Source organism: Pseudoalteromonas sp. MB47 (assembly GCF_011319765.1).
Classification (GTDB): domain Bacteria; phylum Pseudomonadota; class Gammaproteobacteria; order Enterobacterales; family Alteromonadaceae; genus Pseudoalteromonas; species Pseudoalteromonas simplex.
Window position 1 is genome coordinate 1 of record NZ_VFBD01000030.1, and the last position, 55,172, is coordinate 55,172.

The following is a 55,172-nucleotide window of genomic DNA, read 5'->3' on the forward strand; positions in this document are numbered from 1 at the left end:
CTTGTGATCCAACTAAAGCCAAGTTGCTTTAGAATTTTATAGACATGATTTAAGTGGTAATGAACACCAAATTCAGTGTGAATGTAATGCACAATGTCTTCACCGGTAAGGCGGCCACCACGTAGTTCTGTGTTCGTGCGCTTTATAAATTCAGACAGTTGTTCAAGTTGCCGCTGTTGCAGCCTTGATGGACGTCCTTGAATAGGCTTATTGTCTAAACCATCAAGCCCATACTCTAGGTAACTAGAAACCCATTTATTCACACTACTTCTTGCAGTGTTTAGACGTTTTGCAATATCGGTTCGGCTATTACCCTCATAAAATAAAGACACTGCAAGCAATCGCATGCGTTTTCGTGCGTTTGGTTCTTTACGAGAAAGCGCTAAAAGTTGTTCAGATATGTTTGGGTTCAATGTTAATAACCAGTGATTTTATATAGCCTATATTAGATCAGATATTTAAGCGGAATGGTATTAGCGAGTTGCTAGTTAGCAAGAGTAAAGTCGAACTGCGGGGTTGTCCTGTACAGAGACTCCCTCAGCAACAAACCCCGTAGAAGGCACTTCAGTGCCGAATTGAGACCTTTACATACACATTCATGGCTGAAACCATTCCTACAATTACACTTAGCCTAGAACCTCCGGCTGAGGAAGACGCAGCACCAAACACCTCCACCGCGCGGCTGATCGCTGACGGCTGAAAGCTGATAGCTCTGTGATGTGTTGGGTTTCGCTTCGCTCTACCCAACCTACGCCAGGCCTTTAAACTTTCCCCTTGCAACTAGCAATTCACGACCCAATTTACCCTTTGTTGCAATTTTAATCTTGGTTTAGTACCTGAGCTATGTAAAACTATTTGCGTTTTTAAACCACAATCAGGTGACATGAATGTCTCAAATAAAAGCTTGGAAACTTATTAGCCTGTTTTGTTTGGTAAGCTTGCTTATGGGCTGTGAGTCAAAAGAAGAGCAGCTGAAACAAACAATACAACAATCCATAGAAAAAGCTGAAGTTGAATTAAATCAACTTGGTACAGCGCTTGATAATGGCTCTTTACGTAATGCGACTATACTTAAACAATACGGCAAGGTGCTTGCTGAGCAACAACCGCAACTTTCTGAGATCGCCCGTGTAATTAGTCTTGATGCCACTCGTGAAGGGGCTATTTATTCAGGTCTTACACAACGCTTAGCAGATGTGAAGTCTACTTATCTAATACCACCCTATGAAGATACGCTTCATCAACTTGACCTCATTCGTGATGCTGCCAAACCGTCTTTATTTCAAGATGCGCTTACCGATCCTATCAATATGCTTGCTGATATGTCGCAGGGGTCACTAGCACGGGTTGGTGCAATTAGTGAAGCTGCTGAAGGCGAAAGTGTTGGTAACCAGTTAGTTGGCAACCCTAACTATGGGCAGTGGCAAACGAATAGCAGTGGTACCAGCTTTTGGGTTTGGTACGGTATGTATCGTATGTTGGGCGATGTATTCGACCGAGTTGAATATGGTCGCTGGAGTCGTCATAGAAAGTATAGCTATTACAATGATTATGGCCGTTATCGTTATTCGAGCCCTAAGCAGATTAAAGCACAACAAACGGTAGAGACACGAACTCGACAGTCTTACCAACGCCAAGGTAAACAATTCACTAGTCCGTATGCCAAGAAACGTAGTGGCGCATCTGGATTAAGCCGTAGCAGCTATACGCCGCCACGCACACGTAGTAGCTATGCTTCTAGCAGTAGTTACAGTAAAAGCTCTGGGTCATTACGTAACAGCTCGAGCAGAACATCACGTGGCATTAGCCGCGGTAAGTAGTGAAAAGAATAACCACCGGAGTTACAACACATGTATGAATTTAATGGAATAACAACTTGGTCGTTGCAAGCTTTAGCAATCGACTTTGCAATCATTATCGCTTTATTTGTCAGCCTAAAATTTATTAAGGGTTGGGTATCTAACTTACACGCTAATGATGAAATAACTGAGCGTGACAATTTTGCTTTTGGTATTAGCTTTGCGGCAGGACTTGTGGCACTTGCTATTGTTCTTAGTGGCGTGAGCAGCGGCTCATTTGCACCGACTTTACAACAAGAAGCATTACAAATGCTAGGTTATGGTGTGATGGCGATTGTACTTATCAAGCTAGGTCACTTCTTCCAAGACAAAGTAGCGCTTCGTAAAGTGAGCCTGCATGACGAAATCGTAAAAGGTAATGCTACTGCTGCACTCATTGATTTTGGCCATGTTGTTAGTGTGGCGATTGTTATTCGCTCAGCTTTATTTTGGGTTGCGACCGAAGGCTGGCATGGTATTCCAATTGTGATCGCAGCTTTTGCCATTGGCAGCATTGCGATGCTACTGATCAGTCAATATCGCGTGCAGTTATTCAAGCATACTAATCGCAGTGGTGATTGCTTACAGCAAGCGGTTATTGACGGTAACTTAGCAGTAGGTATTCGTTATGCTGGCTTTTTAGTGGGTAGTGCATTGGCATTAACGGCAGCATCAGGTATTGCTCCTTATGCGGCTGACAACATTGTTGCTAGTTTAGCGTACTGGGCATTAAGTGCAGCAGTGAGTTTAGTTGCTTTCATTTTACTACACTTAGTGACTATCAAAATCATCCTATCTGGTTGTGATATTTCAGATGAAGTGAACCGCCAGAAGAACGTGGGTGTAGCAGCTATCTCTGCAGCAATCTCATTTGCGATTGGTTCGACTATGGCAACCTTGTTAGGTGCCTAATTAAGTGTCTACTACAACAAGCGCCCCAAGTAGAGCTCATCTACTTGGGCATGATTTCCTATTAATAACTGTTATGGCCGTACTCGCTGGGTGCGGCCTTATTTATGAGTACCTGTTATCTCATTATGCTGGTCGTGTCTTAGGCTCAGTCGAGAGTGCCATATATGCCATGATCGGCACCATGATTGTCGCTATGGGTATCGGTGCTTTTTTAGCGCGATGGTTTAAAGATGCGTTTACTGCTTTCGCATGGCTAGAGAGTATTATTGCTTTGGTCGGCATGGGCTGTATTTTGGCGATAGCGAGTGTTATCGCTGTCAGTTATTCATTGCCGCATATCTTCTCCGAAATTTTTAACTTGCCTGCAGATACCGTACTTAATGGTTACGTGTTTGAAAGGCTGCAAGAATGGTCTCGTTTTTTACCTTATGTGTTTGGTCTATTACTTGGGCTATTAATTGGTATGGAGATCCCGCTAATTGCGCGTATTCGCCAGCAAGTCTATGGGCGCTTTTTGGAGAACAATGCGGGTACCATTTACGGGGCTGATTATATCGGTGCCGGTATAGGTGCTGCGATTTGGGTGAGTATTATGCTCGCGATGCCAATTATGCAAGCAGCTGCTTGGACTGCGTTATTTAATATTATTGCCGGTCTCGTGTTTTTGTGGCGCTATCATCAACATGTTCGCTTCGCTAAGCTACTGTTAGTTTGTCATGTACTGTTGTTGGTGTTTTTTGCGTTTGTGCTTGTGCTTGGCACCAGCTGGATGAAAAATCTAAGCAATGTTTTATACAAAGATAAAGTCATCTACTCGCAAGCAACTAAGTATCAGCATTTGGTGTTAACTGAGCGTTTGAGTCGCAATCAGCCCAATGCAATTACCGATCTTTACCTCAATGGCCGTTTACAATTCTCAAGTGTGGATGAGCAAATTTATCATTCTATGCTTGTCTATCCTGCTATGTTGGCCTCCAATCGCCATGACCGCGTGTTGATCATCGGGGGCGGTGACGGGCTTGCATTACGTGATGTTTTGAAGTGGCCAGTAGAGCATGTCACCTTGGTTGACTTAGATGGTCAGTTGTTAAACTTATTTGGTAATGATGTCGGCGACTATGATGCGCCAGAGAAAATCAGAACACGTTTAACAGCGCTAAATAAACACTCTATGAGCGATCCTCGTGCTGATATTCGCATTGCAGATGCCTTTTTAGAGGTCGAAGCAATGCTTGCTAAAGGCGAGCGCTTTGACACTATTTTAATTGACCTACCAGACCCTAATCACCCTGATCTCAATAAGATGTACAGTGACTATTTTTACAATCATGTACGTCAGTTATTGGCGCCTGACGGGGCTGTGGCCGTGCAATCAACATCGCCTTATCATGCGAAGAAAGCATTTTTGAGTATTGCTAAAACAATGAAAGCTGCTGGCTTTGGTTATGTTGAGCAATACCAACAAAATATCCCTTCGTTTGGTCAATGGGGTTGGACTATCGCGACCACCGCTGGCAAATCAGCAAGTCAGCGAATTCGTGAAACTAACGAATTACCGGTGCCATCTCGTTGGGTAAGCAAAGAATATTTATTGGCTTCTTTTGTGTTTCCGAATCATTTTTTTGAACAAGTAAACACGATTGAAGTCAATAGATTAGGTTCAGGAACCTTATATGATTATTACCGCCAAGCGTGGCAAGTTGAAACCGAATTGTACAAAAATTGATATTTTATAGTTGACATAATATGTCGGCTATGCAAATCTTAACTCAGACATAATATGTCAAAACGTAAAAAGGTGAGACATGGAATTAAATGAACTATCAATCAAACTGGCTTCTTTTGAAACAGAGGGTGTGAGCTTTGAGTCTTTCTTGATTGCCAACCAAGGTGAGCAAGATGTGTTACAAGTTATCGTCGATGGGAATGATGAGTTACCTATCTTTGTTACTCAAACAGAAGAGCAATTACTGTGTATTAGCTACCTGTTTGCTGAAGACGAAGTACAAGCAGATATGCGTAATGAGTTAAACGAAACGTTACTACGTTTAAATGTACCAATCCCATTAAGCGCATTTGCAAAAATTGATGATAAATACGCTATTTTTGGCGCGTTATCGGTTAATTCATCGTTTGATGATATTACCCATGAGTTGGTAACACTGGCAGACAATGCGATTGATGCACTTGAAGCCGTGACCATTTATTTAAACGATTAATTAGCAATTTCTGGAGTTAAGATTATGAGTATTTTAAAGAAACTATTTACAGCTGTACGTGGTGGCGCTCGTGAAGCAGGACAAGCAATTGTTGATGCAAACGGTATCCGTATCTTTGAACAAGAAATTGCTGATGCACAAAATGCCTTACAACGCGCTAAGAAAAGCCTGACCGAAGTAATGGCAAAAGAGATGCAAACGAAGCGTAAAATTAGCGCACTAGATGCATCAATTGCTGAACATGAAGCGTATGCAGGCCAAGCACTTGAAAAAGGTAACGAAGCTCTTGCATTAGAAATCGCTGAAAAAATCGGTGATTTTGAAGCTGAAAAAGCAGAGCACGAAGAAGTGTTAGCTGGTTTTAGTAACCACATTGTGCAACTAAAGCAGCAAGTTAAAGAAGCTGAAAAGTCGATTAAAGAAAACCAACGTCAATTAACAATGGTTAAAACGACTGAAAGTGTGCAGCAAGCAACAATGGCTGTAAACAGCACGCTAAATACGAACAGCTCATCAATGACATCAGCACGTGAGTCTCTAGAGCGTATTAAACAACGCCAGCAAGACCGCCAAGATCAGTTAGGTGCGGCTAAGCAATTAGAAGCAGATACTAATGGCGATGATTTAAAAGCGAAAATGGCTGAAGCGGGTATTGGTGATACCAACCCGAAAAGCGCGGATATTCTGGCGCGTATTAAAGCAAAACAAAATAGCTAATCAGTTAGCGGAAAGACAAAAGGTAACCCACGCACTGGGTTACCTTTTTTGCTTCAACAAGGAGTCAGCCAATGTTTAACTTTTTCAAATCTAAAAAAGCCCCAGAGCGTCAGCTTACTGATCCAAGCCAATTACTCGTTGGTGATATGCTAACTGTGATTGATTCGTTCGCTTACCCAAGCTGGTTAAAAGGACAGACACTGCGTGTTATTGATGTGCAAACGTATCAGTACCAACGTAGTGCAGAGTATGAGCTGGTACTCGAGAGTGAATCTGGCCAAGTGGTGTTTTTGCAAATTGAATCAGATGACGGTGAGCAATGGGCAAACTTTGCGATCAAAATTCAACGCGACGATGTTGATGAGATTTTTACCCTTGATGAGTTCGCTCGTATTTTTGATGAAGACGAATTAACGGCAATTAATGTACAAAATAGCCCGGAGCGTTTTAGTCACTTTTTAGCATCGAGCTACAAACAATCAGAAGCACCTTATGTGTGTTATTTCCATAATAAGGACTACCGTAATAAGCCTTTACCTCGTTATGAAGACGAAGGTGGTGAGCCGTGTGAAATGATCTGTTTAAGCTCTGACGATGAATCGCATAGTTTAAATATTGAGATTTGGGAAGGCGGTGAAACAGAGGTATCACTGACGTTAACCAGACCAATTAGCGATATTGTTGACTTATTCCCTGGGGATGCCAAGTGAGTGATGCAAAAGCCAAATGGCAGCGTCAGGAGCAAGCCGTTAGAGCCACGCAAATGGCGTTTGATTTAAGCTCTGAAGTGCAAAAATCAATTAAGAAGCAAGCCATTGACCAAGAGCTTACGCCATCAGATATGATCCGTAAGATTTTGGAGCTCGACGTTAAGTCGAAAAAAACCAGACAGCGCTTATCGTTTAACTTAAATGATGAAGAGATTGCTTTATTGGCTGAGCGCTTTGGTGTTGCAGCCGATGATAAGCGTGCTGTGAAGCAGCGCGTGGCTGAATTACTCATTGAACACAGTAAAAAAAGCTAAGGTTTTGCCTTTACTTCTTTAAGCCCTTACACTGAGACTAGATGTTTTAAAGAAGTGGCATGTCTGTGGATATTATTTTACTTGCGTATTTAGTTATTTTTGCATTATTTGGCACTGCAGCAAGTTACTTTGTTCGCTACATTTATGCTTACTGGGTGCATAATACAATGCAGATTAAGTACATTTATAAGGCCGGAATTTGCATCATCAGCGTGGTGATAGTATCCGGCCTTATTGCATTATTTACTTAATCTCGATTGCTTGGCACTGCTGTGAAATACACAGCGATTGTACAGGCAGAACTGGTGAGCAATCGTTAACAGTTAATGCTTGATCAGATGACTTTTCAGCCGCTGTAATTCGCTCTGCAAGTTGCTCTGCTTGCTCTTGTGTGTTGTTTAACGTTGAATAAACCACATAGCGACTTGGGCCACCACATGCCCGCTCACCAACTTCTAACACTTTACATTGAAAGCTCGCAGTACAGCTATTATTGCTAACGATATCGTTCAGCTGATCATTTAAATCACCTAGATCAACGCGCGCAGAGCTACCCGACGTTGTTGTTTCGCAACCGCTTAAAGCAATGCTTGCTAACACAGTTGTGGTGATGAAAAGTTTCTTGAAAGTCGATGAACGAACCATTATTGCTTATTCCTTAGTATACACTTGCCGCTGAGCCTTCGATTCTAACACAAGTATTCTCAGAACACTGCGCACCTGGTGCGGTTAGATGCTGACAAATACTCATCATGTCGTTTGCTGCGTTAAATTGCTTTTCTAGGGTGGTGATGTCTTTTGCAAGTTTTTCAACCTCAGCAGTGTCAGCTGTTTTCGTTGAATAAACAATGAAGCTACTTGGGCCGCCACAAGCACGACTACCAACAGGTAATACTTTACATTGGCTGCTGCTATCACAGCTTGGATCATCGATTAATTGTTTAAGTTGCTCATGGGCTGAGCTAATAGTGGCTTTATCTGGGGCTGCTTTGGTCACTTTTTCAGTGTTTTTTATTTCAACGGCTTTTGGTGCCTCGACAAGTTTATTGCTGGTTGCCGTTGATTCGGCTTGCTCATTAGTTGCAGCGTCCGAGCACGCAGTTAATAACACAGGAAATAAAATTGCCAATAGTGGATAGCGCATAACATACCTAAAAATCGTTGAATAAGTACTCACTATCATACACATTGCTCAAAGCGGAGCAATAAAAACGTTTGCTTTCAGTAAGTAGCTCTGTATTCACAGAGCTACAAAAAGATAAAAGTTTATACCACTTTACAATAAGCGGGTATTACAAACCACCTTGGGTTAGTTTGGCGGGGTTCAGTAACTCGCTCAGTTCTTCGCGCGAAATATCCGTATGCTCTGCAGCAACATCAATAATAGGGCGACCTTCTTGATAAGCTAATTTGGCAATTTTTGCTGCTTTGCTATAGCCGATCACCGGATTAAGCGCGGTAACTAGAATTGGGTTTTTAGCGAGCGCTTTATCAACATTGCTTTGGTTTACTTTAAAGCTGGCAATCGCTTTATCTGCCAGTGCTTCACTGCTATTCGCCAGCAGTTCGATACTTTGCAAAATGTTTAAGGCAATCACAGGCAGCATTACATTGAGCTCAAAGTTACCCGCTTGACCAGCTACTGTAATGGTAGCGTCATTGCCAATGACTTGTGCGCTGACCATAGCGGCAGCTTCAGGGATCACGGGGTTTACTTTACCCGGCATAATTGATGAACCTGGCTGTAGAGCTTCAAGTTCAATTTCACCAAGACCTGCAAGTGGGCCTGAGTTCATCCAGCGCAAGTCATTGGCTATTTTCATTTGTGCTACAGCAAGTACCTTTAGCTGGCCTGAAAGCGCAACAATGGCGTCTTGTGAACCGATGTTATAAAAGAAGTTTTTGCTTGAGCTAAAGCGAATACCCACATTCTCACTCAAGTGTTGGCAAAACTCACCGGCAAACGCTGGATCGGCATTAATACCTGTACCAACTGCAGTGCCACCTTGTGCAAGTTCACAAACTCGCTCAAGAGCTTGGCGAATACCAGCCATTGCATGATCCACTTGTAACTGCCATGCCGCCAGTGTTTGTGCAAAACTCACCGGCATTGCATCCATTAAGTGAGTGCGACCAGTTTTCACAATATGGCCCACTTCGGCTTGTTTATTTTGTAGGCTTTGACTGAGTTTATCGAGTTTAGGAAACAGCTCATAAATGATGTTAATAGCGCTACTTACAGCAATCGCAGTAGGGATCACATCATTTGAGCTTTGTCCCATGTTCACATCATCATTGGGGTGAACGGTTTCGCCTGCCAATTGGCTCGCCAGCGTTGCAATGACTTCATTGGCATTCATATTTGAGCTAGTGCCTGAGCCTGTCTGAAATACATCAACAGGAAACTCTGAAAAATGTTTACCGTCGATGACCTCTTGGCATGCTTGCTCAATGGCTTTAGCTTTACCTTGGCTCAAATGGCCTAAAGCAGCATTACTTTGAGCGGCAGCTTGCTTAATGTAGGCGAGGGCGGTGATAAATTGCTTAGGCATGGCTAAGCCACTAATTTGAAAATTGTTGATAGCGCGTTGCGTTTGAGCTTGATACAAAGCATTCGCAGGGACTTGTAGCTCACCCATGCTATCTGATTCGGTTCTAAATTGGCTCATAAACACTCCTAAATCGGGTTAAATTCTTGGCTGAGAAGGCACGCTTCTCGCTCCAAACTGAAATACTTTTCAATACAGTTATGAGTTTTGTAGTAACGCTTTAGCGCAAGTTGCGGTTTATAAAGCTGAGCCAAACATTGTTTACGAATTGCATTATGCACTAATGAATCACACATCTTTTCTAGTAGTTCATGAAAGGTGCGTCTTAGATACAGCTCTTGCAAAATAAAGTTGTGATGCTTTTCGTAATAGCGTGCAATGTTTAAACCCGCTTCAACATAGTTAGCAACAAGCGCAGGGGCATGTAACCCAGGTCTTTGGCAAACACATTTCATTTGCCGCTGATAATGGAGCATAGCATTGTGAGAGTGCATAGAAAAACCGATTAACTGTAATGATAATTGTTATCATTACAGTTAATCGGTTTTAGTGCAAGTCTTATATAATGAAGCTAAGACTGAATGGATTAACTGTGTGTGATTAATTGTAGCCGAGAATAAAAATCTGGTCTGTTTCATGTTTTTTCGGCGCCTGTACATTTTCTTTGTTACATTGAGAAAGAAGATCGATCACGGTTGCTCTGTCGTCACAACTTGTTAAGGCGGCTTTTTCGCTTTCAGCTCGTTCGCTGGCTGCAAGTGCTGCATCTACAGCGGTGTAGGGTGAGATATACATAATATTGCTCCTATTGGTTAATTCACTTAAGAAATAGCATAAGCTGTACCAATATTGATAAAAGTTTGTAACCGGCTGAAAATTATTGCTTTATATTTTAAACTAATAAATTCACCGCGACTTTATTATTTATTTTTGCTTTACTGTTGTGCACTAATTACCAAATATGGTGCACTTATTTGTATGGATAAACCCTTCTCTCAAGCCTGTGAAAACAACAAATTACCTATTTTAAACGTATTAGAAGCGTTCTTTTCTGATGTGACGGATGTATTAGAAGTCGGCTCAGGTACTGGGCAGCATAGTGTGCATTTTGCAACGCATTTAGCACATTTGCAGTGGCATTGTAGTGATCGCGAGGTTAATCACCCGGGGATTTTACAATGGCATCAAGAAGCTGATTTAACTAACTTGCATGCGCCACTCACACTCGACCTTAATGATCCTTGGCCGATTGAAACAGTGAATGCTATTTTCACTGCCAATACAATGCACATTATTAGCTGGCCACTGGTGGAGCGATTTTTCCAAGGTGTAGCAAAGCACTTAGCGCCAAAAGGTAAACTGTGTATTTATGGACCATTTAAGTACCAAGGTAAGTATACCAGTGCCAGTAATGCTGAATTCGATGCGTTTTTAAAACAGCAAGATGCACATAGTGCAATCCGTGATTTTGAAGCGATTTGCCAACTTGCGGAACAAGCTGGCTTAACCTTTGTTGAAGATGTACAAATGCCAGCGAATAACCAATTATTGCTGTTTAAAAGGCAGTAAGCTTTCGCATTGGGCTTTATAGAGCGCCATATGTTGGCGTTCTCTAGTAATAAAATCACTAATGGCAGCTGCAAACTCAGTGTGTTGAATATGATGCAGTGAATAGGTATTTACGGGCTTAAAACCGCGACTTATTTTATGCTCACCTTGCGCGCCAGAATGGAACTGCTTAAGTTTGTTGGTAATACAGTACTCAATACCTTGGTAATAGCAAAGCTCAAAGTGCAAACTATCAAGCTCATAGTTCGTTCCCCAGTATCGACCATATAAACAATTCTGATCTTTAAAACTGAGTGTGGCGGCAATCACCTCTCCTTGATACTTAGCGAACATTAACACCAGTTTGTCGGCCATGCTTTGCTGTAATAGCTCAAAAAAGGCGGTATTCAAATAACCATTGTGGCCCGAGCGCTTCAAATAGGTTTGGCGGTAAAAATGACTAAATTGCTGCATGTGCTGTTTGCTGATGTCAGCACCTTCGAGCCATTCTACGGTTATCTGTTGTTCAGTTATTTTTGCGCGTTCTTTTTTGAGCGATTTACGCTTTCTTGCGGTGAGTGAAGCTAAAAAGTCCTCAAAGTCATTATAGCCTTCATTAAACCACTGAAACTGCACGCCATGACGTTGCATTACGGTGTTGCTAGTTAATGCAGTCGCTTGTTGCTGGTGGCAAAAATTTATATGCCAACCTGACCAGTCTAATTGCGCTGCTGTTGCTGTGAGTATGTGTTGAATGTAAGCATAGACTTCAGCGGGCTTATTGTGATTTATACTAATTCGTTGCCCTGCAATAGGTGTGAAGGGGACGCCACACAGCCATTTGGGGTAATACTCTAAGCCATGTTGTTGATAGGCTTCAGCCCAAGCCCAGTCAAATACATATTCACCATAAGAGTGGTGTTTTAGATACCCGGGTAGTAGCGCTATGACCTGTTCTTGCTGGTAAATTGCTAGGTGCATAGGTTGCCAGCCCGACTCTTCACTCACACAGCCTGCTTGTTCTAAAGCCGCCAAAAAAGCGTGATCAGTAAAAGGCGTATCATCAAAAAATGATTGCCATAGAGTGGCATCAATCTCGCTTATTTGATTAAACCAGCGGTGGTTAAACTTACTCATTGTGCAGCCGATTCAATATCTTTGATGAAACCGTTGATATGCATAGCAAGCTTACCGAAATAAGGATTAAACGTGAGTCGTGCAAAGGGCTTGTGCGCTTGTAAATTTTCGGCTGTGCGCTCACCCATCACAACGTCTTTTTGGTATTTGCAGGCTGTATAAAGCGTGTCGTCATCTAAGTAGCTTCCGCAATTGCGATACAATGCTGTGCGACCGTAGTAAGGGTTGCTGGGTTTATTAACAATACCAATGTGTGACATCCCTTTGATTTTTTTACAGTCATCGGTGTCGCAGTCATCACGAATTATTTGGTAATCAACTGGAAAGCTAGCTGGGATGTTATTGTCATCACCATAGTATACAAGCCGATCAAGCTGGTTATTCTTGCGCGTTTTTGGGTCGTGCAGCTTAGTTAAAATTTTAAAGGTCGCTTGGTTATCTATTGTGGTGTCAACATCACTAAAGGTGCTAAATATCGCTACATTAGGGAGGTGGCGATGACGTAGCTCATCAAGGCTAATACGGCTCATTGCTTCGTGACTAGCTGAGGCTGCACTAAATGGAAACGACTCATACTTGGCAAAATCAAGGTCCGCGTCTTTATCAATCCAATTCACAAATGGAATCGCATCGACCCATTTCGCTAGCCAACCGTTTTTATTGTGTGGCTCGCTTGCGGGTGAAAACAACATAGCAGCCGTAATTTTATTATCGACTGGGCCTTGAGTTAAGTAATCAATAACCAGTGCAGCACCGGTTGAGTAGCCCCCTAATATCACCTGATCAAAGTCTTTTAATGTGCGCTCAATGGCATACACGCTAGCCTTTTGCCAATCATCGGCATCGATGTCTCTAAGTGCTGCAGGAGCGGTACCATGCCCAGGGAGTAAAATTGTGCGTACCGTATAACCTTGTTGATAATACACTTGTGCAAGGTCGTGATAGGTAAAGGGTGAGTCGGTTAAACCGTGGATCAAGAGCACCGCTTTACGGCTATCGGCCTGTTTAAGTTCAAATGGGCTTATTAAATCAGCAACAGTTGCGTTAGCTGGTCGAGCGCCTTGTGCAACAAGTTGCTGATAGGTGTCTGTGTAAACAGGGCATGGCAAACTAGCACGCGGATTTTCGCTACTAATTTGCAGGTACGCAGCGGTTAAATAGTCACTAAATGCTTGCTCGATATTATAGCTAAAGGTGCTATGGGTGCGTGGTAATGGCTCTCTAAACAGTCCTTCGCGCTTACTTTTCATCATCAGTTCTTGGTCTTCAAGCTGAGTAAGGCAGGTTTGTTGCTGCGCCATTAATGAGCTGCTAAATAGCCCACTGATGGCCCAAGAGATAGCAACTAAGTTGATGAATTTCATATTTTAAGCATCCTTATAAAGCCTGTTTTTAGCTTATCGAGTTATGTTTTATTTGCAAGCAAGGTGCGTCAAGCGAGCGGTAAATGACGCTTAGTGAACGCTTGTTTTAAAACCACTGTCGACTCGATGTTAGCAATACAATCAATACTACCTAATTTATGTTTCACAAAGCTTTCATAGCTTTCTAAGTCAGCGGCAACGATCTTCAGCAAGTAATCATAACTGCCTGAAATAACAGAGCACTCAAGCACATGTTCTAGCTTCTCAACCTGCTGTTCAAATTGCTCAGCAGCGGCAACAGAGTTCTGGTTTAAGCGAACAAAGGCATACACAGACACATTTAAATCAACGGCTTTAGGATTGATGGCAGCATGGTAACCACTGATCACATTTGCTGATTCGAGCTTTTTAATGCGGCGAAGGCAAGGGGTATCTGACAGGCTAACAGACTGGGCCAGCTCCGAGACAGAAGTTCTCGCATTATCCTGTAAAGCATTAAGTAATTGTTGGTCTTTTTTATCTAATTTCATTTTTATTTGAGTGATTTTCACTAATCTAGATGGATTCTAGTCTATATTTTGGCGATTAGCACTCATTGAACTCTGTTAACATTATCGCAATATAATTATTTTGGAGTGAGCCTGTGACTGAGAACACCAAGGCATTTGATAGCTGGCTTCGCACCCGTTTTGTTGAGATCAACAGCGAATTAGAAAAACTATATTGGCAACAAGACGATAAAGCGAATGTAGAGGGTGTCGGTGAGCACCTTAAACGTCAATTAGAGCAAGAGGGTAATGAGCATATTCGTGCCTTACTGGCAGAGGGCAATACCGATGAAGGCTTTGATAACGCCTTCGATTTATTAGGTAATGTTGGCTTGTATATGGCGGCATGCCGTCGACATGAAATCACTGAGCCTTCTCGTGAAACAAGTTCACCGCTTGTTGAAGCCTCTGCGTTGGCAATGCACATTGGTGCATCTATAGGTGTAACCCCGCGTTTTGCAACGGCGCATTTAACCACCCACAATAAAGCGGTTGATGGTTTGTATAAGCGCTTTACTGACCTTGAAGATGAGAAAATCTTTGTCGATTACAACACTAAGGGCATTTTAGCGTATAAGCGCGCGGCAGATGCTTTATTAAAAATTCAGCCATTAGGGATATCGCACCCTATCACGGCTGATTTACTGGCAGTAGCAAAACAAGCGCTGCTTGATGTGATTGAGTCGAACAATACGCTATACAACAAGCTCGATACAGATCGATTTTTCTATTGTGTACGTCCGTATTACAAGCCGTATCGAGTAGGTAAAGAGGTATATCGAGGTGCGAACGCCGGTGATTTTGCGGGCATAAATGTCATCGATTTATTGCTTGGTCTTTGTTTTGCTAATGAACCTAGTTACTCGCAAATGCTGGTGGATAAATTCTTGTATATGATGCCTGAAGATCAGCAGATCCTGCGTGAAAGCATGCGTATGACAAGTATTATGGATGACTTCTTAGCTGCAGAAACTGAGCGCGATAGTGAATGGTTACAAACTAACTTAAAGCTGTTCATTCAAGTGTGTAAACTGCATGGTGATACTGCCATTGGCCACCATAATCAATTGGTCAGTAAATACATAGCGCAGCCTTCACAGCAAATGCAGCAACAACATATGGATAAAGTCACAGCCAGTGGGCCGCCTTTGCATGTGTTACTAAACTCACTAGAGCAGTTGCGTGATCGCCGTGCGGCAGCAAAGCGGGATGATATTCGCACCCGTTTCGATGACTTAACTAAGTTAAAACAGTGGATTAAGTAATGAACAAAAACGATTTTGTAATTCCACAAGGCAGCTATTTGCTTAACCACTCTGTTGGAAGACCATTAAAATCTGCTGAGCAGCATTTTCATCAGCAGTTTTTTGCCGCTTGGCAAAATGAAAATAAAGAGCCATGGCAACAGTGGCTGCAAGGTGTTGAGGCGTTTACGAGTAGTCTCGCTAAATTATTTAACTCGCATAGTGAGTTGTTTTGCCCACAAGTTAACTTATCGAGTGGTTTAACTAAGCTGTTGATGTCGCACCCGCGACTTCAACAAGAAGATTGCAAAGTGTTGATGGCAGAAAGTGATTTTCCAAGCATGGGTTTTGCAATGCAAAAAGCCCTACCTGAAAGTGCTGAAATCGTGTTTATTGGTAAGCATGAAGACTTAACCGATGTTCAGGTTTGGCAGTCATATTTAGCGAAAAATGATATTGATTTAGTCTTTATTAGCCATGTTTATTCAAACACGGGTCAGCAAGCGCCTATTCACGAAATTATAAATATCGCGAAACAACACAACGCATTGAGCTTACTTGATGTTGCACAGTCTGCGGGCATTTTAGAGGTCGACTTAACTAAGCTTGATGCCGATTTTATGTTGGGCTCGAGTGTCAAATGGCTATGTGGTGGACCGGGTGCTGCTTATTTATGGGTTAACCGCAAGCAGCTATCACTTTGTCAGCCACAAGATGTTGGCTGGTTTTCTCATCAAAATCCGTTTGAGTTTGATATTAAGCACTTTGCTTATCATCAAACCGCGTTGCGCTTTTGGGGCGGTACCCCTTCAGTTGCACCTTATATTTTGGCTTCGCATAGTATTAATTACTTTGCTGATCTTGGTATTGAGAAAGTACGCGCTCATAACTTAGCAATGCTCGCGCAGTTTCATGATCAATTAGCTGATTATATGCGTTCACCAATACAGGATGACAAATGTTCTGGAACAGCCATTATGCATTTTGGTGAGCAACAAGCGGCTGTAAAAGCTGCGCTTATTGCAGCGAATATTGCAGTTGATGAACGTCACTTAGGCTTAAGAGTCTCTGCTCATATTTATAATGATCAGCAGGATATAGATACTTTTATCACAACTGTGAAAAGCGCTTTAAATTAAGAGCTTGTCGAGCCTTTGCTTTGACAGAACGCCAGTGCGTCATTGGTTTTTCGGGGACCAGCGCTAAAATTTGCTCAAAGTCGATGTCATCAATACTAACTTCGTTACTGTGGGCAAACATAATTCGTTTTGGTTGCAGCGCTTTTAGCATCAACAAAGAGTTTAAATACAGCTTTGGGTAAAAAACAGGAAAGGGTGGCACAAGCTGCCCTTTTACTTTTACTAATAAATCAGCAATGTAAATTCGTTCGCTAGGAATATGATACAGACTAATATCTCGGTCGGTATGACCTGGGCTATGCAGTGCTTGCCAATCGTCAAAGCCGGGTAGGGTTGCATCAGTTGCAAGGTAATAGTCAGCATCTAAATGGCGGCTGTACCAAAGATTGTGGCGTTTTTTATTTAACCTACCGGCGACCCACCAAGCCAAAGCAATATCGGTTAAATGCATTAAGAAACCATCAATGCCTCTATACCATTGCCCTGGGGCGTTCGACGTCGCTATTTTTCCACCGCTTAACTTTCTTAATGCATGCGCTCCACCGGCATGATCTGGGTGCATATGGGTGACTACTATTAGTTTTAAGTCTGTGATGGGGCGCTTGAGTTGTTCGGTAATATAGTCAAATACAGTATCAACATCAGCACGGCAACAACCATCAAGTAGCATCAATTTATCTGGGTATTCAACCAAATAGATATTTTGGATATAACCTTCGAGCGTATGAATTTGCAAAACGATTGATCCCTAAACTTAATCAGCAAATCTTGTTATATCATGTCTGACCAGTTTTGGTAAGCTAGACTAATTGGATTGTGAGGCTCGTTCTTTGAGCTGTTTTTTGGTTTCTTCTAGCTGTGATACTTGCTTTTCGAGGGTGGCGATTTGGCTTTTATAATAAGCATTAATACGTTCGCTTTGTTTGCTAATAGCATCATCAATAGACGCTGCGCCTAACCTGTTTGCGGCATCTTGTGTCATATTGCTGAGTTTACCAATGCGCTCACTCTGCTGTTTTTGTAGTTCTTTGATCTCTAACTGAAGGCGGGCTATTTCGCGATCGGCTTTTTGAATTTTTAAATAATCTTCAACACTTAAGTCTGCAGGCTTTTGTGGATTTGGCGGCTGCTCTGTGGCTGGGGGTTGGTTACTTGCGGGTGGTGGTGCAATTTTTACTATTGCTGCATCTTTACCACAAGGCTGCTCTGTAAAGGTGGCAACCCCGTCAATCATGCACTTATAAATAGTGGCTTGACTGTTGGCGCTGGCAGATAGGGCAAGAGTAAAAAATGCAAAACGAAACATAGCATCACTTTGTGTAGCAAATAGATACTTAGCATGCATGAAATATAATGAGGAGTGCAAGTTTTCGGACATAAAAAAACCGCTAAAAAGCGGTTTTTAATAATAAAATGGTGGAGAAGGAGGGATTCGAACCCTCGATAGAGCTACAAACCCTATACTCCCTTAGCAGGGGAGCGCCTTCGGCCACTCGGCCACCTCTCCAGCGCATAATTCTGATTGTAATTTGCTGAAATAAATCAACAAATAAAAATAAGTGGTGGAGAGATAGGGATTTGAACCCTAGAGGGGCTACAAACCCCTGCCGGTTTTCAAGACCGGTGCATTCGACCACTCTGCCATCTCTCCACATCGTGATGCGAGAATAATACTTAGCTGAATCGGCTGTGTAAATAGGAAAAAGTTTGTTTGCTTGTTTTTTGAGCGTAAAGAGGGTGTTTTTTGTAAAAAGGTTTAATTATTTGCTGTTTTTAACTTAAAAGAAGGGGGTTGGGGCAGTAAACGGAGGAGCTAAAGAAGGATCTTCGTTAGTGGTTGGGTGTTTACTGCACCGATAAAGTAACCATGGTTGGGGATTACTTGTGTTGTACTGCGCCGCCAAGAGCTAACTTTTTGCCGTAGCGATTTAGTTTTGCCAACATTTTTGCTTTGCGGTTTGTTGGTTTTACGGCAACATGAGTTGCAGCGTTTTGGTTTAATGTATTAATTGGGTTCATTACTTTGCTCCGGGTTGTGTTTGGTTGAAAACGTGAGTATTTTGCAATCAAACTGAACAAAAATAAAACGATAAAAATTGAGTCTGTCGGATAACTTTTTCTAATCCGAAAGTCTTTTATTAACATGGGGTTAAGTTTTTAAATACACATTGCGCTGCATGCTTATGCAATTGTGTTTGCGTTGAAGTATAAGTAAATAAAGGTTTTTAGCTTTTGGTGTTTTTATTTATGCGTTTTTAGAGTGAGAAAGTGACTAATTATTCAGATTAATATAATTTGAACGAGCGTGGTGTTTTTGCCATGTAAGAAAAGAAGTAACCGTTGATGTTGATAATAATAAAGCCAAGTGACAAAAAAAATCATAAAAACAGTGTTGATTGGCTACTAAAAGAATGTAAAAAAAGACAGATTGAGCCTGAATTGTATTTAACCACAGGCAAGTTTGAGAATGATTGCGCTGATATTACGCATTTGGCTAAAAACCAGAGTCAAGTTGTGGTGATTGGTGGTGATGGGACGCTGCATTTAGCTGTTAATGCATTAATGTCGAGTCGCTGTTCTATCGCGTTAATTCCAGCAGGCACAGGAAATGATTTTGCGCGTGGCTTTACGTGTAAAAAACAGGCTTGGTATGAGGCTGTTTTTAATAGCCGTACAGAATTAATCGATGTTGGACAAATCAATCAGCGCTATTTTATTAATGTGGCGGGAATAGGGTTTGACGCTGAAGTCGTGACGCAACTAAATAAAGCCGGAAGTTTCAGCTCGTTTGGCTACACTTGGCAGGGCATCAAACAGCTATTTTCATTTCGGGCACGCTCACTTAAGGGGGAGTTTAATGGTAAAGCACTCAACTACAGTAATTTAGCGACGATTTTTGCTAATCATCATTACTTTGGTGGTGGCTTAAAAATTGCCCCTCGGGCAAAGTTAAATGATGGTCAGCTTGATTGCTACTGCATGCCAGCTGGCGGTTTATTGAAAAACCTGATCAGCTTTTTGTATTTACTGCTCGTAAAGCATCATAGTTTGCACGCGCTGGAATATACCCAGTTAACGACTGCCGAGATCACCACGAAAGGACTGGCTATAGAAGCCGATGGTGAGCTCGTTGGTTTTACTCCGGCTAAAGTTAAGATTCACAAACAAGCACTTCGTTTTCATGTGCCATAAAAAAGCGCCGGCAAAATTTGCCAGCGCTTGGTGTTAGAGGCGACATAGTCACTTCTAACTGGGGACGGAGCTTTTTTGCTGCAGATTACGTGCAGCAAAAAATGCTTTAATTTGTCGAGTTGGAGTCAGCACGATAGCATTACCGAATAACACTAGGCTAAAACCCATAAAGGTATTTGCTTGCCATTCAAATCCTTCAAATAAAGTACTTAAGACCACTGCAACCAGTGGGAATAATACGATTACATAGCTTGCTCGCTCAGGGCCGATATTTTTAAGTAGCGCGAAGTAACAAGCAAATGCGATTACGGTACCAAATACTGCTAAATAGAAGAGCGATACCCAATAGCTGGTTGGGGCATTCAATGTCAGCTCAACGTTGCTTACTAAAACATAAGCTGCTAGCCCTAAAGCGCTGTATAACATACCCCAGGCATTGCCTTGAAGTACGCCAATATTACGCTGAGAGTTTCGAACACTGACCATATTCCCCAATGAAGCCACAAAGGTCCCAGACAGCGCAAGTAGTAACCCGACCAACGCACCATTACTCAAGTCGAATTGCTGAATTTGTGGCCAAAACAAGCTGGCAATACCCATTACACCGAGTAAAGCACCAAAGTAAATTCGTTTCGCAATTGGTTTTGCGAAGAACAAGCGGGTGTTAATAATGTTCATTAATAGCAACATCGAAAAGGCAATTGAGGCCATTGCTGAGGTGAGATAGTTCTGCGCCCAATACAGCACTAAATAATTTAAACCAAAGTTAAATAAAGCCAATAATGCAAAAAATCCGTGATCGCGCAGTGAATATTGCATAGGGAGTTTTTTTACCAGCACAAAGGCCCACATTAAAATGGCTGCAATGGCAAAGCGATAAAATAAAGAGACCTCAACAGCAACATCACCCAGTTGAAACTCAATAGCTAGCCAAGTCGATCCCCAGATCAGTACTGTAGCAAGGTAAAGAGCGGCGCTTTTCATAGTTAGTACCCAAAAATTGAAAGTATGTTCATTTTAATCCTCTTCTGTATACTTAACATATACAGAAAACTAGAAATGCAACCTATACAGTTTGGTGGGCTATGTCACAAGTTATCAGTCGTAGTAACAGTGAGTTCTTATATCAACAAGTTATTCAGCTAGTTAGAGATCTTTGCTTGCAAGGTTCGTTATTACCGGGTGAAAAGTTACCTTCGCTCAGAAAAATGGCAGACAAGCTCAACATCAGTATTCCTACTGTAAAGCAAGCGTATCAATTACTTGAAGGGCAAGGGCTGATCGAAGCCAGAGAAAAGTCAGGGTACTTTTTAAAGTCATCACAGTTAAATCAGTCTCGACCAAAGCGAGTTAGGCTCAGTCGAGAGCCTACCACAGTCAATAAGCAAGGCTTGATTGAGCAAGTCTACAGCGCTATCCACAAAGCTAATGTGGTGCCATTTGGTATCGCCAACCCTGTGGCTGCTGCACCGACAGATAAAGCACTGGCACGAACAATGCGCCGAGTCATGACATTAGCTGGCGCATCGGCAATTAATTACGGGCCGATGGATGGCTTTGCACCACTTAAAAAACAGCTAATTCATCGCTATCTGGACTTTGGTATTGGGGTTGATAGCGATGAATTAGTTATCACCAATGGTGCTCAAGAGGCACTGGCGATTGCCCTTAAGTGTGTGGCTAAACCCGGTGATGTTATTGCTATCGAGTCGCCTTGTTATTTTGGCATTATCGAGTTAATTGAAAGCTTAGGTTTAAAGGCTCTGGAAATACCGCTGTGCCCCGATGAAGGAATATGGCTAGATGACTTGGCTCAAGCACTCGATGAACATGATATAAAAGCCTGTGTGTTTTCAACCTCATTAAATAACCCAGTTGGCAGTTTTATGCCTGATGCCAAGCGTGAGCAATTAGTGGCACTTTTAGAGCAGCGTGACGTGGTGCTTATTGAGGATGATGTTTATGGCGACTTACATTTTACAGCTAAGCGCGCCACGCCTGCACAAGCTTATTCAAAAAAGGGCTTAGTGATCACCTGCGCGTCGTTTTCAAAAACAGCCGCACCTAGTTACCGCATTGGTTGGATCATTGCCGGTAAGTTTGCAGAACAAGCAAGGCGACACAAACGCGCGCTTAGTTGCTCTGCGCCACTTATAAACCAGTGGACCTTGTATGAGTTTATAGCTAGCGGTGAGTACGACCGTAACATTCGTTTGCTTAGACAGCGCTTAAGTACCAATAAAGAACGTATGATTTGGTGCCTGCAGCAATATATGCCAAGTTGTGCGCGTATAAGTAACCCGCAAGGGGGCTGTGTTATCTGGGTTGACCTTGGTAGCCAATATGATGCGGTAAAGTTATTTCATCTGGCACTAGAGGCGGGGATCAGTATTGCTCCGGGGTTGATATTCTCAGCGGGTAAAAAGTACCGTAGCTGTTTTCGTTTAAGTTATGGCTTGCCTTGGTCTGAGAGTTTAGAGCAGGCGATTAAAGCGTTATCGCAGCTGACTGTGCTGGCCAAAAAATAAAAAAGCGCAGAGCAAGCTCTGCGCGAAAGGACCAAGTGTTTTGGTTCAGGGATGTTAATTAGTCAATTACTCAGCATTCTGTTTGAAAGTAAATAGTTGATACTCTTTTAGCTCTGGTACTAGCACCACTAACTCTTGCTCTTTATGAGCGATATCAGCAAAGCTGCCGCATAATGCATCTGCACGCTCTTCAAGTTGAGCTGCCTGTGTTTCTACGCGTGCTTCGATTTGTGCGCCCATGTTTTCCATACGTTGTTCAAATTCATCCATGTCGCCACCTGAACCTAAAAGCTCAGAGCCTAGCGCCACTAAAATACTGCCCATCGATTGCATCATGGCTGACTCGACAGCCGATTCGATTTGCTCATCGAATTGGTCTTCAAAGTTTTGGCCAAATTTTTCGAAATTTTGCTGACCCATGGTGAACGCACCTTGCTGATAGAAAGCGTTTTGCACTTCTACACTGATATCGTCCATTAATTCTGAAATGTCGCTTAGGCCATCAATATTGAAAGCATTTGATACTTCTTCGATGGCCACACCTGCTATTTTTACGCCATCAAGTGCGATATTTGCTACTTCAGGAAGTTGGCTGCGTAAGCTGTCTGAGTAATCTGCAATTGCTTGCTGTTGTGAAGCATCAAGCGACACGCTTTGACCATCGATATATAAAGTGTGTTGATCGATGATTTTCATAGTGCGATTATCGGCTGTGTATACTTCTAACTCGCTTGGTGTAATGCGTACATCATTTATAAATTCAACATCACACTGCTCACCGCTGAATGAAATATTTGTATCATTATCGTTATGAGCCATTGCGCCGGTAGCGATAAATAAAGAACTTACTAACAATAACTTTTTCATTTTTTTCTTTCCTGTTTGAAATGACACAAATACATAATCAAATTGAATGCCATAATTTATAAGTTCAATTAATTCAATGGTTTGATGTGTTTTTATGATTTTTTGAAAATTGCGGTCAATAATTTTTTAACCACTTTTTAGTCAAATTAACTAAAAAACACACATGCATAAATGACTCTTATCGAAACGATAAAAAACTCTCACTTTTCAGAAATCAAATTTAGCGCTATTTATTCACAATATTGACATATGACCTATTTAGCATGGGTGTATGGCTTTATTTTGGTGGTTTTTTAGATACTAAATTACTACTGAGCTTTTTAATCTTTGCCAATTCATCGAGCAAATTTTAATCTCAAGAATTGGTCTCAAACACTTTATGGAGTGGGTTGTGGGTAAGACATTTAGTTATGACGCGCTAGATGACGATTTTGTTGAAGACGAGTACGAAATGGTCGGGCGTAATCAACACGACAAGAAAAAGCAACGCGTTAAGAAGAAGTTGGAAGACTATCTTGAACAAAAACGCTTGCGTAGAAACTTAGGCGATGACGACTTTGACGAGTACTTGAACGACTAAGCATAAATTTAGATAAAGAGGCAATTTGCCTCTTTATTGCTTTTAGACTTTGTTATTTGCCCAGTGCAGCTGCTATGTCTGATTCGAGCTGTTCAGGCTTTGTGAGTGGCGCATATCGCTTAATTGCTTTGCCATCTTTACCAATTAAAAATTTGGTGAAGTTCCATTTTATTTTGCGGGTGATAAACCCCGGTAACTCTGATTTTAGGTATCTAAAAACAGGGTGAGCATGTTCGCCATTCACATCGACTTTGCTCATCATTAAAAAGCTAACGCCGTAGTTAATGAGGCAGCCTTCTTTAATTTCCTTCGCGTCCCCAGGCTCTTGTTTACCAAATTGGTTACAAGGAAAACCAATTATTACTAAGCCTTGCTCATGATACTTTTCATGCAGTGCTTGTAAGCCTTCATATTGTGGAGTGAAGCCACATTTACTTGCAGTGTTTACAACAAGTACGACCTTGTTTTCAAAATCAGAAAAGTCAACGGTTTGGCCTTGTAGGCTGGTAGCTGAGAGTTGGTGAAATTCGCTCATAGTGATAACTTTTTATTATTGTTGCATTGATTCTAACTTGCTTGGCATTTTTCTAAAAGGGTAAATTTTAATCAGCGGCTTTTCTTACTTGGGGATAAGCATCGCAGCTAACTTAAAATTATAAATAATCCCATTCCTGCCAGTGTTGTGTAGTATATGTTATGTGTTTTATAGGCCACGATAACAGACACAACAGCAGCACTTAGGTAAGGATTTTGCCAATCTAGATTTATCCCTTCGTCATTAATAAACACAATGGGCACCCAAATTGCGGTGAGTACGGCAGGGGCGCTAAAACTTAAAAATTGCTGCATTTTCGGGCCAACTTTAAATGGTAATGCGCGGTGTAAAAATAAGTAACGTGTGAAGAAGGTGATACACGCCATTAATAAAATGGTGATCATCATTGTGTATGCTCCTCTTTTGCTTGCCAGCGACTAATTAGGTAACCCACTGTCATAGCGATAAGAGCCGCGGTGACAAGCCAAAGTTGAAAGCCCTGACTTTTTAATAGCGTTGCAACAATGCCTGCGGTGATCACAGTAGCCAGTGTTGCAAAGTTCTTTACACCCGGAATAACTAAAGCAATAAACGTGGCAGCGATGGCAAAATCAAGACCTAGGTGTGTTAAATCGGGAAGGAGGCTTCCTGCGACAATACCTAGCAAGGTCCAGATATTCCATGCAATATAAAAACTAAAACCGGCACTGAGTGCATAAATAAGGCGTACTTTCGTTCGGTACGCTTTGCGATGGTGCGAAAAAGCAAATAATTCATCGGTTAGTACAAAACTCACTGGCAGTCGCCAACGAAAGGGTTGATCTATGACTTTGTGGCGAATAGCTAAACCATATAAAAAGTGCCGTGAGCTAATAATGAGTGTGGTAAATAAAATAGTTAAAAGCGGCGTATTGCCTGCCATTAATTCAATCGCAACGAGCTGTGCTGAACCTGCAAATACCAACAACGACATAGCTTGTGTTTCTAGGGCACTGAAGCCATTTTGAACAGCTAACGAGCCACATAAAATTCCCCAAGGTAGCACCGCAAGGCATAAGGGGAGCATGTCGAAAAAACCTTTTAGCAAGGCTCTTATTGTTGATTTATGCATCTTATCGCTCATGTTTGTTGTTATGGCTCAGATCAAAACAGCTGAAATAGAGGTGTGTCAAAATAACTGAAGTTTGCAATAATGTATAGCCGAGCCTGTTGCTGAAATCATTAGCATCTTTTAAAGGGAAAGTTACAATGTCAAAAGTTAAAGTATGGGATGGCTTTATAAGAAGCTTCCATTGGTTATTAGTTGCCGCCATCGCAACCCTCTATTTTAGTGCTGAAGAAGGTATGTTGGAGCTGCATTTTACTGCAGGCTACTTCACTCTAGCGCTTATTATTACACGTCTTGTTTGGGGTATTATTGGTAGTAAAACGGCAAAGCTCTCTGCACTTATTCACTCTCCTGTTGCTGCAATTAAGTCATTTACAAGCAATGAACATAAAGCGGGTCATGGCGCGGCGGGTAGTTATATGGTGATAGCCTTTTTTGCGCTACTCATCGTACAGTTAACCTCTGGCTTAATGACCAGTGACGATATTTTAACGGATGGCCCGCTGGTGGCGCATGTATCCTCAGATACCGTAGAGTTTGCGGGTTGGCTCCATCATTTAAACTTTGATATTTTGTTGTATGCCATTGTGTTGCATGTATTAGCGATTGTGATTTACCGCATTAAGGGTAAGAACTTAGTGAAGCCTATGCTAACGGGCAATAGTGAGCAAGTTGCGGTTACTGAGCCTGTTACTAAATCACCGTTGATAGCTTTTGTTATTTTTGCAGTGTGCTTAGTGGTGCTATTTACGACTTGGGGTGCAGAGCCGCTCAGCTATTTGCTTGGCTAGGTAATCTAATACCAATCCGCAATAATACTTAATCATTTTGAGGGATAAAACCTGTCGCTACCTGCGTTAAAAATTTCTGATTTAGAACAAACTAAATAACGAAATTTTTGCCTTGCTATCAACGAGGTTCTATTGCCTCAAAATAGACCACTTAATTAAGCTAATTGGTATAAGACATTAAAAAAGGCGCTAATAAGCGCCTTTTTAGTTTAAGTTTTTAACTAGTCTTTGAAAGACTTATGGCAATCTTTACAGCCTTTAGCCCAAGCGCCAAATGCTTTGCCGATTACTTTCTTATCGCCACTTTGCGCTGCAACTGCTAGCTCATCAGCATATTGTTGGAAAGCAACTGCTTTTTTCATAAAGGTTTCGTTGTCGCTCCATACAGCTGCAAGCGCAGATGTATCACCTTTATCAGAACCCGCTACGAAAGCTTCCCAAGGCATTTTAGATAATGCCGCTGCATTGTCGGCACGCTTTTGAAAACGTTCTGCATCAAAAGGTACTTTTCCTTTTAGCATATCGCCCATGTCACCAATTTGTACGCGGATCATTGAAAATGCTGCTTGACGATACTCGATTGCATCGCTTGGCTCTTCAAATACAGAATTTGCTGAAGCGCCTAGTGCCATTGTTGAAAGCATTGCACCCACTACTAATTGTTTTAATTTCATTCCTTTTGCCCCTTAAGATGTCATAAAAGTAAACTAACTGAGTTTTATCTTAGCTCAATATAATATTCAAGTGTATTGCGGTTAATCTTAACTTAAGTTTAATTTAATCATTTATATCAATATCAGCGAAGATCATGCCGCGGCGCATGCTTCTTGTTGCTAAGAAAACCTCGCATAGTAAAGATAAAAATCCACATATCAAAAGCGCCATAGCAGCCACAAAGCAGCTAGCAATTGTCACGCTCAAGTTGATAGATTGAATATGCGATAAAAATAGACACATAACCACAGCACATACTAATAAGGCACTGAGTACACTTAGACTAAATGCAATATGGATGCAGCGAGAGCGTTTCAACAGTGCCCTTAGCTCCGTTGTAAGCGACTTATTGAAGTCTTCATCGGTACTGACTTTAAGCTTGCGTTCTAACTGTCGCGCTCGATCGGTAATACGCGCCAAGCGGTTGGAAAGCACGCCTAATGTTGCTGCAATACCGGTAATTAAAAAGACGGGTGCAACAGCAGTTTGAATCACCTTTGCCATGGTAAGAATGTTGATAACTTCTGAATTCATTTGAAAGTACTCTATTTATTAAAACTCAACACATAATTTTCATTTACAAATATTTACAACTGTTCTTTACTATATAAAATTATTTATAAACAGTAAGTTGTGGTTGTTTGTGTATTTCACTCTCAAATAAATGTAATTGTTTTGTAACTAAAATGTTGTTCTTGTTTGTGTTTACGTTTTATATTGGGGTTGAAACTTTGTTTCAATCACTATTTAGACGATAACATAACATATCCCAGGGGAACCCATGTCTAATAATCTAATAAAAAGAACTGCAGTTGCTTTGGCTGTAACAAGTGCAATGTGCGCTAGTGCACAAGCCAATGACTTTTCTAAATATAATCTTGCCGGCAAAAAATTAATTAAAGCGAGCGCTGTCACTAAAAAAGAACAAAAAGTTCGCAGTGAAGCAACAAGCTGGCTTGTAAAACTTAATGCTCCAGCATCTATTAACGCAAAAACAATGGGTGCAGACGTTGCGTCGATTCAAGCGCAAGCAAAAGTAGCACAAGCAAGTGTAGAGCAAGCAATCAACAGCATGGATTTACCTCTTCAGGTTGTTGCTAAAACTTCGACTCTAGTTAGCTCAATCGTAGTTAATGGTAATAAGCAAGATGTTGCTAAGTTACTATCAAATTCTCAAGTTGAGGGTATTTACCCAGTATATGATTATGAATTGCATGTTGCTGACAGCGCTGACTATATTGAAGCAACGCCTTTAGTATCAAATGGTTTAGCAACAGGTGAAGGTGTACGCGTTGCTGTGCTTGATACAGGTATTGACTACACTCATACAGCCTTTGGTGGTGCGGGTACGGATGAAGCCTATGCTGCAGCTATTGCTGATCCTGCGTCGGTTGATTGGCCTCAAGGTAAAGTATTAGGTGGTTATGACTACATCAATTACGACGATGATCCAATTGATGTAACAACTAACCACGGTACACACGTTTCTCACTCTGTTAATGGCATCGCGCCAAACGTAGATTTATTTGTTTACTCGGTATGTAATAGCGGTTGTCCTGGTCTTGCACAACTACTCGCACTTGAAAGTGCAATGGACCCTGATGGCAATGGCGACATTAGTGACCGTGTTGATGTTATCAATATGTCTCTAGGTGGCGATTACGGTGATATTGCCAACGATGCAGTTGGCCTGTTCATCAACCAAGCGGTTAAACTTGGCACAAACGTTGTTATCTCTGCTGGTAACGATGGCGCATATCCATTCATCGTTGGTGGTCCAAGTACAACTGAAAATGCTCTTTCAGTAGGTGCAATGACTCACCCGACAGGTGCAGAGTCAATTGGTAGCGGTACAATTAATGGCGAAGAAGCAATTGTGCAACCAGCAAGCTTCGGTCCACAAACAGCGTTTAGTTTCTCAAATGATGATATTGAGCTTGTTTACCCAGATGCAAATCAAACTGCATGTGAAGCATTTGCTGATGACGTAGATTTCACAGGAAAGGGCGTTATTCTTGACCGTGGCGGCTGTAACTTCAGTGCAAAAGTTTATTATGCACAAGAAAAAGGTGCTGCATTTGTAATCATTGCAAATAGCACAGATGATGGCACGCCTGCCCCTATGGGTGGCTCAGATCCTTCAGTAACTATCCCTTCTGTAGGTGTAACATTTGCAGCAGGTACAGAACTTAAAGCGGGCGGTACATTTAATCTAACAGTTGAACGTTTAGTTCTTTCAGGCGCGATTGCTGATTTCACATCGCGTGGTCCTTCAATGGGCGGTCTGTTAAAACCTGAAATTACAGCACCAGGTGTTAACATTATGACTGCTCACCCAGGCCTTGGTGATGGCCTTACTGGCGCAACGGGTACGTCATTCTCGGGCCCAATTACTGCTGGTGCGGTGAGCTTATTAAAAGAAGCGCTTCCAGAGCGTAACGCGTTTGAAATCAAAGCGACGTTAATGAACACAGCAAACCTAAATGTGACTATGGAGCCGTTAGCACTTAACCCTGATGCTGAGCTTGCGCCAATTAGTTATATCGGTGCGGGTCTTGTTGATGTAAACAAGGCTGCTAACTTACCAGTTGCTGCTTGGGCTGCAGATACTAAACAAGCAGCGCTTTCGTTTGGTTTAGTAAATGCATCTGAAGCCGTTGAGCTTACTAAAACAGTTCAAGTTAAGAACTTCTCTAACGAAGATCAAGTGTATACACTTTCTCTTGAGCAGCGTTATGCAGATGATGTTGAACGTGGTTCATTCGCACTTGACTACCCAGAGTCAATCACAGTGCCAGCAGGTCAAACTATGTCATTTGATGTGACTGCGACGATTGACCCTGCAACGTTACCAGAGTGGACATTAACTGATGACAATATCGGTTCACAAGATGCAACGGCTGATTTAACGAACTTAGAGCTTGATGGTGCGTTAATCTTCTCAGATGGTAGCGATGAAGCATTCCACCTTGTTTACCACGTATTACCAAAAGCAAATGCAGCAATGAGCTTCATGCCTGTAATGACAGATAATGGTGTTGCTCATGAGTTAACAAATACAGGTGCTGTTGCACTTGAGCCAGTATTTGCTCCTACAGTGATGACTGATGATGTTGATGAAGACCAACGCTTTGACTTAGTGGGTGCATCAATCGAAACATTCCAAGTACCTACGGATATCTGTGATAGCGGTTATGTTACTTTGACTACTCTTGTGATGAATGAGGGTATTACTCACTCTTACGTGGGTGGTTTCATGGCTGACTTCGACGTAGACCAAGATGGTACATACGATGTAACAGTACAAAATGGTAAATTAGAATGGTTCTACGATGTTGAGCCAGGCACAGCAATTACCTTTACTCACGGTTATGGTAGTTCGTCAGGTTTCTTAGATAATGTTTATCAAGTTATTGGTAACAACCATCTTACAATGCAAAGCTGTTTAGGTGCATTCGGCTTAACTGCTGATGATATTGGTAAAGCGACTGCAAATGTACGTTTCCGTACAGAAGAAGAAACGTGGACACCAATTGCATCAGGCGAAGGCGATGTTGCAATGGGTACATACACATTCACAGACGCATCAAGTGACGTATATGCAGCTCTAGTTGATGAAGCTGGCGAAGTAGTTAGCTCATTAGAGCCTGGCGCTTCTGCAACGTTATTGAACGCTGGTGCAGACTTCATGATCTTATCTGACTCAGGTTCAAAAGCATACGCAGCAACACCAAGCGAAGATGCTAACGTTGCACCTGTTCTTGCTGATGCGTCATTCTCTGTAGATGAAAACACGGCAGTAGATACAGTGATCGGCACACTAGAAGCAACATATGGTGCTGAGCTTGCTAATCCAATCGCTGAATACATTGTAGTTAATTCTACTTCTTCAGCTGTTTCAGTAACTGCTGAAGGTGATGTTGTTGTAATGAACAGCGAAATGCTTGACTACGATGCTGGTATGATGAGCATTGAACTTGAAGTTGTTGCTGCCGATTCTGCAGGTAACATTTCTGAATCAGCGATGGTGACTGTTGAAGTTATGAACGTTGCTGACGAGCCAGAAGAAGTTAACCCAGTAATCGATGCTGAACTTGGTGAGTTCTCTGTTCAAGAAAATGCTGCAGAAGGCACTGTAATTGGTACTGTGACTGCAACTGACCCTGATGCAGACCTAACTCCTATCGCAACATATGAAGTGACAGGTAGTGATAGTATTAGCATCAGCGATGCGGGTGAGTTAATGGTTGCGGGTGCTATCGATTATGAGCAAACAACCTCTATCGAAGTATCAGTAACTGCAGTTGACTCTGCGGGCAACATGTCTGAAGCGGTGATGATTACTATTGCAGTAACACAAGACCCGGCAGAAGATGTTGTAGTTGAAGAACCAGAGAAGAAAAAATCTTCTTCAGGTTCACTAGCGTGGTTAACATTACTTGCTGCACCGTTCGCATTCATGCGTCGTCGTAAGCAAAAGTAATTATTTGAAAAATAAGTGATAAAAGGGAGCTTCGGCTCCCTTTTTACATTGCTTCACAAAGGCTACTTATAAATTCACGGTTAATTACTTATATTAGGGACTTAATAATAAAAATTAATTTAGGATCCCTATGAAAGTTGGCCACTCACTTTGTCTCGCGGCACTCTCTTTAGCTATTTTAACTGCCTGTAATAAAGCTCCTGATGACTCAAATGAAAAAGATACAATAAAACAATCGGCTGCAACTGAGTCGATTCAAATAGCAGCTCCCGTTGCTAAAAAAATACCTCATGAAATGACCATTCATGGTGACACACGTATCGATAACTACTACTGGATGCGTGATGATGAGCGCAAAGATGCCGCTGTTATTGCTCATTTAAATGCTGAAAATGCGTATGTTGAAAGCAAATTGGCACATACTCAAACGCTACAAAACACCCTTTTCGAAGAGCTTAAAGGACGTATTGAAAAGGATGACGATACCGTACCGACAAAAAAAGGGGATTATTATTATTTCTCACAAACGCGTGGTGATGATGAATATCCGGTTTATGTGCGTAGCCAAGATAGTCAAGGAGAGGGTAAGCAAGTTATTTTAAATGTAAATGAGCTTGCTAAAAATCATGATTACTTTGCTGTCACCGGTTTAGCTGTGAGTCCAAATGGCAATTTACTTGCTTACGGTGAAGATACAGTTAGTCGTCGCATTTACACAATTAAAGTTAAAGATTTAACCACAGGTAAAATGCTCACAGAGAGCCTTGAAGGCACGGAAGGTGATGTCGTGTGGGCTAATGACAACAAAACCTTTTACTACATCAAAAAAGACCTACAAACGCTGTTAGGCTACCAAGTATATCGCCATACGCTAGGCACCCCGCAAGCCGACGACGAACTCGTTTACGAAGAGAAAAACACCAGTTACTACACCGGTATTTACAAGAGTAAAGACCAACAAGAAATCTATATTAGTCATGGCAGCACCAGTGCGTCGGGTGTCTCGGTTATTGATGCTAATGATGTCAAAGCAATGCCAAAACGTTTTATTGAACGTGAAGCTGGGCTTGAATATGATATTCAAAAATTAGGTGATTGGTATTACATCGTTACCAATTTAAATGCGGTTAACTTCCAACTGATGAAAGTGCACCGTGATAAAGCCCATGATAAAACCAATTGGCAAACGGTTATTGCTGGTCGCGATAAGGTTAAATTTGAGGGTATTGAGTTATTTAACAATCACTTGGTTTATGAAGAACGTGAAATGGGGCAAACCCGTATCACTATTCGTGACCTTCGCAACCAACAAGAGCAAATAGTTGCGTTTAATGATCCAACGTATATGGTTTTTAGCTATGGTAATAGTGAGTTAGATAACCCTAATTTACGTGTTTACTATTCAAGTATGACAACCCCAGGTAGTAGCTACGATATCAACCTCGAAAGTGGCGAAAAAACACTGCTTAAACAGCGTACAGTATTGGGTGATTTCAACCCGAGCAATTACACATCTGAACGCATATATGTAACTGCGCGAGATGGTGTTGATGTTCCAGCGAGCCTTGTTTATCGAAAAGATAAGTTTAAAAAAGATGGCTCTAATCCGCTTATGCAATATGGCTATGGTTCGTATGGTGCGACCATGGATCCGAGCTTTTCTAGTTCACGATTAAGCTTACTCGATCGTGGTTTTGTATTTGCAATTGCACATATCCGTGGCTCGCAGATGTTGGGTCGTCCTTGGTACGAAGACGGCAAGTTACTTCATAAACAAAACACCTTTAATGACTTTGTTGATGTGACTAAATCATTGGCTGCTCAAAAATATGCAGATAAAGATAATGTTTTTGCCATGGGTGGCAGTGCGGGTGGCTTACTAATGGGAGCTGTTGTAAATCAAGCGCCTGAACTTTATAAAGGAGTGATTGCGGCAGTGCCTTTTGTTGATGTGGTCACGACTATGCTAGATGCCAGCTTACCACTAACAACGAATGAGTATGACGAATGGGGTAACCCGAACGATAAAGTCTATTACGATTATATGCTGTCGTATTCGCCGTACGACAAAGTTAAGAAGCAGGCTTACCCAAATATGTTAGTCACCACCGGCTTGCATGACTCTCAAGTTCAGTATTTTGAGCCAGCAAAATGGGTTGCTAAGCTGCGTGAATATAAAACCGATGATAACCTATTGCTTTTTAAAACTGACATGGAAGCAGGTCATGGCGGTGCTTCTGGGCGCTTTAAGAGCTTACAAGACACCGCTTTATATTATGCATTTATGCTAGATTTAGCGGGTATCGAAAAATAATAACAACGCAGGCATCCGTGATTAAGCGGGTGCCTGCATTGCTAAATTAAAACGAAACTCACTGCCTTTTCCTAAGGTACTGCTGACGTTTATTTCACTATCCATTAGGGTGAGCAATTGCTTGCAAATAGCCAGTCCTAAGCCTGTTGAGCCTCGTTTTATGCTATTACGGGCCTGATAATGAGGTTCAAAAATAGCATTGAGTTCATCCTCATGAATACCAACCCCGGTATCAGATACTGCCACGTATAACTGATCACTTTGTTGGCTAACCTTAACGGCAATTTCACCGCCACTTGGGGTGTGTCGAATAGCATTCTCAATTAAGTTTGTTAGTACCCGCTCTAATTTTGCAATGTCTGTCGTTACGGTAAAGTCGCAAATTTCTGGGATAACCCTGAGTGAAATTCCTGCGGATTGTGCAGTGAGTGCAAGCTTTGCCACGCAATCATAAATCAACTCGCCTAAATTAAAGGTCTCTGATTGAATTTTTACTTGGCCGCACTCTAAATTAGCAAGCTCAAAAATTTGTTCGATCAGATGTTTTAATTGCTGGCAGTTATCCATTGCAAGGTTGAGGTAATGACGTTGCTCAGGCTCGTTTAAGTGGCTATCCGGTTTATTGATCACCTCAAGAAAGCCGTGCAGTGAAGATAGCGGCGTACGTAAATCATGTGATAAATGCGTAAGTAACTCACGGCGTTGTTTATCGGCTTGCTGTAATGACTGAAACTGCTCATCAATACGTGCGAGCATGGCATTGACGCCTTTGCTTAAATTGCCAATTTCATCATCAGCAGTGTAGCTAGAGTCCAATGACATTTTGGTTAGGCTGTAGTTAGCCGCTTCTATTTTATTAAGCTCTTTATTGAGTTTTTTGAGCGGTAAGGTGAAAAAACGAAATAACAGCAACATCGCAATAAAGAGAGCGAGTAAGGCAGCTATAAACCACATGGCAGCAAGCCAAAGGTTATCATTGGCTTTAATGTTTTTAAGGGTTGTATCGTAAGCTTGCCCGCCAATAATTACGTATAGATAGCCTTGCAGCTGTTGCTGATTATAAACTGGCGCGGTCGAAAATATTTTTACGCCATCGTTGCTACGCGGATCATCACCATAAATCGGCGTGGCAGTGGGGTTATCGAGTAGCTGCTGTATCGGGGTTAAGTTTATTTGTTTCCTTACGACTTGCCCCGGTTTGGCTGAATAAGTCAGTAAATGACCTTCTGGGTCTACAAAATAAAACTCAAAAGCCGGACCAAGTATCATCAGCGTGTGAAATAAGTTTTCTAGTGCATCATAGTCATACACACCTTGCTGGATCAGTGGGTTATCATGCACTAAATGTTCGGCTAATTGAAGGTGCAAGTTTTGCTGAGCATGGTGTACAGAGCTTTGCTCTAGCTGCTTACTCCAATTTAAAACCAGTGCACACAACAGGCTAAAAATAAGCACCAATGACCAAGCCAATTTTTGATAAAGCGTCATTGATTTCATTAGTTTACACTCAATTGGCTAGGGTTTAATTTATAGCCTACGCCCCAGACTGTTTCGATAAAGGTTGTAGGGTGATGCTGCTCAAACTTACTGCGTAAACGGTTTATATGGGAATTAACCGTATGCTCGTAGCCGCTGTGTTGGTAACCCCACACTTGGTCTAGTAACTGTTGGCGGCTAAAAACATGGTTTGGGTGTTTAGCAAAATAGACTAGTAAATCGAATTCGGTGGCGGTTAAGTTAATTGCTTGGTCAGCTAAAAATGCTTGGTGGCTGGCAAATTCAATATGGAGTTCACCAAGTTGAATGACTGCTTGAGCGCTATCTTCATGATGTGAATGGGCTGCCATAAGTTGTGACCTATGCCGTAATTGTGTTTTTATTCGTGCTTGTAACTCTCTGGCGAAGAACGGCTTGCAAATGTAATCATCAGCGCCCATTTCCAGACCAATCACTCTGTCCATATCGCTACTGAGTGCAGTTAGTAAAATAACGGCAATGCTTGGGTAGTGCTCTTTAATTTTGCGGCATAAACTCAAGCCATCCATTTGTGGTAGATTGATATCGAGTAGCACCAAGCCGTAACTTGAGCTGGCAAGCTTCTTTATTGCAGCTTCAGCGCTCGAGGCTTCATCAATATGTAGGTTTAGGCAGTGTAATTGTGTGCTGATAAGTTGGCGTATTGCTCTATCATCTTCGACGATTAATAATTTTTCTTGGCGCATTGCTCACTCCAAATCACAGAGGCACATCCTTATGACCTCGGTGTAAGGAGTGCGATTATTATTGCGTCCGCGTTATCGTGATCCGAGCAACCGGGTTATCAAACTTATGCTGGCTGGTGAGCACTGAGTTTGTCAGGCCATCATCTTGACTAACCACACCTGGGTGCATTGCAACACGGTTAATATCGTCACGCATTTCGTTGTAGCCTTCGCCTGAGTCGGCAGGGCCTGGGATCGTGCCTAGTGCTTCAGAGTTAGCCTCTGTGCCTGCATCATAGGCAAAACTAGTGCGAGACAGTGACTCATTAACCGCTAACGAAGACACGTCTATTGCATTAAGACCGGTAAACGCGTCATTTGTATTCACCAACATGGTCGCTAAGCTGATTTTTAATGAATCAAGCTGCTCAGTACTCAGCATTAAAGTGACTTGCTCACCTGGAGGGAGTGGACTCTCAGCTGAGCTTGAGGCCATAGCAAAATCAGTTGCTAATAATTCACTGTTATCTCCTCCTTCAGCCATTAATTCGAGCGCAGCTGAAGCTGGTTCACCTATTTGCCAAAGCATACCCTCAGAGTGAGCAATGGCTGCAATCGATGACAATGGTTGGGCATTGGTTAAATTCGTAACTTGTACTGTAAATTCATAGCTCATAACGGGCATTACAGGATCTGTTACTTCCACCTCGTTATTATCTGAATCCCCACAGGCCGCAAGGCCGGCACTTAATGCGAGGATAATTAAGCTTTTTGAAAAGCGCATAATAACCTCCTATTTAACCGTAACTGTTAGCATCGCAACTGGGTTTAACCATCTGTGTACCGTGTTATCAAGGTCACTCATACCTGCTTCTAAATCGTCGTCACCTAAATTACCCGGATGAATATGCACCATCATATTCGTTTCGCTACTAGTGACGCCGCTGCCATTCATACCCGCATTGCCGCCCGGTGCAGCTGGAATACCTGGCGTGCCCGGCATGCCTGAACCCTCAACAACAAGCTCATCATTGGCTTCGGTACCTGCATCATAGGCATTGAGATAAACAGTGTAGGTACCAGCTTCTGTTGGGATCATCCAACTATCTAAACCCACAAAGCCATCATTGGTAGGCAGCAGCATGGCTGTGAGCGATAAGTAATTATTGCCATCGCTGGTAGATAAACTCGCCATCGTTGAGCTTGCTGGCGCCAATAGGCCTTCAGCTGGGTTGGCAACCATGTCGCTGTTTGCGGCTGTGGCTTCAGTCATTAATGGCTCGAGATTACCACCCTCAGCCATTGTCTGTAGGGCTGTAGAAGCAGGCATAGCAACGCTAAAGAGTTTACTGTCACTGTTGTGAGCCGTAATGAGAATAGGGGTAAAGTGTAAACCTTGCGTGAGGTTAGTTAGTTTTACATCAAGCTCAGCTGCTTGGCTTGTAAGGCTAGTTACTGCGCATGCAGCGAACAAAGTTAAAGGTAAAGCTTTCATGTGAGATTCCTGTTTTTGATGATTCAAAATCAGTATCGAATAGCAATATCCAAAAACCTTCACGAAGTTATCACATTTTTATCACGGCATTGATTACAGCCTTTTTGCTGGTTGAGAGTTTTAAATTTAATCAATTTAGCTAGGGTAAAATGCTATTAAGGTTTATAGTAAAGAGACAAATAGACCCATAACAAGGAATTTAAAATGGATGATAATCAAAAAGTTGAAATAATTGTGGCAGATAAAGACCAGCGCACTTGGGCAATGTTTTGTCACTTAAGTGCCTTAGCTGGTTTACTTTTTCCGTTTGGCTCAGTGATTGGGCCTTTGATTGTTTGGCTTGTAAAAAAAGAAGAAATGCCGCTCGTTGCTGAGCATGGTCGCAAGTCATTAAACTTTCAATTAACCATGATGATTGCTTACATTGTCTGCTTTATGCTGATGTTTGTTGTCGTTGGTGTCATTCTGCTGCCATTGGTTGCACTATTCTCATTGATTATGGTGGTAGTATCGGCGATTAAAGCCAACGATGGTAAAGAAGTTAAATATCCAATGGCGATAGAATTTATAAAGTAAACTAATTGCCATATACTAAAAGCTCAGCCATTTGCTGAGCTTTTTTATGTGATGTTTATGGCCTACTTATCGTTATTTTTCAGCGCATTTATTGCAGCTACCCTATTACCTAGCTCTTCAGAATTAGTGATGACCGCTATGATAGCCAGTGGTGACTATTTAATTTGGCTATTATGGTTAAGTGCAACCGTGGGCAATGTGCTTGGGAGCTGTGTTAATTATTGGCTGGGCACGCAAGTCATGCGATTTAAAGACCGTAAATGGTTTCCCGTTTCACAAAAGTCGATAGACAAAGCCGAACAGCAATTTAATAAGTACGGTATTTACAGTTTGCTGTTTGCTTGGCTGCCTATTGTCGGCGACCCGTTAACGGTAGTTGGCGGAATTTTTAGGGTTCAGTTTTCAATCTTTTTGTTACTCGTGACCCTAGGCAAAGGCGCACGTTATTTAGCTGTGCTTGCCTTTGCAGTAGGGCTTGATAAATTCTTATTCTAGCTTTTTTGCCAATCAAGAGTCAGTGATACTGAATCTGCAAAGCGCAGCGCGTGCGGTTTATCAACGCGTACTTTGGCATAGTGAACACTTTGATGCTGGTGGCAAATTGCTAAAATCTCAGCAACCAATTTTTCTAACAGCAAAAAGTGGCCTTCTTCGACAAGGCTGATCACTTCTTTGGTAATAGTCTTGTAGTTTAGCGCTTTATCGACTGCATCAGTTTCACAGGCTTGATCTGCAGGGTAGTGGATTTCTAAGTTAATCACTACATCTTGTTTTTTCTCACGTTCCTCAGGATTAAAACCAATAAAGGTTCGTAGCCTGAGGTTAGTGACATTAATAATTGCGTTGGCCATCATTACCCTCTAACTAGTTGTAAAAACTCGTTACGGGTTTTTGGATCGGCTCTGAAGTTACCTAACATAACTGATGTACGCATGCTTGAATTTTGTTTTTCAACGCCGCGCATCATCATACACATGTGTTTTGCTTCAACGATTACGCCAACACCTTTCGCACCTGTTACTTCTTCAACCGCTTTAGCAATTTGATGAGTTAATTGTTCTTGAATTTGAAAACGACGCGCATACATATCAACAATTCGCGCAAACTTCGATAAACCAAGTACTTTGCCGTTAGGAATATAAGCAATATGACAGCGGCCAACAAACGGTAATAAGTGATGTTCACACATAGAGTAAAGCTCAATGTTTTGGATTAAAACCATATCATCGGCGTCTGAAGTGAATACCGCATTGTTGGTGATCTCGTCTAATGTTTGACGGTAACCTTTAGTCAGGTACTCCATTGCTTTTGCAGCGCGCTTTGGTGTGTCGAGTAATCCTTCACGAGCAGGATCTTCACCTACCGCAGTAATTATTTGTTGGTAACTGTTTTTTAAATCATCGTGCATAGCTTTCTCAGTAATTCGTTATTTTAAATGTCTGCCACCATCAACAGGCATAGAACGACCTGTGATGTAGTGGCTGCTTAGTATTAGTTCTACGCTGTTAATAATCTCGGCGCAGCCGGGCTCAATGCCCATTAGCGATTTCTTTAATGTTTTGGCTTTGTACTCGTCGCTATCGTGCTCGTTAAAAATGATCAGCGAGGGAGCGATAGCATTCACTTTAATGGCCGGTGCAAATTTAGCGGCAAACGACTTTGTTAAATTATCAAGCGCCGCTTTACTTGCTGCATAAGCAAGGTGCTTAGGACTGCCTTTTTCAACAACATAGTCAGTTAAATGAATAATATCTGCGGCTTGGCCACTGTTTTGCTGATAATGCAGTAGCAAGTCAGAGGCTGCTAAATTAATTAAATAGGGCGCTTTGGCATGAATACGCATCATGTTATCAAATAGGTCAGCGTAATCGTGATTATTTGCTTCGCAATCCCAGCTAGATGCATTATGAATAATTGCCTTGAGCTGGTTGGTATGCGCTTTTAATTCTTCAATAAAGTGCCCGATAGCTTGGTCACTATTAAAATCTGCATGGATACAAATAGCGCCTTTGCCTGCAAGCACATCAATTGCTGCATGGCGGGTACGATAAGTGACTATGATTTCTTGCCCTTGCGATAATAAGTGCTCGGCCAGAGCGAGTCCAATACGTTGGCCTGCGCCGGTAATTAAGATGGGCGATGACATAAGCTAATATAAAACCTTAGATTTTTGATTTGAAATATAATGTATTTACTGTAACAACTATAAACCAAATTACAGAACTATTTCATCTTTACTGCAATCATGTTGCTAACTTTTACGTCAGGCATGATGCTCCAGATCATTTTGTGAAGCTGATAATCAGTGATTGAAGGTTCTGAATATTGCTAAGGGGGGCGGGAGGAGTAGAAAAGGGCAATTATTATTGCCCTCGCAATGTTTAAACTACCCTTAAAGCTCGTCGTAAACGGTTGGGATTGCTTGGCGTTTATGTTGAGTACGTAAGTAAATTGCTGTTAGCTTTTCTTCGACTTCATTGCTGACGTCTTTACCTTCTAAGAAATCATCAATTTGTTCGTAGGTTAGGCCTAGCGCTTCTTCGTCAGTCAGACCTGGGCGATCACACTCTAAATCGGCCGTTGGGGCTTTATTTACCAGTACTGCTGGTGCTCCCAAATGCTCAGCAAGTGCACGAACTTGACGCTTTGATAAACCAAATAACGGCGCTAAATCACATGCACCGTCACCAAACTTGGTGTAAAAACCCGTGATGTTTTCAGCACTGTGATCGGTACCAACCACTAAGCCTTGGCAGAAACCAGCAATTTCATACTGCGCAACCATGCGCTGGCGTGCCTTCACATTGCCTTTGATAAAGTCAATTTTAGCTTGCTCTGGTAATTCAGCACCACCACCAACAACCGCGGCCATTGCTTGTTCATGCATGCCATCGACAGCCGCTTTAATGTTAACCGTCATACGCTTACTTGGTTGAATAAAATCTACGGCTAGTTGTGCTTCGTCTTCATCTGCTTGTACGCCGTAAGGTAAGCGCACAGCAATAAATTGATATTCGTTAGTGTTGTGCTCTTGGTTTAATTCATCAACTGCTAATTGGCATAAACGGCCACAGGTTGATGAGTCAACACCGCCACTGATCCCTAATACAAGTGAGCGAGAGTGCGCAGCAATAAGTCGGCTTTTAAGAAAGTTAACACGACGGGTGATTTCCGCTTTTACATCAATAGTTGGTTGGACTTTCATTTCCGCCAGAATGTCGGCACGCATGGTAGAGCTCCTATTTTTCGTTGTGGTTGTCAGCGTTTTGAGGGAACCCCTTTGTAAAGGGGTATAATTATATTATGTTACGGGCGCGGTTTTTATTAAAGACCTAAATGCGCTTTTATTTCGTTTACTTGCTGCTTAAGATCTTCGATTTCGCTCAGTAATTGTTGCACTTCACTGTTGTTATCCTGCATCGGCTCACTAGCAGCCATATCCTCAGTGATGCTGTCTGGGTCAACAAATAAGTGCATATAGCGGCTCTCTCGTTTGCCTGGCTCTCGTGCTAAGCGTGCAACATGTTCTTGCTCAATGAGTGCATTTAATGCGGCTTCAACTTCATTGACATTGCTAAACTCAGCTAGTCGGTTGCTGCGCGTTCTTAGTTCTCCCGGTGTTTGTGGGCCGCGTAGCAGCAGTAAACAAATAATGGCGCGTTGCTGCTCAGTAAATTGCAAACTGCCAAATTCGGTATTACAAAAGCGGTGAGCATATTTATTAACCCGCCCTGATAACCCTTCATCAAGAGTTACTAAGCGTGATGCAATAAGCTCATCGAGTGTATCTTGTACTTGCGCCTCAGTGAGAGACAGTACCGGTTCACGGTTAGATTTTTGATTACATGCATTAGTGAGGGAGTTTGAAGATAACGGATAATGTTCGGGTGTTGTACTTTGCTTTTCGAGTAAACAGCCAATAACGCGTTGTTGTATCGATGATAATTGCATGATTTTATTTCTCTTTAATGTGCTGCACTTAGCCAAATTGCTAATTTTTTATTTAATGAGTCAAAGTTAAGGGGTTTTGTTAAATAATCATCCATGCCAGCATCTAAACAGCGTTCTTTGTCACCCTGCATTGCATTGGCAGTTAGTGCAACAATATTGACTTTCTGATGTGCTTCGCCAGCTTTTCCTAATCTTATTGCCTTTGTTGCTTGATAGCCGTCCATTTCTGGCATTTGGCAGTCCATTAGCACTAGTTCGTAAGGGGCATTCTCATTATTTGCTAGTTTTGTTATTGCCTCAAGACCATTTTCAGCAATATCAAAACTAATACCTGCTTGTTTGAGTAAGGCGCCAGCAACCACTTGGTTAACTTTATTATCTTCGACTAATAAGACGCGAGATGATGTACTCGAAGCTGGCATGGAAATTTTAGCGATGCTTTGTTCTTTATTTACTTGTTGTTGTTCAATGTACTTTTCGTTAGCCAAAGAGTTAAATAAGTCTGAAGGGGTTAAAGGTTTAAATATAATACTTTGCGCTTCTAAAGTTTGTTTAGATTGCTCTTCAGTTAGGCTCATAGGTGCCATTAAAATACATTTACATGCATTGTTATTATAATATTTTTGGAACGCTCGTTGCTCTGATTGTTCTGCTTGCATATAGAGTTGGTAATCTATAAAAACTGCATCGCAAGGTGGCTCTTGAGAGTGGGCCGCACGGTTAATCAAGCTTGGCATATTGCCAATAACTTCAACTTTTGCTCCCCATAATTGCAATTGTTTTTTAGTAATGCTGCTACTGAGCTTGCAGTTGTCAGCAATTAAAATGCGTTTTTTATCAATTAAGTGACTTGGCTCATGCAGCTGCTTTTGGTAGTCAAATTTTACTTTAATTGAGAAATTGAACGTGCTGCCTTCTCCATAAGAACTGACAACATTTACATCGCCGCCCATTAGAGTACAAAGCTGTTTAACAATGGCAAGACCAAGGCCTGTGCCGCCATATTGCCGGGTAGTTGAAGCATCAGCTTGAGTAAAAGAATCAAAAAGAGTTGCTTGTTTTTCTGGTTTTATGCCTAAGCCATTATCAACAACAGAGCAATTCAGATATAACTCGTTATCAGCAGTTTCAAGTTTGGCTATCACGACTATCTCACCGTCTTTTGTGAATTTAACTGCATTACCTATTAGGTTATTGATGATTTGCCTAATACGATTTGGGTCGCTTATGATAAATTCACGTTTGATATGAGTTGCATCTAGTAATAGTTTGGTATTGTTTTGCTCTGCTTTTATAGCAAATGATTCAATGGTATCGCCTAGAAGTTTAGATATATTAAAACTCACGTTTTCGATATCGAGCTTACCAGCTTCAATTTTTGAAAAGTCTAAAATATCATTGATAATATGCAGTAATGACTCTGCTGATGACTGTGCCAATTCAAGATGATGGCTTTGTTGTTTATCTAATTTTGTTTGTTTAATGATATTAAGCATGCCAATAACCCCATTCATCGGGGTGCGGATTTCATGGCTCATACTTGCTAAAAATTCACCTTTTATTTTTACTGCTTGTTCTGCTGCATTTTTCGCTTGAACTAGCTGATGTTCAGTTTCTATACGCTGTTGGCTTGCATGTAAGCTACCAATAAGTGCCGCAACTGCAATTAAAAAGCTTTCCTCGTTTTTACTCCAATGTCGTCTTGATGCGCTGTTCTCTGCGCACACCACCCCCATACTTTTACTTCCAGTCGGAATGATTGCAGTAAGCATGGAGCGAATATCAGCGCGATCAAAATAATTGCTAGCTAACTCCTTGGTAAACGGGTGGTGATATGCATCACTCGCATTTATAACGGCGTTATTGTTAATGGCATCAAAATAGTTAGGGTGTTCTATTTGCTGTAACGACACTGCCCGACTAAAACGCGATTGATTTTGATCATGACTAGCAAACGAGTTAAGCGTTTGTCGGTCTTCGCTAAATAACCAAATGCTTGCTCGATCAACCTCTAGTGCTTGGCATATCGCTTTTACAATTACATGCTTAGATAAGTTTAAATTACCCGTTAAGACGGCTTCGTGAACAGTTAATGAGGCAAGTATTTCGTTGTGCAAGGCAATTTTATTGTTTTCAAGCTCAACGCGTTTGCGAGCATCTATGTTTTGTAATGACCCAAATAGTTTGATACAGCGGCCATTCTTATATTCAGATTCGCCATGCGCTAAAACCCAGATAGCTTCGCCTGATACAGTAATTATTTGCACTTGAGTTTCAAAGCTTTCACCTTCTTTTATCGCTTTTTCGATTAAGTGGCGAATTTTGTCACGGCTGTAACCGGGTTTAAAATAGTCGAGATTGGTTGGCCATTGTGGTTGTTTATTGAGTGGCAACTTAAAGATTTGTTTAGTCATATCTGACCAATAAACAGCTTTGGTCTCGAGATTAAATGACCACGCACCTACTTTTGCTAGGCTACTCATTGTTTCGAGCATTCGCTCGCTTTTGTATTGGCGCTCGAGCATTTTTAAAAAGAACACACAAGCACCCGCAAATAATATACATACGATAATTATGGCGATACGTAACGGCCAAATGGCTGATTTTGGTGGATGCCAACCTGCTTTCGGAACAGCATACATACGCCAATTCCCGCCAGGGAAATTAATGCCAAAATTAAGTGGTGTGTCATTTAAAATAGCGCTATTTCCGTAGAAAAATTCCCCCTCAGCACCTAACCCGTTGCGACCCTGTAACGCTATGTCGTAGTGCTTATTTAAAGCTAGAAGCCCCGAATTGTTATAAACTTTATCAATATCGAGTACGACAGAAAGTAATCCCCAAAAGTGCTGTTCTGGTGGTGTAAAAATAGGCATGCGAGCTATTAAGGCTTGACCGCCTTGTACTAGTTCTAAGGGACCTGCCATGACAATTTTGTTTTCATCGCGCGCCTTAATTGCATCGTCTCGCTGCGCGGCGTTTTCTAGAAAATTGAGACCAATTGATTTCTCATTTCCTTTTAGTGGGTAAGTCATCTGAATGATCATGTTTGGTGCAGCGCCGATATTTCTTAATTCTGAAGAGGTTTCGAATAATGGCGTGGCAATTTGAGAAAAGCGGCTTTGATTTAAATTTGGCTCAGCAGCAACTGCGACGGCAAGGCCGCGAACAAGTTGAATATTAGAGATTAGAGTCGCCTCTAACTTTGCACGGTAAGCGCTAACTCGCGCAATCTCCTGAGCACGGAATGCATCTTTTTCTCGGCTATAGTTTAATTGATCGATGATTAAGCCAATTACAATAACTAGCGCAAGTGAAAACCAAAAGGCTAACTTTAGTTTTTGCAGTTTTTTATTATCGGTTTCAGTTGCTAATGGCATGAGAAAGATTGATTTCTAAACTATTTCCCTACTATAGACAATTTCTGAGGCAATTAACAATCATCAGCTAATCAAGAAAACTAAATTTAAATATTTGGATAGCAACACTATTTTTTCACAAAACTCAGGTTAATATAGCAGGTTAATACAGTGTTACTTTAGCGCAAGGGTAAATGGCATGTTCAAGATAATCAAATGGTTATTAATAGGTTTGTTCGTTGTGGTGTTACTCGCAACAGGGCTTGTTTATGGTGTATTAAATCTAAGTTTACCGGCTCTTGATGGCCGGGGTAAAAGCGACGCTATTTTGCAATCAGTGAAGATTGAACGAGACACTTTAGGGCAGGCTGTTATTCATGCCGAAAACCGTTTAGATGTAGCCTATGCTCTTGGTTTTGCGCATGGTCAGGACCGATTCTTTCAAATGGATTTACTGCGCCGTAATGCCGCAGGTGAGCTTAGTGAATTATTTGGTAAGGCTGCTGTTGGGCTTGATAAAAAAATGCGTTTTCATCAGTTACGCAAACGTAGTCAGATTGCTGTTGCGCAGTTACCAGCAAAAGATAAAGCGCTATTAAAAGCTTACGCGAATGGGGTTAATGAGGGTCATGCGCAAGTAGGTTTCGATAGTTTTGAATATTTACTGACTGGCGCTGAAGCAAAACCTTGGCAAAGTGAAGACAGCTTACTAATCATTTTTAGTATGTATTTAGATTTGCAAACGGCTACCTTTGAACGCGACAAAACACTAATCGAAATCGAAGATCTATACGGTAAGGCGATGATCGACTTTATTACTCAGCCTAGCCTTTATCAAGCGGCGCTCGATAACAGCCTATTAGCACCTTATAACGGCGGTATTCCAAATCTCAAAGACGCTCAATGGGCTATGACTGAGATTGCAGAGCGCAAGGAGCTTGGTAGTAATAACTGGGCAGTTACTGGGCAGTTAACTGAAACTGGTGCTGCAATGTTGTCAGACGATATGCACTTATCATTTGCTGTGCCAATCATTTGGTACCGTGCCCAGCTCAATTATCCACTCAATGGTGAAATGCAGCAAATCACCGGTGTGTCATTACCTGGCGCTCCAGCAATTGTAGTTGGCACCAATAATAAAATAGCGTGGGGATTCACCAATGGTTACCTAGATACAGCCGATTGGATAGCCCTTGAGAGTAAAGAGAAAACGTGGCAGATAGATGAACCCATCTTACTCAATGACGGCAGCATTGAAAATTATGCTTTAACTATGAGTGAATATGGCCCAGTAAAAGAAATTAATGGCAAACCATATGCACTAAGTTGGGTTGCTCACCATGAGTATGCGGTTGATATGGAATTACTTAAGCTTGAGCAAGCAAGTACGGTTGATGATGCACTAGCGCTTGCGGCTGAAGTGGGTATTCCTGTCCAAAACTTGATGGTTGTTGATGATCAAGGTAACGCCGCTTGGAAGAATATGGGAGCCGTTCCAGCCCGTAAAGAGCCCCATCAATTAGCGGTGGCTGAGCAAGCGTATCCTGCAGCGTGGCATGAAAACGAAACGCTGCGTCCATTTGTTAAAAACCCAGACAGTGGCCGATTATGGACGGGCAACTCACGCGTTGTTTCCGTAGAGGATGACCAGCGCTTTGGTAATGGTGCTTATGCCATGGGGGCTCGCTCGGCACAAATTCGCGATCGATTATTTGAAAAGCAACAGTTCAACGAACAAGATTTTTATGACTTACAACATGATAATGAAGCTCGATTCTTAACAGCTTGGCATAAACTGCTGGTCAATCAGCTCAGCAACGCAGGCGATAAATATGCGCTGTATTTAAAAGAGCTAAATAATTGGCAGGCGTGTGCTTGTAGCGATTCAATTGGCTATACCTTAGTAAAGCGTTACCGCAGTGAAGTAATTAATGGTTTATTTAGTCCATTAGAGAACAAGCTAAAAGCCCTCAACAGTAGCTTAAAGCCAGTAAAACGAGACTTAGAGCCTGCTGTTTGGCAACTTATCGAAGCGCAGCCTGAAGCATGGTTAAACCCAGAGTATGCAAACTGGAATCAGCAAATGCTAGCTGCATTTGATCGCGTTATCACTAAACTAACCGAGCAGTACGGTAACAACCCGCACAGCTGGGAGTGGGGTAAGGTCAACGAGTTAGTGATTGAGCACCCATTTGCCAAGCAAATACCGGTACTTAAAAGCTTATTGAATATGCCTACGGCGCCTGGGTTTGGTGATACCTTTATGCCTTCAGTACAAGGGCGTAGTTTTGGTGCTTCGCAGCGCTTTATTGTTCAACCAGGGCATTTAGATAAAGCGATTATGGCTATTCCGGGTGGGCAATCTGGGCATCCATTGTCAGAATTTTATCGTGCTGGGTTTAACGATTATGTCAGTAATGGTTTAACGCCATTATTGCCGCAAGAGATTGCACATAGCATTACTATTGAGGCAATTAATTAATCTTCATTTTCAAAAAATGTACTTTGAGCATGCACTATCGTGGTCTTATTACGGCCAGAGTGCTTGCTCTCATACAGCGCTGAATCTGCATACTGCAGCATTTTTTCTATGGGAGTAAGGGGTTGCCATTCAATTAAACCAAAGCTCATAGTTACTTTTAAATCCGGACAGTCAGGGTGAGCTTCCAATGCTGCTATTTTTGTACGCAAAGCTTCAATTTTTGCAAAGGCTTGGCGTTCATTAGATTGGGTAAGTATTAGTAAAAACTCTTCTCCGCCCCAACGAACTGCAATATCATCCTCGCTCATGAATTCACTGATGAGTCGTGAAATATTCACTAAAATAGTATCACCTTTATCATGCCCGTAATTATCATTGATTCTTTTAAACTGATCGATGTCTGCCATGGCCATGCAAAGAGGGCTGTTATTATTTATGCAATTTTTGCGTGCATTCATAATTAGCTTTTTAGCAAAGCGGCGATTGAAAAGTTTTGTAAGAGGATCCCGGGCTGCCATTTCCGTTAACTCTAGTCGTTGTGAAAGAGTAATCTCTCTAATTAAACCCATGCCATAAATCATAGGTAAGCCAGCAATAATTATATTAATTATTTTAATATGGGGGAGCAGTTCAGAGTAAGCAAAAGGGTAGTTTGTATTTGAAAAAAACACATACAACAATGCAAAAGCAATGATCATTAACACGCTATACAAAGAAGCTCGCTTTAGAGTTAGTTGATAGTCGATCATTAACAGGCAAGACACAGTCCATAGATAAAATTGAAATCCTGCATCTAAGCCAAGCATTGCACAAACAATGGTTGAGTGAATAACCACTTCAAGACAAAACACACGAAGAGCTAAAGAGGTTAAACCTTGTTTGATTAGAAAAATTCCCCCAGCCCATGCACACACACTTAGAACATTTACTATTGCCAAAGTAACTGCACCAATGTGAGCGAAAACGGGAATTAGCACAACGTGGACTGCGAGTGCAAAGTAAGCAATCTTCAAAATAATAAGAAACTTAACATGCTCTATTTCTTGTAACTCTGATTGCTTAGGTTGTTTTAAGAGATGTTTTAGCAACCGGACCTCTTAGACAGCTAGGTGTAAAAACTAGTATAGATTAAAATTTAGGCTGTGAAGAATTAAAGAGATTTCTGTTTCTTTAATTCATTTAATTTAATCGGGTTAAACACCAGTTCACTTCGTTTTTGCTAAGCTTTAAGCTTGGCAGGACTGTGAATTAATGCCACTCTAATCAAACCATCATTGATATCGGCTTGCCGTTTGCCTTGATAATATTTTCGTGCCTAAAAAGGAGTAGTTATGCCGGCGGAAAAAACGCATTTAGAGATTTGTAATCTAACTAAAGAACAGTACCCACAAATAAAGACCCTCATGGATCAAGCTTACCCAGGGCTTGGAGGTGCTTGGCCAAGCCATACTATTTTTAGGCTAATAGACCAGTTTCCGGAAGGGCAAATAGGCATTGTTGACGATGGTGTTTTAGTAGGCATCGCCTTGAGTGTACAGGTTGATTACGCGCGCTTTTCTAACCCACATACCTACGAAGATATTGTTGATGGTCACGACCGTGTATTTAGTGATCCTGAAGGTGATGCACTTTATGGTTTAGATGTGGTGATTTCATCAACTCACCGAGGGATGCGACTGGGTCGTCGCTTATACGATGCGCGTAAAGAGCTGTGCCGTCAGTATAACTTGCGCGCTATTTTAGCGGGTGGACGTATTCCGCGCTATTACAATCACAGTGCAGAGATGTCTCCGATGGAGTACATCGAAAAAGTTGACCACAAAGAGCTGTATGATCCGATTTTAAGCTTTCAGCTATCTAATGATTTCCAAGTTAAACGTTTACTTAAAAAATACCTTCCTGAAGATCAGGAGTCAGTTGGTTATGCCACTTTACTAGAGTGGAATAACATTATGTTTGAGCCGACTGATACGGTACTTGAGTCGACCAAATCAATTGTCCGTGTCGGTGCCGTACAATGGCAAATGCGTTGTGTTGAGTCTGTGGAAGAGCTGCTCAAGCAGGTGGAGTATTTTGTTGATACAGTATCAGATTATAAAAGTGACTTTATTCTGTTTCCGGAATTTTTCAATGCCCCGTTAATGGGTCTTACCGAGCAAAGTAATCAAACGGAAGCGATTCGCTATTTGGCCGAATACACAGAAACCTTCCGTGATGCGATGTCACGCATGGCGGTTGAATATAATGCCAATATTATCACCGGTTCTATGCCACTAGCTGAAGACGACAAGATTTATAATGTTAGCTATTTATGCCACCGTAGCGGTAAAATTGATGAGCAGCGTAAAATTCATATTACCCCTCACGAGCAAAATGACTGGGTGATCCAAGGCGGTGATAAAATTGCTGTATTTGAAACGGATGCGGGTCGTGTCGGTATTCAAATTTGTTACGATGTAGAGTTTCCTGAATTGTCGCGTATTCTCGCTAAGCAAGGATTAGATATTTTGTTTGTGCCATTTTGGACAGATACAAAAAATAGTTACTTACGTGTACGCCATTGTGCGCAAGCACGTGCAATCGAAAATGAATGTTATGTTGTGATTGCAGGCTCGGTTGGGAACTTACCTGAAGTAGAAAGCTTAGACGTACAGTATTCGCAATCAGCAGTGCTTACCCCTTCTGACTTTTCGTTCCCGCATGATGCAACCTTGAATGAAGCAACACCGAATACCGAAATGTTGTTATTCAGTGATTTAGATATGGATAAACTGAAAATCCTTCACAGTGAAGGTACGGTAAGAAACTTAAAAGACCGCCGTGAAGATTTATATGATGTAATTTTGAAAAAGCGAGATCAATAATGGCGTGGTTGTATTTAATTGTCGCAGGTCTGTTAGAAATTGGCTGGCCTGTAGGCCTTAAGATGTCTCAACAGGCAGACAGTCGCTGGTTAGGCATTGCAATAGCCGTCGCCTTTATGGTCGCTAGTGGCTTTATGTTGTGGTTGGCGCAAAAGGATATACCGATGGGGACATCCTATGCAGTATGGACAGGTATTGGTGCTGCTGGCACTTTCTTGGTTGGTATTTTATTTTATGGGGATGCCGCCACTTTTGGCCGCATTGCCGGAGTACTGTTGATAATTAGTGGTGTAATAACCCTAAAGATTAGTCATTAAAAAAGCGGCATAGCCGCTTTTTTAATGACTAGGAATAAGCCTAATTGGGTAGCATTACAAGAATGGCAGCCAGTGCAATTAACACAAGCCCCGCCGTGTCTTGGCGTTTTAACGGCTGTTTTAACCAAAGAATCGATACCATAATGGTAAAAAATACTTCTATCTGCCCCAGTGTTTTTACATAAGCAACATGCTGCAAGCTCATGGCGCTAAACCAACCAATAGAACCTAAACAGCTACAAATACTAACAGCGGTCGTGGTGCCTTTGTGTTGCCACATTTTCTTAAAAGTATCGCGCTCTTTGAATGCAATATACACGCATAGCATCAGTGTTTGTAAACTGATTATCAGCACTAACACCCAAGCTGCAGAATGCGGAAAAGTCAGCCCTGAACTTAAACTTGCTTCACGGATCCATGATGAAGAGAGAGCAAAAGAAGTACCGCAAGCAAGCCCAAGCAGTGCGGTGCCCAAATTAAAGTGTTTAACATTCGCGATGCCACTTAATAGCAGTACCGCAATTGCACCAATAAATACGCCAACCCAGCCCAGTAACGACAGTGCTGAGCCAAAGAACATGACACCTAAAATGGCCGCCATTAGCGCTTCACTTTTAGCAAGCCCTGCACCGACTGCAAAGTTATTCATTTTAAACAGCTTTACCATTAAACCTGTGGCAACAATTTGGACGATACTGGCGCCAACAATGTAGCCAATAAAAGCCAGATTAAAGTCAGGAAGTGCGGCGTCTTGATATTGATAAAGTGCAAATAAATACAGGGCAGCAATTGGGCTGGCAACGATAAAGCGAGCAAGCGTTACCCCGGCAACACTCACTGTTGCACTGAGTTTGCTTTGCAAAGCGTTGCGCCACGACTGCATAAATGCCGCAAAAATAGTTAAGAAAATCCAAGTCATATTGAAAATAAATTAATGTGGAGTATTTATACCCAAGCCACCTCAAGATGTGAGTTTCAGTTGGAATTAAAAGCGATTTAGGCAAGGCATTGATTGCAAATAATAGTGGTTCTATTGTTAAAATCAATAACGCAGTATAAATCGCTTTTAAACCAACCCTTTGGGCGCTTCACAGGCACTTACTCTCATCGTTGTTACTTCTTAAAAGGGACTGCCATTCTTGCAAAGTACCGCCTTGATATTAAGCTCCTGTGAAACGCTGAATTCTGCATCTTGAGGAGGCTTGGGTATATAGTAACAAAACCAAAGTGTTAGAGCATCAGCTTATCGACCAACTTGAGAAAAACTCAGCTGTGACAATATGCCGCAGGGCTTTTATGCTGACTTTAGACTATAGTGACAATGATGCTATTGCTGGCCGCTGCTGTTATATGTAGCGGCTTTTTTTTGTTTGCGTTAGGGTAAGCTAAAACAGTTAAAAAATAAGGAAATACCATGACCATACTGATTATCTGCGCACTCATCGCAGTACTCATCCCCTATTTGGCCAAAGCGCCTGTGGCTTTTGCACAAAATAAGTTGTCAGGCTACGACAATAAGCACCCACGCGAACAACAAGCTAAACTAACCGGCTTTGGTGCTCGTGCGTTGGCAGCACATCAAAATAGCTTTGAATCGCTGATTATTTTTGCTGTCGCTCTGGCAGTCGTAATAGGTAGCAATAATGTCTATCAGGTAACTGAGACCCTTGCGATTGTGCATGTTATTGCCCGTGTGTTGTATTGTATTTTCTACTACATAAACCAGGATATTTTACGTTCATTAGTTTGGCTTGTTGGCTATGTTTGTGCTGTGGCTATGATTGCTCTTTGTCTTTAGCGATAGAGCTAGTAGTCAAAAACCACAAAGCAAGCGGCTTAAATAAGGCGCTTGCTTTAGGGTCTTAAGTGATTGCTTTTACTTAGAGCTAACTTTAATTTTCTCTATTAAATCCTTTGCTTGGTAGTTTTCGTCTAAGGCGAAATCGAGTTGTACTAAGGCGTTTTTAAAGCCTGATTCAGACGGCGCATACTGCCATTTTTTTAAGGCTCTTTTCGCTTCTCGATTGAAAACACCTTCAGGCTCTGCACTTACCACACTTACATTGCTGGTGGCGCCGCTTGGTAAAATATCGTATTTCAAAACGACTGAACCGCTTATACCTTGCTCTGCCGCTTGAATTGGGTATATCGGCTCTACGCGCATTACCGCTTGATAGTCTTTTGTCTTTTCAACTGACATCGGCTGTTTTGCAATCGCAAAACTGCTAAGCATGCCCATTGTAAAAATAACTAACGCTGTTTTTGCAATAAATGAGCTGTTGTCGATCTGCTTGATCTGATTTAGACGTTGTAACATGGTGTTTTTATCTCCGTATTGTGAATAAGCCATTAAGCCTGTTCTGCTAAAGCTTGCACAGTGCACTAATGCCTTACTGTATAAAATTCGTTGTTCAGTTGATTTATTTTTGAGTACTTGCTCATCACATGAAAGCTCTTGAATGCGGCGCAGACTTGCATAACCAAGCCAAGCGACAGGGTTAAACCACAACAAAATAGTGGCACTTAAAGCGATGGCATTAATTAGGTTGTCTTTGCGTTTAATGTGCACTGATTCATGCTCTAAAATAAGCGCTAAAGCATGTTTATCGTAGTGGCTTTGATAGTTTGTAGGCAGCACTAGCTTGGTATTTAAAACCCCTACAACCATAGGTGAGCTCACTTGGTTGCTTTGGTATAAGCGCATACTTTGATTGCTGTGATGATCAAGCGTAATTGGCGCTAACTGCAGTTTTGCTAGAAAACGGTAATGAAAATATACGGCAGTGATCAGCAGTGCGGCACTAATAAAGCCATAAATAGCAAACCAAGTGAGCGTAAACTGCGGCATTATTGCTGTGTTTGGCGTGATAGTCAGCTTACTGATAAAGTCGCTTTGAATTGGCTTTAAGTGCTCTGGTAGGTTCGCTAACAATAAACTAATTGGTAAAAGCGCCCAGAGTGTATAAACCAAGCGTGCCGATAGCTGGCTTAGTAACTTTCGCTCTAACAGCAATAAAAACATAATTGCAGATGAGATCAAAAGTTGTTGATCTAACAGCCAATTAAAAAATACATCTAACATAACAACGCCTTATTTTTGCTGTTTTTCCCAATCATCAATGACCTTTTTCAGCTCATCAATATCATGTTGCGAGAGTTGCTCTGATTTAGCAAAGCCACTCACCAGTGGCGCAATACGGCCATTAAAAAAGCGTTCAATAAAGCTTTGGCTTTCTTTTAATGTGTATTCTTCACGGGCGATGCAAGGGGTGTAGTTATATTGGCGGCCTTGTTTCTCGAAGCTAAGAGCGCCTTTTTTAACTAAACGGCTTAGTAGCGTTTTAATGGTTTTTTCGTGCCATTCTTTATCGTCACTTAAACGCGCAATTACTTCACTAGCTGTGGCTGGGTAGCCAAGCCATACTGCATCTAATACTTCGAATTCAGCTTTAGAAAGTTCAATCATTTTTATGCCTACAGATGTAATCTTTAATTTAAGATTACACGTGTAATCAATTAATGCAAACTTTTTTGTTAGAGAATGTCACTTTTTTTGATACTGACTATCTGTCCTTCGGGCAAATTCAGCGTGGTGAGTGACAGTTTTGCGATATCTGTGCGGTAAAGGTCGATGACTTTGTAGCCACAAAAACGTGCCATTTTTCGTATTTGCCGATTTAAACCTTGTTTTAAGACAATGCAAAACTGCGTTTCGTTGACTTGAGTCACCGTGCAAGGGAGGGTTATTTGCTTATCGACAGGCACACCGCCCGCCATTTTTTTACAAAAGTCGCTATCAAGGGACTTATCAACGGTGACTAAATAGCGTTTGGGTTGGTGGTAATCAGGGTGGATCAGTTGATTACAAAACTCACCGTCATTGGTCAAAATCAACAAACCTCGGGAGTCTTTGTCGAGCCGGCCAATTGGGTAAACGCGAGTGGTTTTAGGCAGGCTATGAATAAGGCTTGTTGGGTCATCAGCATTTAATTTGCAATCTATACCAACAGGCTTGTGATAAGCAAAGTAGGTGAGTGGTGCCCTAGCTAAAATTTTTTCGCCAAGTACAATCACATCATCGTGCTCATCAACATGATCTATATGATTTGCGGCACGGCCATTTACTGTTACCTCACCTTGATCTATCAAGCGCGATGCTTGCTTTCGAGAGCAAACACCCGCATGGGCAATAAATTTAGCAAGTCGTACTTTATCTGGCATGAGTGATTTTTGTACAATTAATTTGATCATAGTATATCAAAATCACGTATGGATAGTTCCACCACCAAAGAGGAATGCACATGCCTATCAAATTATCAGAGCTTGCAGCTCACCAACCACTGCAAAAGGTTATCCTTCATTCATTAGAAATGGCATTGTATCAGGTGTCTGTGATGATCAATAACGTTGAGTATTATGTTACTGATGAGCAAGGTGAGTTTATTCGTGATATTAGCCCGTTGCATATTCAAAAGCGTCTTGATCACCTAAGTTATGGCGATATGGTTTTACGCCACACCAGTGCTTATGATGAGATGTGTGGTCAGCCCGAAAAGCTGGCCAGCAACATGCTTGA

Annotated in this window: 58 protein-coding genes and 2 tRNA genes (1 of these 60 running past the window's edge); 24 read left to right on the top strand and 36 right to left on the bottom strand. The window is 41.7% G+C overall.

The window, feature by feature from the left end; genetic code table 11:
* The coding region (locus tag IMPJCBKJ_RS17700) for a helix-turn-helix domain-containing protein (RefSeq protein WP_166341372.1) at positions 1 to 413 on the bottom strand (413 nt) is incomplete at its 3' end.
* 474 nt (positions 414 to 887) lie between these two features.
* Between IMPJCBKJ_RS17700 and IMPJCBKJ_RS17705 the strand changes: the two genes are divergently transcribed.
* The 8 genes from IMPJCBKJ_RS17705 (at position 888) to IMPJCBKJ_RS17740 (ending at position 6,961) form a co-directional block, all read left to right on the top strand.
* Complete coding sequence (locus IMPJCBKJ_RS17705) at positions 888 to 1,820, top strand: hypothetical protein (protein ID WP_054554600.1); 933 nt, start codon at positions 888 to 890, stop codon at positions 1,818 to 1,820.
* Between the two features lie 30 nt (positions 1,821 to 1,850).
* The gene (locus IMPJCBKJ_RS17710) at positions 1,851 to 2,750 is read left to right on the top strand and encodes a DUF350 domain-containing protein (RefSeq protein ID WP_138598926.1); all 900 of its coding nucleotides are present in this window, start codon (positions 1,851 to 1,853) and stop codon (positions 2,748 to 2,750) included.
* A 4-nt stretch (positions 2,751 to 2,754) separates the two neighbouring features.
* Complete coding sequence (locus IMPJCBKJ_RS17715) at positions 2,755 to 4,476, top strand: polyamine aminopropyltransferase (protein ID WP_166341374.1); 1,722 nt, start codon at positions 2,755 to 2,757, stop codon at positions 4,474 to 4,476.
* Between the two features lie 79 nt (positions 4,477 to 4,555).
* Entirely contained in the window at positions 4,556 to 4,969 is a 414-nt protein-coding gene (locus IMPJCBKJ_RS17720; protein WP_054554602.1) for a DUF2170 family protein, read from the top strand.
* Positions 4,970 to 4,993: 24 nt separating this feature from the next.
* On the top strand, positions 4,994 to 5,686 hold the full coding sequence (locus IMPJCBKJ_RS17725) for a PspA/IM30 family protein (protein WP_054554603.1): 693 nt from the start codon (positions 4,994 to 4,996) through the stop codon (positions 5,684 to 5,686).
* Between the two features lie 71 nt (positions 5,687 to 5,757).
* A complete protein-coding gene (locus IMPJCBKJ_RS17730; protein ID WP_055199258.1) occupies positions 5,758 to 6,396 on the top strand; it encodes a hypothetical protein in 639 nt (212 codons plus the stop codon).
* On the top strand, positions 6,393 to 6,710 hold the full coding sequence (locus IMPJCBKJ_RS17735) for a hypothetical protein (RefSeq protein ID WP_054554605.1): 318 nt from the start codon (positions 6,393 to 6,395) through the stop codon (positions 6,708 to 6,710). The genes IMPJCBKJ_RS17730 and IMPJCBKJ_RS17735 overlap by 4 nt, the downstream gene beginning before the upstream one ends.
* Positions 6,711 to 6,775: 65 nt before the next feature.
* Entirely contained in the window at positions 6,776 to 6,961 is a 186-nt protein-coding gene (locus tag IMPJCBKJ_RS17740; protein WP_166341471.1) for a hypothetical protein, read from the top strand.
* Here the strand turns inward: IMPJCBKJ_RS17740 and IMPJCBKJ_RS17745 are convergent.
* The 5 genes from IMPJCBKJ_RS17745 to IMPJCBKJ_RS17765 all read right to left on the bottom strand — a co-directional run bounded on the left by IMPJCBKJ_RS17745 (position 6,954) and on the right by IMPJCBKJ_RS17765 (position 10,054).
* Entirely contained in the window at positions 6,954 to 7,355 is a 402-nt protein-coding gene (locus IMPJCBKJ_RS17745; RefSeq protein WP_058585357.1) for a hypothetical protein, read from the bottom strand. The two genes, IMPJCBKJ_RS17740 and IMPJCBKJ_RS17745, sit on opposite strands and share 8 nt — an antisense overlap.
* Positions 7,356 to 7,368: 13 nt before the next feature.
* Positions 7,369 to 7,854, bottom strand: a complete 486-nt coding sequence (locus tag IMPJCBKJ_RS17750; RefSeq protein WP_166341376.1) for a hypothetical protein — start codon at positions 7,852 to 7,854, stop codon at positions 7,369 to 7,371.
* 148 nt (positions 7,855 to 8,002) lie between these two features.
* On the bottom strand, positions 8,003 to 9,379 hold the full coding sequence (locus IMPJCBKJ_RS17755) for a class II fumarate hydratase (RefSeq protein WP_166341378.1): 1,377 nt from the start codon (positions 9,377 to 9,379) through the stop codon (positions 8,003 to 8,005).
* Between the two features lie 8 nt (positions 9,380 to 9,387).
* Entirely contained in the window at positions 9,388 to 9,753 is a 366-nt protein-coding gene (locus tag IMPJCBKJ_RS17760) for a hypothetical protein (protein ID WP_054554609.1), read from the bottom strand.
* Positions 9,754 to 9,859: 106 nt separating this feature from the next.
* Positions 9,860 to 10,054 (bottom strand): hypothetical protein, encoded by a 195-nt coding sequence (locus tag IMPJCBKJ_RS17765; protein ID WP_054554610.1) that lies wholly within the window; start codon positions 10,052 to 10,054, stop codon positions 9,860 to 9,862.
* A gap of 183 nt (positions 10,055 to 10,237) precedes the next feature.
* Between IMPJCBKJ_RS17765 and IMPJCBKJ_RS17770 the strand changes: the two genes are divergently transcribed.
* Positions 10,238 to 10,828, top strand: a complete 591-nt coding sequence (locus IMPJCBKJ_RS17770) for a DUF938 domain-containing protein (protein WP_166341380.1) — start codon at positions 10,238 to 10,240, stop codon at positions 10,826 to 10,828.
* Here IMPJCBKJ_RS17770 and IMPJCBKJ_RS17775 read toward each other — a convergent pair.
* The 3 genes from IMPJCBKJ_RS17775 to IMPJCBKJ_RS17785 all read right to left on the bottom strand — a co-directional run bounded on the left by IMPJCBKJ_RS17775 (position 10,805) and on the right by IMPJCBKJ_RS17785 (position 13,838).
* Positions 10,805 to 11,944, bottom strand: a complete 1,140-nt coding sequence (locus IMPJCBKJ_RS17775) for a GNAT family N-acetyltransferase (RefSeq protein ID WP_166341382.1) — start codon at positions 11,942 to 11,944, stop codon at positions 10,805 to 10,807. The genes IMPJCBKJ_RS17770 and IMPJCBKJ_RS17775 overlap by 24 nt on opposite strands.
* On the bottom strand, positions 11,941 to 13,308 hold the full coding sequence (locus IMPJCBKJ_RS17780) for an alpha/beta fold hydrolase (RefSeq protein WP_166341384.1): 1,368 nt from the start codon (positions 13,306 to 13,308) through the stop codon (positions 11,941 to 11,943). The genes IMPJCBKJ_RS17775 and IMPJCBKJ_RS17780 overlap by 4 nt, the downstream gene beginning before the upstream one ends.
* Positions 13,309 to 13,376: 68 nt before the next feature.
* Positions 13,377 to 13,838 carry an Lrp/AsnC family transcriptional regulator gene (locus IMPJCBKJ_RS17785; RefSeq protein ID WP_054554614.1) on the bottom strand — a complete coding sequence of 154 codons (462 nt, stop codon included), beginning with the start codon at positions 13,836 to 13,838 and terminating at the stop codon, positions 13,377 to 13,379.
* A gap of 113 nt (positions 13,839 to 13,951) precedes the next feature.
* On the opposite strand from IMPJCBKJ_RS17785, the gene IMPJCBKJ_RS17790 reads away from it, so the two are divergent.
* Together IMPJCBKJ_RS17790 and IMPJCBKJ_RS17795 are read left to right on the top strand one after the other, a co-directional pair.
* A complete protein-coding gene (locus IMPJCBKJ_RS17790) occupies positions 13,952 to 15,121 on the top strand; it encodes a monodechloroaminopyrrolnitrin synthase PrnB family protein (protein ID WP_166341386.1) in 1,170 nt (389 codons plus the stop codon).
* A complete protein-coding gene (locus IMPJCBKJ_RS17795; protein WP_166341388.1) occupies positions 15,121 to 16,239 on the top strand; it encodes an aminotransferase class V-fold PLP-dependent enzyme in 1,119 nt (372 codons plus the stop codon). The genes IMPJCBKJ_RS17790 and IMPJCBKJ_RS17795 overlap by 1 nt, the downstream gene beginning before the upstream one ends.
* Here the strand turns inward: IMPJCBKJ_RS17795 and IMPJCBKJ_RS17800 are convergent.
* From IMPJCBKJ_RS17800 to IMPJCBKJ_RS17820, 5 genes are all read right to left on the bottom strand, one after another.
* Positions 16,211 to 16,975: an MBL fold metallo-hydrolase gene (locus IMPJCBKJ_RS17800; RefSeq protein ID WP_166341390.1), complete on the bottom strand. Its 765-nt coding sequence runs from the start codon at positions 16,973 to 16,975 to the stop codon at positions 16,211 to 16,213. The two genes, IMPJCBKJ_RS17795 and IMPJCBKJ_RS17800, sit on opposite strands and share 29 nt — an antisense overlap.
* A gap of 69 nt (positions 16,976 to 17,044) precedes the next feature.
* Positions 17,045 to 17,545, bottom strand: coding sequence for a DUF4124 domain-containing protein (locus tag IMPJCBKJ_RS17805; RefSeq protein ID WP_166341392.1), 501 nt, complete (start codon positions 17,543 to 17,545; stop codon positions 17,045 to 17,047).
* 108 nt (positions 17,546 to 17,653) lie between these two features.
* Positions 17,654 to 17,746 (bottom strand) — tRNA-Ser (locus IMPJCBKJ_RS17810).
* Between the two features lie 53 nt (positions 17,747 to 17,799).
* Positions 17,800 to 17,890, bottom strand: a tRNA-Ser gene (locus IMPJCBKJ_RS17815).
* Positions 17,891 to 18,117: 227 nt separating this feature from the next.
* Positions 18,118 to 18,258: a hypothetical protein gene (locus IMPJCBKJ_RS17820; RefSeq protein ID WP_166341396.1), complete on the bottom strand. Its 141-nt coding sequence runs from the start codon at positions 18,256 to 18,258 to the stop codon at positions 18,118 to 18,120.
* A gap of 324 nt (positions 18,259 to 18,582) precedes the next feature.
* Here IMPJCBKJ_RS17820 and IMPJCBKJ_RS17825 point away from each other — a divergent pair, with 324 nt between their 5' ends.
* Complete coding sequence (locus IMPJCBKJ_RS17825; protein WP_166341398.1) at positions 18,583 to 19,431, top strand: YegS/Rv2252/BmrU family lipid kinase; 849 nt, start codon at positions 18,583 to 18,585, stop codon at positions 19,429 to 19,431.
* Positions 19,432 to 19,485: 54 nt separating this feature from the next.
* Here IMPJCBKJ_RS17825 and IMPJCBKJ_RS17830 read toward each other — a convergent pair whose 3' ends face one another.
* The gene (locus IMPJCBKJ_RS17830) at positions 19,486 to 20,415 is read right to left on the bottom strand and encodes an EamA family transporter (protein WP_166341400.1); all 930 of its coding nucleotides are present in this window, start codon (positions 20,413 to 20,415) and stop codon (positions 19,486 to 19,488) included.
* A gap of 101 nt (positions 20,416 to 20,516) precedes the next feature.
* Here IMPJCBKJ_RS17830 and IMPJCBKJ_RS17835 point away from each other — a divergent pair, with 101 nt between their 5' ends.
* Positions 20,517 to 21,959 carry a PLP-dependent aminotransferase family protein gene (locus tag IMPJCBKJ_RS17835; RefSeq protein WP_166341402.1) on the top strand — a complete coding sequence of 481 codons (1,443 nt, stop codon included), beginning with the start codon at positions 20,517 to 20,519 and terminating at the stop codon, positions 21,957 to 21,959.
* Between the two features lie 66 nt (positions 21,960 to 22,025).
* Here the strand turns inward: IMPJCBKJ_RS17835 and IMPJCBKJ_RS17840 are convergent, their stop codons facing one another.
* Positions 22,026 to 22,826: a YggN family protein gene (locus tag IMPJCBKJ_RS17840; protein ID WP_054563710.1), complete on the bottom strand. Its 801-nt coding sequence runs from the start codon at positions 22,824 to 22,826 to the stop codon at positions 22,026 to 22,028.
* Between the two features lie 391 nt (positions 22,827 to 23,217).
* Here IMPJCBKJ_RS17840 and IMPJCBKJ_RS17845 point away from each other — a divergent pair, with 391 nt between their 5' ends.
* On the top strand, positions 23,218 to 23,406 hold the full coding sequence (locus IMPJCBKJ_RS17845; protein WP_082389337.1) for a hypothetical protein: 189 nt from the start codon (positions 23,218 to 23,220) through the stop codon (positions 23,404 to 23,406).
* Positions 23,407 to 23,458: 52 nt separating this feature from the next.
* Here IMPJCBKJ_RS17845 and IMPJCBKJ_RS17850 read toward each other — a convergent pair whose 3' ends face one another.
* The 3 genes from IMPJCBKJ_RS17850 to IMPJCBKJ_RS17860 form a co-directional block, all read right to left on the bottom strand.
* Complete coding sequence (locus IMPJCBKJ_RS17850; RefSeq protein ID WP_054563709.1) at positions 23,459 to 23,941, bottom strand: glutathione peroxidase; 483 nt, start codon at positions 23,939 to 23,941, stop codon at positions 23,459 to 23,461.
* A gap of 107 nt (positions 23,942 to 24,048) precedes the next feature.
* Entirely contained in the window at positions 24,049 to 24,348 is a 300-nt protein-coding gene (locus IMPJCBKJ_RS17855; protein ID WP_063529256.1) for an AzlD domain-containing protein, read from the bottom strand.
* Complete coding sequence (locus tag IMPJCBKJ_RS17860; RefSeq protein ID WP_166341404.1) at positions 24,345 to 25,052, bottom strand: AzlC family ABC transporter permease; 708 nt, start codon at positions 25,050 to 25,052, stop codon at positions 24,345 to 24,347. The genes IMPJCBKJ_RS17855 and IMPJCBKJ_RS17860 overlap by 4 nt, the downstream gene beginning before the upstream one ends.
* Before the next feature lie 137 nt (positions 25,053 to 25,189).
* Between IMPJCBKJ_RS17860 and IMPJCBKJ_RS17865 the strand changes: the two genes are divergently transcribed.
* Entirely contained in the window at positions 25,190 to 25,840 is a 651-nt protein-coding gene (locus IMPJCBKJ_RS17865) for a cytochrome b/b6 domain-containing protein (RefSeq protein ID WP_054554626.1), read from the top strand.
* 221 nt (positions 25,841 to 26,061) lie between these two features.
* Here the strand turns inward: IMPJCBKJ_RS17865 and IMPJCBKJ_RS17870 are convergent, their stop codons facing one another.
* Both IMPJCBKJ_RS17870 and IMPJCBKJ_RS17875 read right to left on the bottom strand, forming a co-directional pair.
* Positions 26,062 to 26,514, bottom strand: a complete 453-nt coding sequence (locus IMPJCBKJ_RS17870; RefSeq protein WP_058585373.1) for a cytochrome c — start codon at positions 26,512 to 26,514, stop codon at positions 26,062 to 26,064.
* Between the two features lie 103 nt (positions 26,515 to 26,617).
* Positions 26,618 to 27,088 carry a DUF2721 domain-containing protein gene (locus IMPJCBKJ_RS17875; protein ID WP_054554628.1) on the bottom strand — a complete coding sequence of 157 codons (471 nt, stop codon included), beginning with the start codon at positions 27,086 to 27,088 and terminating at the stop codon, positions 26,618 to 26,620.
* 247 nt (positions 27,089 to 27,335) lie between these two features.
* On the opposite strand from IMPJCBKJ_RS17875, the gene IMPJCBKJ_RS17880 reads away from it, so the two are divergent.
* Together IMPJCBKJ_RS17880 and IMPJCBKJ_RS17885 are read left to right on the top strand one after the other, a co-directional pair.
* The gene (locus tag IMPJCBKJ_RS17880) at positions 27,336 to 31,037 is read left to right on the top strand and encodes a S8 family serine peptidase (protein ID WP_166341406.1); all 3,702 of its coding nucleotides are present in this window, start codon (positions 27,336 to 27,338) and stop codon (positions 31,035 to 31,037) included.
* Between the two features lie 130 nt (positions 31,038 to 31,167).
* A complete protein-coding gene (locus IMPJCBKJ_RS17885) occupies positions 31,168 to 33,351 on the top strand; it encodes a S9 family peptidase (RefSeq protein WP_166341407.1) in 2,184 nt (727 codons plus the stop codon).
* A 21-nt stretch (positions 33,352 to 33,372) separates the two neighbouring features.
* On the opposite strand, the gene IMPJCBKJ_RS17890 is transcribed toward IMPJCBKJ_RS17885, so the two are convergent.
* Genes IMPJCBKJ_RS17890 through IMPJCBKJ_RS17905 form a run of 4 tightly spaced genes read right to left on the bottom strand, consistent with a single transcriptional unit; the run spans position 33,373 to position 37,047 of the window.
* The gene (locus IMPJCBKJ_RS17890) at positions 33,373 to 34,848 is read right to left on the bottom strand and encodes a HAMP domain-containing sensor histidine kinase (protein ID WP_166341409.1); all 1,476 of its coding nucleotides are present in this window, start codon (positions 34,846 to 34,848) and stop codon (positions 33,373 to 33,375) included.
* Positions 34,848 to 35,573, bottom strand: a complete 726-nt coding sequence (locus tag IMPJCBKJ_RS17895; RefSeq protein ID WP_166341411.1) for a response regulator transcription factor — start codon at positions 35,571 to 35,573, stop codon at positions 34,848 to 34,850. The genes IMPJCBKJ_RS17890 and IMPJCBKJ_RS17895 overlap by 1 nt, the downstream gene beginning before the upstream one ends.
* Positions 35,574 to 35,631: 58 nt before the next feature.
* The gene (locus IMPJCBKJ_RS17900; RefSeq protein ID WP_166341413.1) at positions 35,632 to 36,336 is read right to left on the bottom strand and encodes a spondin domain-containing protein; all 705 of its coding nucleotides are present in this window, start codon (positions 36,334 to 36,336) and stop codon (positions 35,632 to 35,634) included.
* Positions 36,337 to 36,345: 9 nt separating this feature from the next.
* Positions 36,346 to 37,047, bottom strand: coding sequence for a spondin domain-containing protein (locus IMPJCBKJ_RS17905; RefSeq protein ID WP_166341415.1), 702 nt, complete (start codon positions 37,045 to 37,047; stop codon positions 36,346 to 36,348).
* A gap of 204 nt (positions 37,048 to 37,251) precedes the next feature.
* On the opposite strand from IMPJCBKJ_RS17905, the gene IMPJCBKJ_RS17910 reads away from it, so the two are divergent.
* Both IMPJCBKJ_RS17910 and IMPJCBKJ_RS17915 read left to right on the top strand, forming a co-directional pair.
* Entirely contained in the window at positions 37,252 to 37,623 is a 372-nt protein-coding gene (locus IMPJCBKJ_RS17910; protein ID WP_054554635.1) for a DUF4870 domain-containing protein, read from the top strand.
* A gap of 57 nt (positions 37,624 to 37,680) precedes the next feature.
* Positions 37,681 to 38,118 carry a YqaA family protein gene (locus IMPJCBKJ_RS17915; RefSeq protein WP_166341417.1) on the top strand — a complete coding sequence of 146 codons (438 nt, stop codon included), beginning with the start codon at positions 37,681 to 37,683 and terminating at the stop codon, positions 38,116 to 38,118.
* Here IMPJCBKJ_RS17915 and folX read toward each other — a convergent pair.
* From folX to IMPJCBKJ_RS17945, 6 genes are all read right to left on the bottom strand, one after another.
* Positions 38,115 to 38,474 carry a dihydroneopterin triphosphate 2'-epimerase gene (folX, locus tag IMPJCBKJ_RS17920; RefSeq protein WP_054554637.1) on the bottom strand — a complete coding sequence of 120 codons (360 nt, stop codon included), beginning with the start codon at positions 38,472 to 38,474 and terminating at the stop codon, positions 38,115 to 38,117. The genes IMPJCBKJ_RS17915 and folX overlap by 4 nt on opposite strands.
* 2 nt (positions 38,475 to 38,476) lie before the next feature.
* Positions 38,477 to 39,031 carry a GTP cyclohydrolase I FolE gene (gene folE, locus IMPJCBKJ_RS17925; RefSeq protein ID WP_166341419.1) on the bottom strand — a complete coding sequence of 185 codons (555 nt, stop codon included), beginning with the start codon at positions 39,029 to 39,031 and terminating at the stop codon, positions 38,477 to 38,479.
* A gap of 18 nt (positions 39,032 to 39,049) precedes the next feature.
* Complete coding sequence (folM, locus tag IMPJCBKJ_RS17930; protein WP_166341421.1) at positions 39,050 to 39,769, bottom strand: dihydromonapterin reductase; 720 nt, start codon at positions 39,767 to 39,769, stop codon at positions 39,050 to 39,052.
* 246 nt (positions 39,770 to 40,015) lie between these two features.
* A complete protein-coding gene (gene nadE, locus IMPJCBKJ_RS17935; protein ID WP_166341423.1) occupies positions 40,016 to 40,852 on the bottom strand; it encodes an ammonia-dependent NAD(+) synthetase in 837 nt (278 codons plus the stop codon).
* Positions 40,853 to 40,947: 95 nt separating this feature from the next.
* The gene (locus tag IMPJCBKJ_RS17940; RefSeq protein ID WP_166341425.1) at positions 40,948 to 41,574 is read right to left on the bottom strand and encodes a YceH family protein; all 627 of its coding nucleotides are present in this window, start codon (positions 41,572 to 41,574) and stop codon (positions 40,948 to 40,950) included.
* A 14-nt stretch (positions 41,575 to 41,588) separates the two neighbouring features.
* Positions 41,589 to 44,954, bottom strand: coding sequence for an ATP-binding protein (locus IMPJCBKJ_RS17945; protein WP_054554642.1), 3,366 nt, complete (start codon positions 44,952 to 44,954; stop codon positions 41,589 to 41,591).
* Between the two features lie 178 nt (positions 44,955 to 45,132).
* Between IMPJCBKJ_RS17945 and IMPJCBKJ_RS17950 the strand changes: the two genes are divergently transcribed.
* The gene (locus tag IMPJCBKJ_RS17950; protein WP_166341427.1) at positions 45,133 to 47,415 is read left to right on the top strand and encodes a penicillin acylase family protein; all 2,283 of its coding nucleotides are present in this window, start codon (positions 45,133 to 45,135) and stop codon (positions 47,413 to 47,415) included.
* Here IMPJCBKJ_RS17950 and IMPJCBKJ_RS17955 read toward each other — a convergent pair.
* Positions 47,412 to 48,503 carry a GGDEF domain-containing protein gene (locus IMPJCBKJ_RS17955; protein ID WP_166341429.1) on the bottom strand — a complete coding sequence of 364 codons (1,092 nt, stop codon included), beginning with the start codon at positions 48,501 to 48,503 and terminating at the stop codon, positions 47,412 to 47,414. The genes IMPJCBKJ_RS17950 and IMPJCBKJ_RS17955 overlap by 4 nt on opposite strands.
* A gap of 243 nt (positions 48,504 to 48,746) precedes the next feature.
* Between IMPJCBKJ_RS17955 and IMPJCBKJ_RS17960 the strand changes: the two genes are divergently transcribed.
* Both IMPJCBKJ_RS17960 and IMPJCBKJ_RS17965 read left to right on the top strand, forming a co-directional pair.
* Positions 48,747 to 50,279, top strand: a complete 1,533-nt coding sequence (locus tag IMPJCBKJ_RS17960) for a carbon-nitrogen hydrolase family protein (RefSeq protein ID WP_166341431.1) — start codon at positions 48,747 to 48,749, stop codon at positions 50,277 to 50,279.
* The gene (locus tag IMPJCBKJ_RS17965) at positions 50,279 to 50,596 is read left to right on the top strand and encodes a multidrug efflux SMR transporter (protein WP_054554646.1); all 318 of its coding nucleotides are present in this window, start codon (positions 50,279 to 50,281) and stop codon (positions 50,594 to 50,596) included. Before IMPJCBKJ_RS17960 ends, IMPJCBKJ_RS17965 begins: the two co-directional genes overlap by 1 nt.
* A gap of 40 nt (positions 50,597 to 50,636) precedes the next feature.
* Here IMPJCBKJ_RS17965 and IMPJCBKJ_RS17970 read toward each other — a convergent pair whose 3' ends face one another.
* On the bottom strand, positions 50,637 to 51,515 hold the full coding sequence (locus tag IMPJCBKJ_RS17970; protein WP_138598955.1) for a DMT family transporter: 879 nt from the start codon (positions 51,513 to 51,515) through the stop codon (positions 50,637 to 50,639).
* A gap of 495 nt (positions 51,516 to 52,010) precedes the next feature.
* Between IMPJCBKJ_RS17970 and IMPJCBKJ_RS17975 the strand changes: the two genes are divergently transcribed.
* Positions 52,011 to 52,394: an MAPEG family protein gene (locus IMPJCBKJ_RS17975; RefSeq protein WP_166341435.1), complete on the top strand. Its 384-nt coding sequence runs from the start codon at positions 52,011 to 52,013 to the stop codon at positions 52,392 to 52,394.
* Between the two features lie 78 nt (positions 52,395 to 52,472).
* On the opposite strand, the gene IMPJCBKJ_RS17980 is transcribed toward IMPJCBKJ_RS17975, so the two are convergent.
* The 3 genes from IMPJCBKJ_RS17980 to IMPJCBKJ_RS17990 all read right to left on the bottom strand — a co-directional run bounded on the left by IMPJCBKJ_RS17980 (position 52,473) and on the right by IMPJCBKJ_RS17990 (position 54,817).
* The gene (locus IMPJCBKJ_RS17980; protein WP_166341437.1) at positions 52,473 to 53,678 is read right to left on the bottom strand and encodes a M56 family metallopeptidase; all 1,206 of its coding nucleotides are present in this window, start codon (positions 53,676 to 53,678) and stop codon (positions 52,473 to 52,475) included.
* A gap of 9 nt (positions 53,679 to 53,687) precedes the next feature.
* Positions 53,688 to 54,062: a BlaI/MecI/CopY family transcriptional regulator gene (locus IMPJCBKJ_RS17985; RefSeq protein WP_054554650.1), complete on the bottom strand. Its 375-nt coding sequence runs from the start codon at positions 54,060 to 54,062 to the stop codon at positions 53,688 to 53,690.
* A gap of 68 nt (positions 54,063 to 54,130) precedes the next feature.
* Complete coding sequence (locus tag IMPJCBKJ_RS17990; RefSeq protein WP_166341473.1) at positions 54,131 to 54,817, bottom strand: pseudouridine synthase; 687 nt, start codon at positions 54,815 to 54,817, stop codon at positions 54,131 to 54,133.
* A gap of 80 nt (positions 54,818 to 54,897) precedes the next feature.
* On the opposite strand from IMPJCBKJ_RS17990, the gene IMPJCBKJ_RS17995 reads away from it, so the two are divergent.
* Positions 54,898 to 55,172 carry the 5' portion of a DUF6482 family protein gene (locus IMPJCBKJ_RS17995; RefSeq protein ID WP_138618770.1) on the top strand. Its footprint extends 31 nt past the window's final position, so only the first 275 of its 306 coding nucleotides appear in the window; its start codon is at positions 54,898 to 54,900; its stop codon lies off the right edge, out of view.

What these genes read in the sequence shown, in the direction of transcription:
- IMPJCBKJ_RS17795 (WP_166341388.1), top strand. Translation starts at nt 15,121, where the DNA reads ATGAACAAAAACGATTTTGTAATTCCACAAGGCAGCTATTTGCTTAAC.
- folX (WP_054554637.1), bottom strand. Translation starts at nt 38,474, where the DNA reads ATGGCCAACGCAATTATTAATGTCACTAACCTCAGGCTACGAACCTTT.
- IMPJCBKJ_RS17840 (WP_054563710.1), bottom strand. Translation starts at nt 22,826, where the DNA reads ATGAAAAAGTTATTGTTAGTAAGTTCTTTATTTATCGCTACCGGCGCA.
- IMPJCBKJ_RS17940 (WP_166341425.1), bottom strand. Translation starts at nt 41,574, where the DNA reads ATGCAATTATCATCGATACAACAACGCGTTATTGGCTGTTTACTCGAA.
- IMPJCBKJ_RS17755 (WP_166341378.1), bottom strand. Translation starts at nt 9,379, where the DNA reads ATGAGCCAATTTAGAACCGAATCAGATAGCATGGGTGAGCTACAAGTC.
- IMPJCBKJ_RS17890 (WP_166341409.1), bottom strand. Translation starts at nt 34,848, where the DNA reads ATGAAATCAATGACGCTTTATCAAAAATTGGCTTGGTCATTGGTGCTT.
- IMPJCBKJ_RS17865 (WP_054554626.1), top strand. Translation starts at nt 25,190, where the DNA reads ATGTCAAAAGTTAAAGTATGGGATGGCTTTATAAGAAGCTTCCATTGG.
- IMPJCBKJ_RS17835 (WP_166341402.1), top strand. Translation starts at nt 20,517, where the DNA reads ATGTCACAAGTTATCAGTCGTAGTAACAGTGAGTTCTTATATCAACAA.
- IMPJCBKJ_RS17785 (WP_054554614.1), bottom strand. Translation starts at nt 13,838, where the DNA reads ATGAAATTAGATAAAAAAGACCAACAATTACTTAATGCTTTACAGGAT.
- nadE (WP_166341423.1), bottom strand. Translation starts at nt 40,852, where the DNA reads ATGCGTGCCGACATTCTGGCGGAAATGAAAGTCCAACCAACTATTGAT.
- IMPJCBKJ_RS17970 (WP_138598955.1), bottom strand. Translation starts at nt 51,515, where the DNA reads ATGACTTGGATTTTCTTAACTATTTTTGCGGCATTTATGCAGTCGTGG.
- IMPJCBKJ_RS17825 (WP_166341398.1), top strand. Translation starts at nt 18,583, where the DNA reads ATGTTGATAATAATAAAGCCAAGTGACAAAAAAAATCATAAAAACAGT.
- IMPJCBKJ_RS17725 (WP_054554603.1), top strand. Translation starts at nt 4,994, where the DNA reads ATGAGTATTTTAAAGAAACTATTTACAGCTGTACGTGGTGGCGCTCGT.
- IMPJCBKJ_RS17910 (WP_054554635.1), top strand. Translation starts at nt 37,252, where the DNA reads ATGGATGATAATCAAAAAGTTGAAATAATTGTGGCAGATAAAGACCAG.
- IMPJCBKJ_RS17705 (WP_054554600.1), top strand. Translation starts at nt 888, where the DNA reads ATGTCTCAAATAAAAGCTTGGAAACTTATTAGCCTGTTTTGTTTGGTA.
- IMPJCBKJ_RS17775 (WP_166341382.1), bottom strand. Translation starts at nt 11,944, where the DNA reads ATGAGTAAGTTTAACCACCGCTGGTTTAATCAAATAAGCGAGATTGAT.
- IMPJCBKJ_RS17905 (WP_166341415.1), bottom strand. Translation starts at nt 37,047, where the DNA reads ATGAAAGCTTTACCTTTAACTTTGTTCGCTGCATGCGCAGTAACTAGC.
- IMPJCBKJ_RS17895 (WP_166341411.1), bottom strand. Translation starts at nt 35,573, where the DNA reads ATGCGCCAAGAAAAATTATTAATCGTCGAAGATGATAGAGCAATACGC.
- IMPJCBKJ_RS17980 (WP_166341437.1), bottom strand. Translation starts at nt 53,678, where the DNA reads ATGTTAGATGTATTTTTTAATTGGCTGTTAGATCAACAACTTTTGATC.
- IMPJCBKJ_RS17860 (WP_166341404.1), bottom strand. Translation starts at nt 25,052, where the DNA reads ATGCATAAATCAACAATAAGAGCCTTGCTAAAAGGTTTTTTCGACATG.
- IMPJCBKJ_RS17765 (WP_054554610.1), bottom strand. Translation starts at nt 10,054, where the DNA reads ATGTATATCTCACCCTACACCGCTGTAGATGCAGCACTTGCAGCCAGC.
- IMPJCBKJ_RS17950 (WP_166341427.1), top strand. Translation starts at nt 45,133, where the DNA reads ATGTTCAAGATAATCAAATGGTTATTAATAGGTTTGTTCGTTGTGGTG.
- IMPJCBKJ_RS17805 (WP_166341392.1), bottom strand. Translation starts at nt 17,545, where the DNA reads ATGTTTCGTTTTGCATTTTTTACTCTTGCCCTATCTGCCAGCGCCAAC.
- IMPJCBKJ_RS17850 (WP_054563709.1), bottom strand. Translation starts at nt 23,941, where the DNA reads ATGAGCGAATTTCACCAACTCTCAGCTACCAGCCTACAAGGCCAAACC.
- IMPJCBKJ_RS17975 (WP_166341435.1), top strand. Translation starts at nt 52,011, where the DNA reads ATGACCATACTGATTATCTGCGCACTCATCGCAGTACTCATCCCCTAT.
- IMPJCBKJ_RS17985 (WP_054554650.1), bottom strand. Translation starts at nt 54,062, where the DNA reads ATGATTGAACTTTCTAAAGCTGAATTCGAAGTATTAGATGCAGTATGG.
- IMPJCBKJ_RS17745 (WP_058585357.1), bottom strand. Translation starts at nt 7,355, where the DNA reads ATGGTTCGTTCATCGACTTTCAAGAAACTTTTCATCACCACAACTGTG.
- IMPJCBKJ_RS17720 (WP_054554602.1), top strand. Translation starts at nt 4,556, where the DNA reads ATGGAATTAAATGAACTATCAATCAAACTGGCTTCTTTTGAAACAGAG.
- IMPJCBKJ_RS17855 (WP_063529256.1), bottom strand. Translation starts at nt 24,348, where the DNA reads ATGATGATCACCATTTTATTAATGGCGTGTATCACCTTCTTCACACGT.
- IMPJCBKJ_RS17965 (WP_054554646.1), top strand. Translation starts at nt 50,279, where the DNA reads ATGGCGTGGTTGTATTTAATTGTCGCAGGTCTGTTAGAAATTGGCTGG.
- IMPJCBKJ_RS17900 (WP_166341413.1), bottom strand. Translation starts at nt 36,336, where the DNA reads ATGCGCTTTTCAAAAAGCTTAATTATCCTCGCATTAAGTGCCGGCCTT.
- IMPJCBKJ_RS17880 (WP_166341406.1), top strand. Translation starts at nt 27,336, where the DNA reads ATGTCTAATAATCTAATAAAAAGAACTGCAGTTGCTTTGGCTGTAACA.
- IMPJCBKJ_RS17915 (WP_166341417.1), top strand. Translation starts at nt 37,681, where the DNA reads ATGGCCTACTTATCGTTATTTTTCAGCGCATTTATTGCAGCTACCCTA.
- IMPJCBKJ_RS17960 (WP_166341431.1), top strand. Translation starts at nt 48,747, where the DNA reads ATGCCGGCGGAAAAAACGCATTTAGAGATTTGTAATCTAACTAAAGAA.
- IMPJCBKJ_RS17770 (WP_166341380.1), top strand. Translation starts at nt 10,238, where the DNA reads ATGGATAAACCCTTCTCTCAAGCCTGTGAAAACAACAAATTACCTATT.
- IMPJCBKJ_RS17730 (WP_055199258.1), top strand. Translation starts at nt 5,758, where the DNA reads ATGTTTAACTTTTTCAAATCTAAAAAAGCCCCAGAGCGTCAGCTTACT.
- IMPJCBKJ_RS17710 (WP_138598926.1), top strand. Translation starts at nt 1,851, where the DNA reads ATGTATGAATTTAATGGAATAACAACTTGGTCGTTGCAAGCTTTAGCA.
- IMPJCBKJ_RS17760 (WP_054554609.1), bottom strand. Translation starts at nt 9,753, where the DNA reads ATGCACTCTCACAATGCTATGCTCCATTATCAGCGGCAAATGAAATGT.
- IMPJCBKJ_RS17945 (WP_054554642.1), bottom strand. Translation starts at nt 44,954, where the DNA reads ATGCCATTAGCAACTGAAACCGATAATAAAAAACTGCAAAAACTAAAG.
- IMPJCBKJ_RS17885 (WP_166341407.1), top strand. Translation starts at nt 31,168, where the DNA reads ATGAAAGTTGGCCACTCACTTTGTCTCGCGGCACTCTCTTTAGCTATT.
- IMPJCBKJ_RS17780 (WP_166341384.1), bottom strand. Translation starts at nt 13,308, where the DNA reads ATGAAATTCATCAACTTAGTTGCTATCTCTTGGGCCATCAGTGGGCTA.
- IMPJCBKJ_RS17750 (WP_166341376.1), bottom strand. Translation starts at nt 7,854, where the DNA reads ATGCGCTATCCACTATTGGCAATTTTATTTCCTGTGTTATTAACTGCG.
- IMPJCBKJ_RS17875 (WP_054554628.1), bottom strand. Translation starts at nt 27,088, where the DNA reads ATGAATTCAGAAGTTATCAACATTCTTACCATGGCAAAGGTGATTCAA.
- IMPJCBKJ_RS17820 (WP_166341396.1), bottom strand. Translation starts at nt 18,258, where the DNA reads ATGAACCCAATTAATACATTAAACCAAAACGCTGCAACTCATGTTGCC.
- IMPJCBKJ_RS17830 (WP_166341400.1), bottom strand. Translation starts at nt 20,415, where the DNA reads ATGAAAAGCGCCGCTCTTTACCTTGCTACAGTACTGATCTGGGGATCG.
- folM (WP_166341421.1), bottom strand. Translation starts at nt 39,769, where the DNA reads ATGTCATCGCCCATCTTAATTACCGGCGCAGGCCAACGTATTGGACTC.
- IMPJCBKJ_RS17870 (WP_058585373.1), bottom strand. Translation starts at nt 26,514, where the DNA reads ATGAAATTAAAACAATTAGTAGTGGGTGCAATGCTTTCAACAATGGCA.
- IMPJCBKJ_RS17990 (WP_166341473.1), bottom strand. Translation starts at nt 54,817, where the DNA reads ATGCCAGATAAAGTACGACTTGCTAAATTTATTGCCCATGCGGGTGTT.
- folE (WP_166341419.1), bottom strand. Translation starts at nt 39,031, where the DNA reads ATGCACGATGATTTAAAAAACAGTTACCAACAAATAATTACTGCGGTA.